Raw genomic sequence first — 57671 nt, 5'->3', positions numbered from 1 at the left:
CATGCACCGGGACGACCTCGGGCACGGTATCGGTCGTGCCCCGCACCGCACGGTGATCCCCGCCGGCGGCATCGACGGCAAGGTCGTCGTGCTCGTCGACGACGTCCTGTACTCGGGCCGCACGGTCCGGGCAGCGCTCGACGCCCTGCAGGGGATCGGCCGGCCGCGCGCCGTCCGGCTCGCCGTGCTCGTCGACCGCGGCCACCGCGAGCTGCCGATCCGCGCGGACCACGTGGGCAAGAACCTGCCGACCGCCTCGGACGAGCGGGTCACCCTGCACCTGTCCGAGACCGACGGCGACGACACCGTGTTCATCGAGCAGGGGGTGGCGTGATGCGGCACCTGCTCTCCACCGCCGACCTGTCGCGCGACCAGGCCGTGCACATCCTCGACGTCGCCGAGGAGATGGCCGAGGTCAACACGCGCGAGGTCCGGAAGCTCCCGGCCCTGCGCGGCAAGACCGTCGTGAACCTGTTCTTCGAGGACTCGACACGCACGCGCATCTCGTTCGAGGCCGCGGCGAAGCGCCTGTCGGCCGACGTCATCAACTTCGCGGCCAAGGGCTCGAGCGTCTCCAAGGGTGAGTCCCTCAAGGACACCGTGCAGACCCTCGGCGCGATGGGCATCGACGGCATCGTCATGCGGCACGGCTCGTCCGGTGCGCCGCGCGTGCTGGCCGACGCCGACTGGATCGACGTCCCCGTGGTGAACGCCGGCGACGGCACGCACGAGCACCCGACGCAGGCGCTGCTCGACGCCTTCACCATGCGTCGTCGCCTGCACGGTGCCGGGTCGCGCGGCCAGGGCCTCGACGGCGTCCGGGTCCTGATCGTCGGCGACGTGCTGCACAGCCGCGTCGCCCGATCGAACGCGTGGCTGCTCCGGACCCTCGGCGCGAGCGTCACCTTCGCCGCACCGCCGACGCTCCTGCCCGCGACGACGACGCCGTTCGGAGCCGCGGTGCACCACGACCTCGACGCCGCCCTGGCCGAGGACCCGGACGTCGTCATGACGCTCCGGATCCAGCAGGAGCGGATGGACGACGCGTTCTTCCCGAACCCGCGCGAGTACACGCGGCACTGGGGCCTGACGGCTGCGCGGTTCGCGCGGCTGTCCGAGCGCACACTGATCATGCACCCCGGTCCGATGAACCGCGGGCTGGAGATCGCCGGCGTCGCTGCCGACGACCCCCGTTCCACCGTGGTCGAGCAGGTCGAGAACGGCGTCTCGGTCCGCATGGCGGTCCTCTACCTGGCCCTGACCGGCACCGAACCGAAGGAGTCCGCAGCATGACCGCTCACCTGATCCGCGGCGCGCAGCTGGTCGACGGCTCGCGCGCCGACATCCGACTGCAGGACGGCCGCATCACGGCGATCGGCTCCGGCGTGGACGCGAGCGGTGCAACGGTCGTCGACGCCGACGGGCTCATCGCCCTGCCGGGTCTCGTCGACCTGCACACCCACCTGCGCGAGCCCGGTCACGAGGAATCCGAGACGGTCCTCACCGGCTCGCGCGCCGCGGCGGCCGGAGGCTTCACCGCCGTCAACGCGATGGCGAACTCGAGCCCGGTCGCCGACACCGCCGGGGTCGTCGAGCAGGTGCAGGCACTCGGCGACGACGCCGGCTACGTCACGGTCCGCCCGATCGGCGCGGTGTCGCAGGGGCTGCAGGGCACGCACCTGTCCGAGATCGGTGCCATGGCGACGAGCAGGGCGAAGGTCCGGGTCTTCTCGGACGACGGCTCCTGCGTGGCCGACCCGCTCCTCATGCGCCGCGCACTCGAGTACATCAAGGGCTTCGGCGGGGTGCTCGCGCAGCACGCGCAGGAGCCCCGCCTGACCATCGGTGCGCAGATGAACGAGGGCCGGCTGTCGTCGGAGCTCGGGCTCGCGGGCTGGCCGGCCGTGGCGGAAGAGGCGATCATCGCCCGCGACGTCCTGCTCGCCGACCACGTCGGGGCTCGGTTGCACGTCTGCCACGTCTCGACCGCCGGCAGCGTCGAGGTGATCCGCTGGGCGAAGTCCCGCGGCATCGACGTCACCGCCGAGGTCACCCCGCACCACCTCGTGCTCACCGAGGACCTCATCGCCGGGCACGACGGCGCCCCCGGGTACGACGCCCGCTACAAGGTGAACCCGCCGCTCCGGGCACGCGAGGACGTCGACGCCCTGCGCGCCGCCCTGGCCGACGGCACCATCGACATCGTCGCGACCGACCACGCACCGCACACCGCCGAGGCGAAGTGCTGCGAGTGGCCGGCGGCGGCGAACGGCATGGTCGGCCTCGAGTCGGCGCTGAGCGTCGTGCAGTCCGCCGTCGTCGTGTCGGGGCAGCTCGACTGGGCCGACGTCGCCCGGGTCCTGTCCGAGGCGCCCGCGCGCATCGGCCAGGTCGAGGGCCACGGTCAGCGCATCGCCGAGGGCGCGCCCGCCGAGATCACGCTCTACGACCCGACGGCCAGCCGCGAGTTCGCGGTCGCCGACCTCGCCGGGCAGTCGCAGAACTCGCCGTACCTCGGCATGACGCTGCCCGGCCGGGTCGTCGCCACGTTCCACCTGGGCGCGCCGACGGTGCTCGACGGCCGTCTCGTCGACGCCGACACCGTCGCCGCGCACGCCGCGGCACTCCGGACGGGGGCGCGCGCATGAGCGGCGACGCCGCGCGCTGGTTGCTCGGCGGGGTGATCCTGCTCGCGGTGGCCGCGCTGTTCGTCGCCATGGCGCGCACCTGGCGGACGCGGACCAGGAAGCAGGCGGAATCCGTGCCTCCCGTCCCCGTCCCGACCACGATCGGACCGGAAGTCGGGGCCTGGGACGGTTTCTCCGTCGCGACGACCCGTGCCGACCAGCCGCTGGAACGCATCACCGCCGGCGGACTCGGCTTCCGCGGCCGCGGCGGCGTGCGCGTCCACCAGACCGGTGTGGTCCTGCGACTCGCCGGCGCGGACGACCGCTGGGTCGCACGCGCTGCGGTCCGCGGGGCCGACCGCTCGACGTGGGCGATCGACCGGGTGGTCGAGCCCGGGGGACTGGTCCGTCTGCGATGGACGGCGACCGGCGCCGCAGGTGCGACGGACCTCGACACGTACTTCCGGTTCCCGGAGGACGACGCAGCAGCGCTGCTCGCCCTGCAGGGACTGACCGAGACCGGGCCGCAGGCGACTGCGGCCGATGCCCCGCGAACCGCGGGCGAAGGGAAGAAAGCATGACACGCGAACGGGCCGTCCTGGTCCTCGAAGACGGCACCCGGTACGACGGCTGGGCCTACGGCGCCCGCGGGCGCACGCTCGGCGAGGTGGTCTTCGCGACCGGCATGACCGGCTACCAGGAGACGCTGACCGATCCGTCCTACGCCGGCCAGATCGTGGTGCAGACCGCGCCGCACATCGGCAACACCGGCGTCAACGACGAGGACCCGGAGTCCCGTCGCATCTGGGTCGCCGGGTACGTGGTGCGCGACCCCAGTCGCGTGGTGTCGAACCACCGCGCGAACGCGTCGCTCGACGACCACCTGGTGCGCGACGGCATCGTCGGGATCTCCGGCATCGACACCCGGTCCCTCACGCGCCGGATCCGCGACGCCGGCGCCATGAAGGGCGGCGTCTTCAGCGGTGCCGACGCGCAGCAGTCCGAGTCGGAGCAGCTGGACGCCGTCCGGTCGCAGGCCACGATGGCCGGCGCGAGCTTCTCGGCGATCGTGTCCACCCCGGAGACCTACGTCGTGCCGGCCGAGGGCGAGCAGATCGGCCGACTGGCCGTCCTCGACCTGGGCGTGAAGGCGTCGACCACCCGCTACCTCGCCCAGCGCGGCTTCGAGGTGCACGTCGTGCCGCAGGACATCTCCGCTGCGGCGCTCGAGGAGCTCGCACCGGACGCCCTGTTCTACTCGAACGGCCCCGGCGACCCCGCCGCGTCGGACGCCCAGGTCGAACTGCTGCAGGGCAGCCTGCGGACCGGTCGCCCGTTCTTCGGCATCTGCTTCGGCAACCAGCTGCTCGGCCGCGCGCTCGGCTTCGGCACCTACAAGTTGCCCTTCGGTCACCGCGGCATCAACCAGCCGGTGCTCGACACCACCACGGGCAAGGTCGAGATCACGAGCCAGAACCACGGCTTCGCGGTCGACGCTCCTCTGGGGCAGGTCCTCGAGTCGCCGGCCGGGTTCGGCCGCGTCGAGGTCTCGCACTACTCACTGAACGACGACGTGGTCGAGGGCCTGCGGGCGCTCGACGTGCCCGCGTTCAGCGTGCAGTACCACCCCGAGGCCGCCGCTGGTCCGCACGACAGCATGTACCTCTTCGACCGGTTCGCGGACCTGGTGCGCGCGCGACGTGACGGGGAGCCGCTCGACGCGGCCACCGCCGACGCGACCACTCCCGCAGCAGACATCACCAAGGAAGCGAACTGATGCCCAAGCGCGCAGACATCAACTCCGTCCTCGTCATCGGTTCCGGCCCGATCGTCATCGGTCAGGCCGCCGAGTTCGACTACTCCGGCACCCAGGCGTGTCGTGTCCTCCGTGCCGAGGGCGTCCGGGTCATCCTCGTCAACCCGAACCCGGCGACGATCATGACCGACCCCGACTTCGCCGACGCGACCTACATCGAGCCGATCACGAACGCGTGCCTCGAGGAGATCATCCGCATCGAGAAGCCGGACGCCGTCCTGCCGACGCTGGGCGGCCAGACCGCCCTGAACGCGGCGATCGCGCTCGACGAGGCCGGCATCCTCGAGAAGCACGGTGTCGAGCTCATCGGCGCCAAGGTGGACGCCATCCAGCGCGGCGAGGACCGCCAGCTCTTCAAGGAGCTCGTGCTCGAGTCCGGCGCCGACGTGGCCCGGAGCCACATCGCCCACACGCTGGAAGAGGCGAAGGAGTTCGCGAAGGACCTCGGCTACCCGCTCGTCGTCCGCCCGTCCTTCACCATGGGTGGTCTCGGTTCGGGCTTCGCGTACGACGAAGCCGAGCTCGTCCGTTTCGTCGGCGACGGGCTGCAGTCCAGCCCGACGACCGAGGTCCTGCTCGAGGAATCGATCCTCGGCTGGAAGGAGTACGAGCTCGAGCTGATGCGCGACAACTACGACAACACCGTCGTCATCTGCTCCATCGAGAACGTCGACCCGGTCGGCGTGCACACCGGCGACTCGATCACCGTCGCCCCGGCGCTCACGCTCACCGACCGCGAGTACCAGAACATGCGCAACATCGGGATCGACATCATCCGTCGCGTCGGTGTCGACACCGGTGGTTGCAACATCCAGTTCGCCGTCGACCCGTCGAACGGCCGCCTGATCGTCATCGAGATGAACCCGCGCGTCTCCCGTTCGTCGGCCCTGGCGTCGAAGGCCACCGGCTTCCCGATCGCGAAGATCGCCGCGAAGCTCGCCATCGGGTACCGCCTGGACGAGATCCAGAACGACATCACGAAGGTGACTCCGGCCAGCTTCGAGCCGACGCTCGACTACGTGGTCGTGAAGACCCCGCGCTTCGCGTTCGAGAAGTTCCCCGCGGCGGACGCCACGCTCACCACGACGATGAAGAGCGTCGGCGAGGCGATGGCCATCGGCCGCAACTACGCGACGGCGCTGCAGAAGTCGCTGCGCTCGCTCGAGAAGCGCGGCTCGAGCTTCCACTGGGACACCCCGGCGGCGGAGCTCGACAAGGACGCCCTGCTCGCGAAGTCGTCCATCCCCACCGACGGCCGGATCGTCACGGTGCAGCAGGCCCTGGTCGCCGGCGCCACCGCCGCCGAGGTCTTCGACGCCACGAAGATCGACCCCTGGTTCATCGACCAGATCGTGCTCATCAACGAGGTCGCCGCCGAGGTCGCGGCCGCGGACGAGCTCGACGCGGACACCATCCGCTGGGCCAAGGAGCACGGCTTCAGCGACACCCAGATCGCGGCGCTGCGCAGCACCCCGGAGCGCCCGGTCAGCGAGCAGCAGGTCCGCGACGACCGGCACGCCCTCGGCATCCGCCCCGTCTTCAAGACCGTCGACACCTGCGCCGGGGAGTTCCCGGCCCTGACGCCGTACCACTACTCGTCGTACGACGCCGAGACCGAGGTGGTCGCGAGCGACCGCAAGAAGGTCGTCATCCTGGGCTCCGGCCCGAACCGAATCGGCCAGGGCGTCGAGTTCGACTACTCCTGCGTGCACGCGTCCTTCGCGCTGAGCGACGCCGGGTTCGAGACGATCATGATCAACTGCAACCCCGAGACGGTCTCCACCGACTACGACACCTCGGACCGCCTGTACTTCGAGCCGCTCACGGCCGAGGACGTCCTCGAGGTCATCGAGGCCGAGGCAGCGTCGGGCGAGCTCGTCGGCGTCGTCGTGCAGCTCGGCGGGCAGACCGCCCTGGGCCTGGCGAAGCCGCTCGAGGCGGCGGGGATCCCGATCCTCGGCACGAGCCCGACGGCGATCGACTCCGCCGAGGAGCGCGGCCAGTTCTCCGCCATCCTCGACGCCGCGGGGCTGCTCGCGCCGCGCAACGGCACCGCCCACGACCTGGCGAGCGCGACCGCCGTGGCCGAGGAGATCGGCTACCCGGTGCTCGTCCGCCCGTCCTTCGTGCTCGGCGGCCGCGGCATGGAGATCCTGTACGACTCCCCGTCGCTCGCCGACTACTTCGACCGGATGGCCGACCAGGCGATCATCGGCCCGGAGCTCCCGCTGCTCGTCGACCGGTTCCTGGACGACGCGGTGGAGATCGACGTCGACGCGCTCTTCGACGGTGAACGGCTCTACATCGGCGGCATCATGGAGCACCTGGAAGAGGCCGGCATCCACTCCGGTGACTCCGCCTGCACCCTGCCCCCGGTCGGCCTCGGCCGTGCCGAGATCCAGGGCGTCGTCGACGCGACCGAGAAGATCGCCCGCGGCATCGGCGTGCAGGGGCTGCTCAACGTCCAGTTCGCCATCGGCGCCGGCGTGCTCTACGTCCTCGAGGCGAACCCGCGCGCCAGCCGCACGGTCCCGTTCGTCTCGAAGGCGCTCGGCATCGCGCTGGCCAAGGCCGCGTCCCGCATCATGACCGGCACCAGCGTCGACGAGCTCGTCGCCGAGGGCATGCTGCCGGCACGCGACGGGGCGTTCGTCCCGATGGAGGCGCCGGTCGCCGTCAAGGAGGCCGTCCTGCCCTTCCGCCGCTTCCGCACCCGCGAGGGCCAGGTCGTCGACTCGGTCCTCAGCCCCGAGATGCGCTCCACCGGCGAGGTCATGGGCATCGACCGCGACTTCCCGCGGGCGTTCCTCAAGTCGCAGGACGCCGCGTACGGCGGCCTGCCGACCAGCGGCACGGTCTTCGTGAGCGTCGCGGACACCGACAAGCGCGCCATCGTGCTGCCGGTGCACCGCCTGCAGCAGCTCGGCTTCACGGTCATCGCGACCGAGGGCACGGCGGAGATCCTCCGCCGCAACGGCATCGAGGTCGGCATCGTCGGCAAGTACAGCCAGGGCGGCGAGAGCGTCGTCGACCTGCTGACGCGCAACGAGGTCGACATCGTCATCAACACGCCGTCCGGTGCCGCCGGTCGTGCGGACGGGTACGAGATCCGTGCGGCCACGGTCGCAGCGGACAAGCCGCTGTTCACGACGATCGCGCAGATCGGTGCGGCGGTCGCGGCGATCGAGACGATCGGCACGCCACTCAACGTCCGGAGCCTGCAGGACTACGCGCGGGAGCGCGCCACCTGGTGAGCGAGGGGCACACGGGAGGCCCGGCCTCCTTCGGCGATCGGCTCGCGTCCGCGATGCGCGAGCGTTCACCGCTCTGCGTCGGCATCGACCCCCACGCCACCACCCTGGCGGCGTGGGGGCTCGGCCGCGACGAGCAGGGCCTGACCGCCTTCGGTGCGGCCCTGGTCGACGCGGCCGCCGGCCGCGCGGCGATCGTGAAGCCGCAGATCGCCTTCTTCGAGGCGGCGGGGGTTGCGGGCTACCGCGCGCTCGACGCGACGATCCGTCGGGCACGTGATGCGGGCCTCCTGGTCGTCGCCGACGTGAAGCGGGGCGACATCGGGTCGACCGGTGACGACTACGCGCTCGCGTGGCTCGACCGTGACGGGCCGTTCGCGGCCGACGCGATGACGGTGTCGCCGTACCTGGGCTACGGCTCGCTCAGCGGGACGGTCGACGTCGCTCGACGGAACGGTGCCGGGGTCTTCGTGCTCGCCGCGACGAGCAACCCTGAGGCGCGGGTGCTGCAGACCGCGGTCCTGGCGGAGGGCCCGCGTGCCGGGCGGTCCGTGGCTGCCGGTATCGTCTTGGACGTGGCAGACGACAACCGGGCCGCGGGCGACCAGGCCCTCGGCGACGTCGGGCTCGTGCTCGGCGCGACCCTTCACCTCGACGACTTCGGCATCGACGCGGACGCCATCGGCACCGCGCCGGTCCTGGCCCCGGGCTTCGGTGCCCAGGGCGCCCGGATCGAGGACCTCCGTGCGCTGTACGGTGCGCGCGCCGAACAGGTGCTCGTGAGCGAGTCGCGCGGGCTGCTGACCGACGGTCCGGACGGCGTCGCGGCACTCGTGTCCGACCGCGCCGACCGGATCCGCGCCGCCCTCGGGGCCGCAGCATGACCGCCGACGGCGACCGCGCCGACGGCACCGACCTGCCGGCCCACCGCACGCCACCGCAGGTCGACCGCGTCGCGGCGGCCCAGGCAGCGGTCGCCGCGCGACGCGCCCGGGCTGCGGTCAAGTCTGCGATCGCGTCGGGGGAGCGCTCGGCGCTCGAGGTCGCACGGTCTGCATGGGATGACGCCCTCGTCGACACGACCTCGGCGGAGCGCTCGCTCCGGGTGCGCGACCTGCTCGTCAGCCTGTCCGGCATCGGTCCGGCACGTGCCGAGTCGATCATGGGCACGCTGCGCATCGCGCCGTCGAAGCGCCTCGGGGGCCTCGGCACCCGGCAGCGCACGGCCCTGGCCGACTGGCTCGCCGCCCGCGGTCGCAAGCGCGGTGCCTCGAAGCTCGTCGTCCTCGCCGGGCCGACGGCGGTCGGCAAGGGCACGGTGAGCGCGTACATCCGCGAGCAGTACCCGGACGTGAACCTCAGCGTCTCCGCCACCACCCGGAAGCCCCGCCCGGGCGAGGTCGACGGCGTGCACTACTACTTCGTCGACGACGCTGAGTTCGACCGGATGATCCGCGAGCGCGAACTGCTCGAGTGGGCCACGGTGCACAACTCGTACCGATACGGCACCCCGCGGCCGCCGATCGACCGAGCGCTCGACGCCGGCGAGCGGGTCATGCTCGAGATCGACCTGCAGGGTGCTCGCCAGGTCCGTGACGCCATGCCCGAGGCCGTGCTCGTGTTCCTGCTGCCCCCGACGTGGGAAGAGCTGGTGCGTCGACTCATCGGCCGCGGCACCGAGTCGCCCGAGGAACAGGCGCGTCGACTCGACACCGCGAAGGTCGAACTGGCCGCCCAGGACGAGTTCGACGTCCGCATCGTGAACTCCGATGTCGGCACCGCGGCACGGCAGGTCGTAGACTTGTTCTCTGCGCCCTGACGGGTGCACCGACGACGAGGAGACTCCATGGCCAACCCCCAGGGCATCATCGACCCGCCCATCGACGACCTGCTCAGCAAGGTCGAGTCGAAGTACGCGCTCGTCATCTTCGCTTCCAAGCGTGCGCGTCAGATCAACGACTACTACGCCGACCTGCACGAGGGCTCGCTCTTCGACAACGTCGGCCCGCTCGTCGACTCGACGATCGACGACAAGCCGCTGTCCGTGGCTCTCCACGAGATCAACGAGGACAAGCTCACCGTCACCAAGCAGCAGCAGCCCTCCGACTGATCCCGGTGACTGCAGCTACTCTGCGCCTCTTCACGTCCGAGTCGGTGACCGAGGGGCACCCCGACAAGATCTGCGACCAGATCTCGGACAGCATCCTCGACGCACTGCTCACGGTGGACCCGCACGCTCGGGTCGCCGTCGAGACGATGGTGACGACCGGGCTCGTGCACGTCGCGGGCGAGGTCACGACCTCGGGCTACGTCGAGATCCCCAAGCTCGTCCGTGACGTCATCACGGGCATCGGCTACAACTCGTCGGACGTCTCCTTCGACGGCGCCACGTGCGGCGTCGAGGTGTCGATCGGTGCGCAGTCGCCGGACATCGCGCAGGGCGTCGACGAGTCGCTCGACTCCCGCACCGGCGCGGTCGACCCGCTCGACCGTCAGGGTGCCGGCGACCAGGGCATCATGTTCGGCTTCGCGACGAACGAGACCCCCGAGTACATGCCGGTCGCGATCTGGCTGGCGCACCGCCTGGCCGAGCGTCTGGCCGCCGTGCGCAAGTCCGGCGAGCTGGCGTTCCTGCGCCCGGACGGCAAGACGCAGGTCACCGTCGGCTACGACGGCGTCGTGCCGAAGACCGTCGAGACCGTCGTCCTGTCGACGCAGCACTCGCCGAGCGTCACGCTGGAGCAGCTCACCGCCGAGATCACCGAGCACGTGATCCGTCCGGTGCTCGACCTCGTCGACCTCGACTCCTCGCACGTCGACGTCATCGTCAACCCGACGGGTCGCTTCGAGATCGGTGGCCCCCAGGGCGACGCCGGACTCACCGGCCGCAAGGTCATCGTCGACACCTACGGCGGGGCCTCCCGTCACGGTGGGGGCGCGTTCAGCGGCAAGGACCCGTCCAAGGTCGACCGCTCGGCGGCGTACGCGCTGCGCTGGGTCGCGAAGAACGCGGTCGCCGCGGGCCTCGCCGACCGGCTCGAGGTGCAGGTCGCCTACGCGATCGGCCGCGCGAAGCCCGTCGGGCTCTACGTCGAGACCTTCGGCACCGGACACGTCGACGACGCCACGATCGAAGCCGCGATCCGCCAGGTCTTCGACCTGCGTCCGGCCGCGATCATCCGCGACCTCGACCTGCTCCGTCCGATCTACGCGCAGACCGCGACGTACGGACACTTCGGCCGCGAGCTCCCCGGGTTCACCTGGGAGCAGCTCGACCGCGTCGAGGAACTCCGCGCCGCCGCAGGGCTCGTCACCGCCGCCGTCTGAGGCACCGCGTGACCACCGTCGCGCGCGTCGTCCTCGACTCGCCGCTCCCGCAGTTGGACCGTCTGTTCGACTACCGGGTGCCGGCCGAGCTCGAGGACGACTGCGTGCCGGGGGTCCGCGTGAAGGTCCCGCTCCGCACCGGGGCCCGGATGTCCGACGGCTACGTCGTCGAGATCGTCGACGAGGGCGACTACCCGGGTGAACTGAGCGCGATCGAGACCCTGGTGTCACCCGTCCCGGTGCTGGCGCCGGAGATCTGGAAGCTCGCCCGCGCCGTGGCCGACCGTGCCGCCGGTGTGGCGTCCGACGTCCTCCGTCTGGCCGTGCCGACCCGCCAGGTCCGCGCCGAGAAGGCCTGGCTCGCGCGGGACACCTCGTGGTCCCCGCCCCCGGTGTCCGCCCCGCCGGTGACCGGCTACACCCCGGGCATGCTCGAAGGCGTGATCGCCGAGCACGATCGCGCTGCGGTCGCCGCCGTTCCCCACCCGGTGGCGCTGGCCGGGCCCACCAGCGACGAGGGCGACGGCGACTCCGATCCGATCTGGGTGCCCGGCTGGGCGGCGACCCTCGCCCAGGCCGCCGCCCACACGCTGGCGAGCGAGCAGTCCGCCGTCATCGCCGTCCCCGACTTCCGCGACGTGATCGACCTCGAGCGCGCGCTGCTCGCGGTGCTGCCGCCGGAACGGGTCGTGCGCTTCGACGCCAAGCAGACGAACGGGCAGCGGGCCAAGGCACTGCTGCAGGCGCGGACCCACCCCGTCGTCGCGATCGGCAACCGCACGGCGGTGTACGCGCCGGCGACCGATCTCGGGCTCATCGCGATGTGGGACGACGGCGACGCCTCGTTCATCGAGCAGCGCGCGCCGTACGTGCACACGCGTGACGTCGCCCTCGTGCGGGCTGCGCAGTCGGGTGCCGCACTGCTGTTCCTCTCGCACGCCCGCAGCACCGACGTGCAACGGCTCGTCGAACTGCACTGGCTGCAGGACGTCACGCCGTTCCGGGTGAAGACCCCGAAGGTCATCCCCACCGTGCAGCAGACCTCGGCCGAGGGCTACGCCGCGCAAGCGCGCATCCCGAGCTCAGCCTGGCGCGCCGCGCGCGAGGCCAGCCAGCACGGCCCGGTGCTCGTGCAGGTCGCGAGCCCCGGGTTCGGCACCGGGCTCGTCTGCGCAGAGTGCGGTGAGCGGGCGCACTGCCGGATCTGCGGCGGTCCGCTTGGCAGCCCGCACCGCGGTGCCACGCCGCAGTGCCGGTTCTGCGGTGCCCTCGCCGTGGGGTTCCGCTGCCCGACGTGCGGCAACGGCACCGTGAAGCCCGTGGGACAGGGTGCCCAACGCACCGCCGACGAACTCGGGCGGGCGTTCCCCGGCACCCGGATCGTGGTGGCGGACGGCTCACGCCCGCTCGACGAGGTCCCTGCGCGGCCCTCCGTCGTCGTCGCGACCCGCGGTGCCGAGCCGAGCGTGCCCGGGGGCTACGCGTGCGTCCTGCTGCTCGACGGCGAGAAGATGCTCGCGCGCGAAGGGCTGCGCGTGCAGGAGGACGTGCTCCGGTTCTGGACGAACGCCGCCGCGAAGGGCGCTCCCGGGGCCGAGGCGTACCTGGTCGGCATCGGCGGCAAGCTCGCGACGGCGATGGCGCTCTGGCGGCTCGACGGTCCCGCGCACGACGAACTCACCGACCGGCGCGAGCTGCACTTCCCGCCGGCGGTCCGCGTGGCGACGATGACCGGCACCGACGAGGCCGTGACCGCCGCGGTCGAGGCCCTCGAGGGGGCGACCGCGGGCCCGGTGCTCGGCCCGGTCCCCGTCGAGGACGACGCCCTGCCGGGCACGGTCCGGGCGATCGTGCGGTTCCCGTACGCCCATGGTGCCGAGGTCGCGGCGACCCTGAAGGCCGAGGTGATCCGGCGGTCGTCGACCCGGCGGGTGCTCAAGGGTGGCAACCGGCGTAGGGCGGCACCGACGCTGCGGGTCCGGCTCGACGACGCCGAACCCTTCTCCGAGGTCTGACCCCGCCCAGCTCCGACGCAGAACGACACCCTCGGCGTCGTACGACGACGAGGGTGTCGTTCCGAGTCCGCGGCAGCAGCGTCAGGCCCGCACGGCCCGCCCACCGACGCGCGGGAACACCACGCCGAGCGCGACCATCCCGACCGCGAGCACGAGGTGCAGCCAGTTGTCCGCCCAGTTCAGCGGCACGAAGTTCGCGCCGAACGAGTGCCCCGCGGTGAACAGCCCGTAGACCCAGAGCACGAAGTAGACGACTCCGCCGAGCACCAGGTACATCCGCGAACCGGTGGCGTACCCCGCCGCGAGCACCCCGACGACCCCGAACAACAGGTGCACGACGTTGTGCAGCACCGACACCTGGAAGACCCCGAGCAGCATCGCCATCGACCCGTGGCCGGCACCTGCGAGCGAACCGGACGTCAGCCCGGGCACGAACCCGGCGATCCCGACGAGCAGGAACACGACGCCGACGAGCAGCGCGACCTTCTGGATGCTGGACCCTGCGAAGCGGTCGGTGGACGTGGTGACGTCGGACATGGGAACCCCTCTCGTGCTGTGCCGCAGACCGTACCCACCCGGCGCGGGCCCGGTTCGGGTCAGTCCACCGAGCGCGCGCGTGGGAGGATCGAACCCATGCGTCTCGTCGTCGCCGGCAGCCCCGCTGCGGCCGTTCCCACCCTCCGCCGCCTGGCGGCGTCCGACCACGAGATCGCCGCGGTCCTCACGCGTCCGCCGACACCGCAGGGCCGGAAGCGCGTCCTGACGCCGACACCGGTCGCGCAGGTCGCCGCGGAGCTCGGGCTGCCCGTCATCGAGGCGAACCGCGTCGACGACGACGTCACCGCGCGCATCGCCGCGCTCGACGTCGACCTCGGGGTCATCGTCGCCTACGGCGCGTTGCTCCGACGCCCCGCGCTCGACGCTCCGCGCCTCGGCTGGGTCAACCTGCACTTCTCCGACCTGCCGGCGTACCGCGGCGCCGCGCCGGTCCAGCGGGCCGTGATGGCGGGGGAGATCCGCACCGCCGCGTCGGTCTTCCAGCTCGTCGAGGCGCTCGACGCCGGCCCGGTGTTCGCGGCGGACCCGTTCGAGATCGACCCGGAGGCCACCGCCGGCGAGGTCCTCGCCGCCATGGCCGAGTCGGGTGCCGAGACCGTCGCCCGGGTGGTCGACCACATCGCCGCCGGCACGGCCGTCGCGACCGAGCAGACCGGTGAGCCGACGCTCGCACCGAAGCTGACCATCGACGACGGGCGCATCGACTTCGACGCTCCGGCTGCGGTCGTGCACGCCCGTCTGCGCGGGGTCACCCCCGAGCCCGGCGCGTACGCCCACCTCGGCGAGACCCGCGTGAAGCTGCTCCGCAGCAACCGCCTGACAGGAGGCCCCGCGGACCCCGCCCCGCACCTCGCGCCCGGTGCGCTGGCACTCCACGGCGGTCGGCTGCTGGTCGGGACCGGTGACACTCCGCTGGCGCTGCTCGAGGTGCAGCCGGCCGGCAAGAAGGCGATGGACGCCGCAGCCTGGGCCCGTGGCCTGGGCGAACTGGACGGGAAGGTCCTCGCATGAGCCAGCCGACGAACACCCGGGGCGCCCGCCGCGGTCCCCGCCCCGCGAACGCCCGTCGTGTCGCGTTCGACGTGCTCCGTGCCGTGCAGGTCGACGACGCGTACGCGAACCTGCTGCTGCCGACACGCATCCGTCGTGCCGGCCTCACCGCGCGCGACGCCGCGTTCGCCACCGAGCTCACCTACGGCTCGATCCGGATGCTCGGTCGCTACGACGTCATCATCGCGCTGGCGTCGGGTCGTCGGCCGGAGAACATCGAGGCCGACGTCCTCGACGTGATGCGGCTCGGCGCCCACCAGCTGCTCGCCATGCGCACCCCGACGCACGCCGCGGTCGACGCCACGGTCGAGCTCGCCCGCGAGGTCGGTGCCCGCCGTGCCACCGGCTTCGTGAACGCCGTGATGCGCAAGATCGCCGCGCGCACCGACGACGAGTGGGACGCGCAGATCACCGAGGGCCGTGGTGGCGACGCCCTGCTCGCCACGCGGTGGTCGCACCCGGTCTGGGTCGTCTCGGCACTGCGCGACGCCCTCGCCGCCGAACGCTCGCGCGACGAGCTCGCCGCCCTGCTCGCCGCCGACAACGCCGCGCCCCGGGTGCAGCTCGCGGCGCTGCCCGGGCTCGCCACCGACGAGGACATCGCCACCGCGACCGCGACCGCGGTGCCGGACGAAGACGCAGACGACGACGCCGACGCCGATGCCGCGTTCGCCGAGGCGACCGGCGCGGCGGACGTGCCGGCGGCCCTGGTGCCCGCCGACGACGAACCGGAGGCCGACGGCGCGACCGGCACCGTGCCTCCCGTCCGGACCGCCGACCCCGTGCCGGCCGCCGACGCCCTGCCGGTCTCGCCCGTCGGGATCCGCGGCATCTCCGGTGACCCCGCGCGCGTGCCGGGCGTCGCTGCCGGGCGCCTGCGCGTGCAGGACGAGGGCTCGCAGCTCGCCGCCCTCGCGCTGAGTCGGTCGTCCGCGGTGCGCGAGGGCGAGCGCTGGCTCGACATGTGCGCCGGCCCCGGCGGCAAGGCCGCGTTGCTCGCGGCCGAGGCGCAGCAGGGCGGCGCGACCCTCGTCGCGAACGAGCTCGTGCCGGCACGTGCCGGACTCGTGCGGAACGCCCTCGGGGTGTTCGGCGACCACGTCCGCGTCGTCGAGGGGGACGCCCGGCGCTACGGCCGCGACGGCACCGGGATGACCTTCGACCGCATCCTGCTCGACGCGCCGTGCACCGGCCTCGGCGCCCTGCGTCGGCGTCCGGAAGCACGCTGGCGGAAGACCCCCGAGGACGTCCAGGAGCTCGCGGCCCTGCAGACCGAGCTGCTCGACGCCGCGGTCCGGGTGCTCGCACCGGGTGGGACGCTCGCGTACGTCACGTGCTCGCCGCACCTGGCCGAGACGCGCGGGCAGGTCGACGCCCTGATGGGGCGGCACGGGGGAGTCCTCGAGCAGCTCGACACCGCGACGATCGTCCGGGGGGTCGCCGCGCGCGACCCGGAGATCGCGGACGGCAACACGGCGCAGCTCTGGCCGCACCGGGTCGGCACGGACGCGATGTTCATCGCGTTGTTCCGTCGCGTGGGCTGAGCGCGTCGCCCGGCGTTCAGGCCGCTCGCCGGTAGGCGCTGCCGTCGCAGGTGTGCACGGCCGAGTCGTCGAACAGCGCCCGCAGGTTGTACGCGGCACAGTCACGGAACGTGCCGATGCTGATCCACCGCGCCGACCGGCGGAGCTCGCCCTTCGTGGGACCGTCCGAGCCGATGCCGGCCCGGTGGACGGTCCAGGCGATGTCCTGCGCGTCGGCGTCGAGGTAGCGCATGACCGCCTCGTTGTCCGCGTGCTGGCCGCGGTAGTCCCGCGCGAGCGTCGACCGGACGACGCGGAGCACGGGGGCGAGCCGCTTGCCGGGAGGGGCGCTCAGCCCGCCGGCCTGGTACAGCAGGCGCCGGGTGCCGTTCCGGCGCATGGCGGGGACGAGGACGCGGACGAACTGCGTGTTGACGGGTCGCTCGCGTTGCGCGGCGACGTCCCCGAGCATCACGACGACGCCCGTCACGCCGTCGAGCAGTGCATCGAGGTCGAGGTCGTCGGTGACCGAGCCCTGCACGACCTGCAGGTCGTCGTGCTGGACGGCCAGCTTCGACGGCGTCCGTGCGACTGCTCGGACGCGGTGCCCGGCGTCGAGCGCGAGTCGGGTGAAGTGCTGGCCGGTCTGGCCGGTCGCGCCGAACACGAGGAGGGTCTGTTCCGAAGGCATGTCGTCAAACTAGGCGTTGCCTAGAAAATAGTCAATGCCTAGTTCGGGAGTAGGATGTCCTCATGACCGAGCGGCCCTTCCACCACGGGAACCTGCGGGCGGTGCTCCTCGACGAGGCCGTGGCGGTGCTGCGGGAGTCCGGGGTCGACGGACTCTCGCTCCGCGACCTCGCCCGCCGCGCCGGGGTCAGTCACGGCGCCCCCCGGAGCCACTTCGTCGATCGGCAGGCGCTCCTCGACGCCCTTGCCGAACTCGGCTTCGACCGGTTGACCGCTGCCGTGCGCCGGGCACTGTCGGGTGCCGACGGGCTGGAGGACCGGTTCCGCCGGGTCGCCCTGGCGTACGTGGACTTCGCGATCGACGACGCGGCGCTGATGGACCTCATGTTCCAGGCGAAGACGACCGGCCGGACAGGCCCCGTGCAGGCTGCCGCGGAGTCGCTGTTCGCGGTGCTCGAGGGTGCCGTGGGAACCGCGACGACGGAGGACGACGGTGCGGACGCCCGTCTCCTCTTCAAGCTCCTGTTCGCGGCGACCATGCAGGGGATCGCCACCCTGGTCGTCTCGCACCGGATCGACCGGGCGCAGGGCGAACGGCTCGTCGACGCCGCGCTCGAGACGATGCTCGGCTCGGAGCTCGGCAACCGGGTGGTCGGCGGGCGCTGACGTCGCCGCGGAGCGGCCCGGCAGGCTCGCGCCGGTAGGCTTGCCCGGTGACGATCCGCATCTCGCCGAGCATCCTGTCCGCCGACTTCGCGAACCTCGAGAGTGAACTCCACCGCATCGAGACCGCCGACCTGGTGCACGTCGACGTGATGGACAACCACTTCGTGCCGAACCTGACGCTCGGGCTGCCGATCGTCCAGCGCCTGCAGCAGGTCTCCCCGGTGCCGCTCGACGTGCACCTCATGATCACCGACGCCGACGTCAACGCACCGAAGTACGCCGAGACGGGTGCGTCGAGCGTGACGTTCCACTTCGAGGCCGCGGACGACCCCGTGGCCACGGCCGCCGCGATCCGCTCGAACGGGGCCCGTGCCGCCGTCGCGGTGAAGCCCGGCACCCCGATCACGCAGGTGCTGCACCACCTCGACGCCTACGACATGATCCTGCTCATGACCGTCGAGCCCGGCTTCGGCGGCCAGTCGTTCATGCCGTCCGTGATGCCGAAGCTCGCCGACGCCCGTGCGGCGGTCGACGCCTCGGGGCTCGACGTGTGGCTCGAGGTCGACGGTGGCATCTCGGTGGACACCGTGCCCGAGGCCGTGCGCAGCGGCGCCGACACGCTCGTCGCCGGGTCGGCCGTCTACGGCGGTGAGCCCGCCGCGCGGATCACGGACCTGCGCGAAGCGGCCGCGCGGGCGCGGGCATGAGCGCGACCCGTCCGGACGGTACGTCGGAAGCGTCAGCGGAGACCGGTAGCCTGGACCGCGTGAAGACGTTCGACGACCTGTTCCAGGAGCTCACCGAGAAGGCGCGCACGCGCCCCGAGGGCTCCGGCACCGTCGCCGAACTGGACGCCGGCGTGCACCAGATCGGCAAGAAGATCGTGGAAGAAGCGGCCGAGGTCTGGATGGCGGCCGAGTACGAGGGCGACGAGCGCACCTCGGAGGAGATCTCGCAGCTCGTGTACCACCTGCAGGTCCTCATGGTCGCGAAGGGGCTGTCCCCGGCGGACATCTGGCGACATCTGTAGGACGCGCTCGGGCCCGCCCGTGCACCGACCTCGATCTGCCACGACCCCGACCAGAAAGCAGACCCCCTGATGCTCCGCATCGCCGTGCCCAACAAGGGCTCCCTGTCCGAGACCGCGTCCGACATGCTGCGCGAGGCCGGGTACGCCGGACGCCGCGACCCGAAGGCGCTGCACCTGCTCGACGAGCGCAACGGCGTCGAGTTCTTCTTCCTCCGCCCGCGGGACATCGCGACCTACGTCGGCTCCGGCGCACTCGACGTCGGCATCACCGGCCGTGACCTGCTGCTCGACTCCGGTTCCGAGGCGCACGAGGTCGACGCGCTCGGCTTCGCCGACTCCACCTTCCGGTTCGCCGGCACGCCGGGCCGGTACAGCACGCTGCAGGACCTCGACGGCGTCCGGGTCGCGACGAGCTACCCGGGCCTGGTCGGCGACTTCCTCGCTCGCCACGGGGTGACGGCGACGCTCGTCAAGCTCGACGGGGCCGTCGAGAGCGCCGTGCGTCTCGGTGTCGCCGACGCCGTGGCCGACGTGGTCTCCACGGGCAGCACGCTGCGGCAGGCCGGCCTCGAGATCTTCGGTCCGGTCATCCTCGAGTCGACCGCACTGCTGGTGTCGACCGACGAGACGATCCCGGGCATCGACGTGCTCCGCCGTCGACTGCAGGGCGTGCTCGTCGCGCGCGGCTACGTCATGCTCGACTACGACATCCCCACCGCGCTGCTCGAGCAGGCGACCGCCGTCGCGTCCGGCATCGAGTCGCCGACGGTGTCGCCGCTGCACGGCCGCGACTGGTCCGCCGTGCGCGTGATGATCCCGCGCGACGACGCGAACCTGATCATGGACGCCCTGTACGACCTCGGGGCCCGCGCCATCCTCGTCAGCCCGATCCACGCGGCCCGGCTGTGACCGCGGCAGCCACGGCGCCGGGCGGCGTGGCCGTCCGCGTCATCCCGTGCCTCGACGTCAAGGGCGGCCGGGTCGTCAAGGGCGTGAACTTCCTCGACCTGCAGGACGCCGGTGACCCGGTCGAGCTCGCCGCGCGCTACTACGAGCAGGGTGCCGACGAGCTGACGTTCCTCGACGTCGGTGCCACGGTCGAGAACCGCGCCACGATGTACGACACGGTCACCCGCACCGCCGAGCAGGTGTTCATCCCGCTCACGGTGGGCGGCGGCGTCCGTTCCGTCGACGACGTGTCCCGCCTGCAGCAGTGCGGCGCGGACAAGATCGGCGTGAACAGCGCCGCGATCGCCCGGCCCGACCTCGTCGGCGAGATCGCCGACCGGTTCGGCGCGCAGGCCGTCGTGCTGTCGCTCGACGTCAAGCGCTCCGACCGGACCGCGTCCGGCTTCGTGGTCACCACGCACGGTGGCCGCACCGAGACCGACATCGACGCGATCGCCTGGGCGCGCGACGCCGTCGAGCGGGGTGCGGGGGAGCTGCTCGTCAACTCCATCGACGCGGACGGCACGAAGAACGGGTTCGACCTCGAACTCGTCGCCGCGGTGCGGTCGGTCGCGCGGGTCCCGGTCATCGCCTCGGGAGGCGCGGGTCGGGTCGAGCACTTCGCCCCCGCCGTCGACGCGGGTGCGGATGCCCTCCTCGCCGCGTCCGTCTTCCACCGTGGCGAGATGACGGTGGGCGACGTCAAGGCCGCGCTGCGCGCGACCGGCCACGCCGTCCGCTGAACCGCCGCCGCCCGCTGATCCGCCGCCGTAGGCTAGGAGTCTCATGACCGACAGCACCAGCACCGACACCGACGCGGTCCTCGACCGCGCACGTTTCGGTGCGGACGGGCTGCTCCCCGCCATCGTGCAGGAGGAGTCGTCGAAGGACGTCCTCATGCTCGGGTACATGGACCGGGAAGCGCTCCGCCGCACCCTCACCGAGGGGCGCGTGACCTTCTGGTCGCGGTCGCGGAACGAGTACTGGCGGAAGGGCGACACGTCGGGGCACGCGCAGTACGTGCGCGACGCGGCGTTCGACTGCGACGCCGACACCCTGCTCGTGACCGTGCAGCAGGTCGGGGCCGCATGCCACACCGGAGCGCACCGCTGCTTCGACGTCGATCCGCTCGCGCCCGTGACGGCGTCGGCGCCGACGGCCGCGACCGCGTCCGGGCCGACGGACGCGACCGCGTCTGCCCCGGCCGACACGGCAGTGGAGGCGACCCGATGACGACCGCGACGATCTCCGAAGCGCCGCACACGACCTCCCGGCCGGAATTCGACGCCCTGCTGAGCGACCACCGCGTCGTCCCGGTGGTGCGCGCGCTCTACGCCGACAGCGAGACGCCGGTGGGTGTCTACCGGAAGCTCGCCGACGGCCGGCCCGGGTCGTTCCTGCTGGAGTCCGCGGGCCAGGGCGGCCTCTGGTCGCGCTGGTCGTTCGTCGGTGTGCGCAGCTTCGGCGTCCTCACGCAGGAGGGCGACCGCGCCGCCTGGATCGACACCGGCATCGACGCCGAACGTGCGGTCGGCTCGCTCGACGGCGAACCGCTCGAGGTCCTGGCACGCCTGCACGAGCGCTGGGCCACCCCGCGGGTGCCCGGCTCCCCGCCGCTCGTCGGCGGGACGGTCGGGTTCATCGGGTGGGAGGCCGTGCGTCAGCTCGAGCACCTGCCGAACGTGCCGCCTGCCGACTTCGACGTGCCCGGACAGGCGCTGTCCTTCGTGTCCGAGCTGGTCGCGCTCGACCACCGCACGGGACTCGTCCTGCTCGTCGCGAGCGTGCTGAACGACGGCACCGACGACGCCGACACGCTCTGGTCCGACGCCCAGCGCCGCCTGGACCGCCTGCAGGCCGACCTCGTCCAGCCGAGCGTCGCGACCGTCGCCGAGGCGTTCGAGATCGCCGAGCCGACGCCGACGCACCGTTCCACGCCGGACGAGTACATGGCCGCGGTGGAGCGCTCGAAGGAGTTCATCCGCGACGGCGACGTGTTCCAGGTCGTGATCTCGCAGCGCTTCGACCACGAGGTGACCGCCGACCCGCTCGACGTGTACCGGGTCCTCCGGACGTTGAACCCGAGTCCGTACATGTACTTCCTGGCCCTGGCGGACACCGCCGACGAGCGGTACTGGATCGTCGGCGCCTCGCCCGAGGCCCTGGTGAAGGTGCAGTCCGGCCGCGCCATCACGCACCCGATCGCCGGGTCGCGTCCACGTGGTGCGACGCCGGAAGAGGACGTCCGCTTCGGTGACGACCTGCTCGATGACCCGAAGGAACGCGCCGAGCACCTGATGCTCGTCGACCTGGCTCGCAACGACCTGCAGAAGGTCTGCGAGCCCGGTACCGTCGCGGTCACCGAGTTCATGACGGTCGAGCGGTTCAGCCACATCATGCACCTGGTGTCGAGCGTCGAGGGTGCGGTGCGCCCGGGGATGTCCGCCATCGACGTGTTCCGGGCGACGTTCCCGGCCGGCACCCTGTCCGGTGCGCCGAAGCCCCGCGCGCTGGAGATCATCGACGAGCTCGAACCGGCGAAGCGCGGTGCCTACGCCGGGGTCGTCGGCTACTTCGACTTCGCCGGTGACGCGGACATCGCGATCGCGATCCGGACGGCCCTGATCAAGGACGGCGTGGCACGCGTGCAGGCCGGTGCCGGCCTGGTGGCGGACTCCGACCCCGCCACCGAGCACGAGGAGACCATCAACAAGGCGGCGGCACCCCTGCGGGCCGTCGCCACGGCGAACCGGATGCGCGAGGTGCGCTCGTGAAGCGCTCGCGCCCGATCGTCGTCGTCGCCGGACTGCTCGTCGCCGGCATCATCATGCTCGCGTGGACGCAGACCTGGTTCACCGTGGACCTGCACGCCGGTGCCGCCGTCACCTCGACGGTCGACGCCGACGGGGCCGCGGTCGTGCCGCAGTACACCGCCCTGGCGATCGCGAGCCTGGCCCTGTTCCTCGCGATGACGATCGCCGGCCGGGTGCTGCGCATCGTGCTCGCGTGCGTCGAGATCCTGCTCGGACTCGGCGTCGTGGTCAGCGGCATCACCGCACTCGGTGACCCGGTCGCCGCGGCGAAGGGCGCCGTCGGCGCGGTGGCCGGGGTCAGCGACCTGACAGCCGTGCGCCGCGTCGTGTCCGGCGTCGACGTGTCGCTCTGGCCGGCCGTCGGCATCGCCGGTGGCGTCCTCGCCGTCCTGCTCGGTGTCGTCGTCATCGTCGTGCAGCGTGCGTGGCCCGGTCCGAGCCGGAAGTACGGGGCAGCGACCGCCGGAGCCGCCGCCGACGCGCGTGCCGCAGCCCCGGTCGTGCGCGACGCCGTCGTGGACTGGGACGACCTCAGTGCTGGGGTCGACCCGACCGACGGCACGGTAGGATCGGATGGGCGTCGGTCGACCGACGACGCCGGAGCAGAACGAGGAGCACCGTGAGCAACACTGAGCCCGCAGAACTCGGCGAAGGCCACTCGCCGGCCGCCTGGACCGCCGTCGTGATCATGCTGATCGGATTCGCGGCAGGCACGCTGTTCTTCTGGTTCGACCAGCCGTGGGGCGTCTGGGTCTCCGCTGCCGTCGTCGTCATCGGTCTGGTCATCGGCGCGGTCATGGCGAAGGCCGGCTACGGCGTGAACGGCCCGAAGTACGTCGCCAAGCACCACGCCGAGTAGGACTCGCATGCCGAACGTGCTCGAGACCCTCGTCGCGGGCGCGCTCGAGGACGCCGCCGCCCGTCGCGTCGACCGCCCGTACTCGGACGTCGAACGCGACCTCGACCGGGTGGCGTCGCCGCTCGACGCCCTCGCGTTCCTCGCCCCGGGCGACCGGGTGAAGATCCTCGCCGAGGTCAAGCGCGCCAGCCCGTCCCGTGGCTCGATGGCCCCCATCGAGGACCCGGCCGCCCTCGCTGCCGACTACGAGCGCGGTGGCGCGTCGACGATCAGCGTCCTGACCGAGGGGCGCAAGTTCCTCGGCAGCCTCGCCGACCTCGAAGCCGTCAAGGCCCGCGTGGGCATCCCCGTGCTGCGCAAGGACTTCATCGCCGACCCGTACCAGGTCGTCGAGGCCCGGGCCGCCGGAGCCGACGTCGTGCTGCTCATCGTCGCCGCGCTCGAGCAGCAGCAGCTGGTCGAGCTCCACACGCTGGCCGAAGAACTCGGCATGCGCGTGCTGGTCGAGGCGCACTCCGCCGACGAGGTCTCCCGTGGCCTCGACGCCGGTGCGCGGATCCTCGGCGTCAACGCCCGCGACCTCACCGACTTCTCGCTCGACCGCGACCTGTTCGGATCGCTCGCCGACCGCATCCCCGACGGGGTCGTGCGTGTCGCCGAGTCCGCCGTCGCCGGTCCCGCCGACGTCGCCCACTACCGCGCAGCGGGTGCCGACGTCGTCCTGGTCGGGGAAGCGCTCGTCACGGGTGCCGACCCCGCCGCCACCCTCGCGTCGTTCATCGAGGCCGCCGACCGCGGCTGAACGTTCCACCCGTCCGACCACCGGCACCGCCGGTCGCGTCGGACTCGTCCCGGGAAGACCCATCGTGACCTCACTCCGCGACCTGCACGGCCCGTACTTCGGTGACTTCGGCGGACGCTTCGTCCCTGAGTCGCTCGTCCTCGCGCTCGACGAGCTCGAGGCCGCCTTCCGCACGGCCTGGGCGGACCCGGCCTTCCGTGCCGAGCTCGACGAGCTCCAGCGCGACTACACCGGCCGTCCGTCGATCATCACCGAGGTGCCGCGGTTCGCGAAGCACGCCGGTGGTGCCCGCGTGATCCTGAAGCGCGAGGACCTGAACCACACCGGGTCCCACAAGATCAACAACGTGCTCGGCCAGGCGCTCGTGGCCCGTCGGCTCGGCAAGACCCGCCTCATCGCGGAGACCGGTGCCGGCCAGCACGGTGTGGCCACGGCGACCGCTGCGGCGCTGTTCGGCATGGACTGCGTCGTGTACATGGGTGCCGTCGACACCGAGCGGCAGGCGCTCAACGTCGCCCGGATGCGCCTGCTCGGCGCCGAGGTGATCCCGGTCGAGACCGGGTCGCGCACGCTGAAGGACGCCATCAACGAGGCACTCCGCGACTGGGTGGCGAACGTGGACTCGACCCACTACCTGCTCGGCACGGTCGCCGGCCCGCACCCGTTCCCCGAGATGGTGCGCGAGTTCCACAAGGTGATCGGTGAAGAGGCCCGGCAGCAGGTCCTCGACCGCGTCGGGCGTCTCCCCGACGCCGTCGCCGCGTGCGTCGGTGGCGGCTCGAACGCGATGGGGATCTTCGAGGCGTTCCTCGACGACGAGTCCGTCGCGCTGCACGGCTTCGAGGCCGGTGGCGACGGCGTGGAGACCGGTCGGCACGCCGCAAGCATCACGCTCGGTCGCGAAGGCGTCCTGCAGGGCGCGAAGTCCTACCTGATGCAGGACGAGGACGGCCAGACCATCGAGAGCCACAGCATCTCCGCCGGGCTCGACTACCCGAGCGTCGGGCCGGAGCACGCGTACCTGGCGTCGATCGGTCGCGCGCAGTACGCGCCGATCACCGACACCGAGGCGATGGAGGCGTTCCGGCTGCTCAGCCAGACCGAGGGCATCATCCCGGCGATCGAGTCGTCGCACGCGCTCGCGGGTGCGATGAAGCTCGGCAAGGAGCTCGGCCCCGAGGCCGTCGTGCTCGTGAACCTGTCCGGCCGTGGCGACAAGGACGTGGCGTCCGCCAGTCGCTACTTCGGCATCCTCGACGAGAACGCGGTGCAGCTGTGACCACGAACCAGACCGTCGCCACGACGATCGACACCGCCAACGCCGAGCGTGCCGGGGCCGTCGTCGGCTACCTGCCCGCCGGGTACCCGGACGTGCAGACCAGCGTCGACGCTGCCGTCGCCCTCGCCGAGAACGGCGTGGACGTCATCGAGCTCGGCCTGCCGTACTCCGACCCCGTCATGGACGGCCCGGTCATCCAGCGTGCGGCCGAGGAGAGCCTGGCGAACGGCTTCCGGGTCGCGCAGGTCTTCGACGCCGTGCACCAGATCACCGAGCGCGCCGACGTGCCGGTGCTCGTGATGACGTACTGGAACCCGGTCCTCCGCTACGGCGTGGACCGCTTCGCCGACGACCTCGTCGCCGCCGGTGCCGCCGGGCTCATCACGCCCGACCTGATCCCGGACGAAGCCGCCGAGTGGATGGCCTCGTCGGAGCGGACCGGCCTGGACCGCGTGTTCCTCGCGGCACCGTCCTCGTCCGACGCCCGGATGCAGCAGGCGGTGCAGGCGAGCCGCGGGTTCGTCTACGCCGTCTCGACGATGGGCGTCACCGGAGCACGGGCAGGCGTCGACGTCGCTGCACGCACCGTGGTGTCGCGGCTCCGTGACGCCGGCGTCGCGCGCACCTGCGTGGGCCTCGGCATCTCGACGGCCGAGCAGGTCGCCGAGGTCCTGGAGTACGCCGACGGCGCGATCGTCGGCTCGGCGTTCGTCCGCGCACTGGCCGACCTCGGGGTGCAGGGGGTCGCCGACCGCGCGGCCGACCTCACCACCGGCGCCCGCCGCTCCTAGTCCAGTTCCTGGCGGGCCCACGACCCGCGCTACAGTGAGCGGGGCCGACGACACGTCGACACCGCGCCCCGTCAGTTCCGAAAGGCGACCGTTCCTCCATGCCCCTCCTGAGCATCCCGAGCCCGAGCACCGCCTGGCAGTACTTCGACCTGACCGCCTGGCTGCGCGACGTGTTCGGTTGGTCGCTGCCGCTCGACTTCCGCATCCACGCGTACGCGATCTGCATCCTCCTCGGGATCGTCGCCGCGGTCCTGCTCGCGAACCGCCGCCTCAACGCCCGCGGCGTCGAGCGCTGGATCATCATCGACATCGCGATCTGGGCGGTCCCCGCCGGCATCATCGGCGGTCGGCTCTTCCACGTGTTCACGCACGTGTCCGACTACTTCGGCCCCGGCATCGACCCGCTGTCCTTCCTGTACATCTGGGAGGGCGGGCTCGCGATCTTCGGCGCCCTGATCCTCGGGTCCGTCGGCGCCTGGATCGGCTGTCGCCAGGTCGGCCTGCGCTTCACGTCGTTCATCGATGCGGTGGTGCCCGGGGTGCTGCTCGCACAGGCGTTCGGTCGGCTCGGCAACTACTTCAACCACGAGCTCTTCGGCATGCCGACCAGCCTGCCGTGGGGCCTGCAGATCGAGTCGACGAACGCCGCGTTCCCGAAGGGCCTGCCCGAGGGCACGCTGTTCCACCCGACGTTCCTCTACGAGATCATCTGGAACGTCCTGGGCGTCGTCGTCATCCTGTTGCTCGACAAGAAGTTCCGGCTGCAGTGGGGCAAGGTCCTGTCGCTCTACCTGATCTGGTACGGCATCGGCCGCTCGGTGCTCGAGTCCATCCGCGTCGACACGAGCGAGACCTTCTTCGGTATCCGGACGAACGTGTGGATGTCGTTCGCGGCCATCCTGCTCGGGATCGTCATCTTCATCGTGCAGACCCGTCGACACACCGGCAAGGAGCCGAGCCCGTACCTGCCCGGTCGCGAGCCGCGTCCGAAGTCCGATGTAGACTCCGACGACACCTTCTCGGAGCACGAGGACGACGACGAACGCCTCGTCGCCCAGGGCTCCGGAGCGGTCACGACTCCCACTGACCGCGCTTAGGAGCACTCCTCCCCGCCACAAGCGGGGCACGGGCACCAGTCCCGCCCGTCTGGGCGGAACGCACCACCGGGCCACCGCTGTCCCTGTTCCACTTCCTCGTGAGGACGGTTCCCCCATGGCGCTCCAGCCACTCCAGCCCTCGGCACCGAAGTCCCTCGTGCCGCCGCACCGGCGGTTCTCGGCGGTCCCCGACGCCACCGGCATGTACGACCCGGCGAACGAGAAGGACGCCTGCGGTCTCGCGATGGTCGCGACGCTGCGCGGGACGCCCGGCCACGACATCGTCGACGCTGCACTCGGCGCCCTCCGCAACCTCGAGCACCGCGGTGCCGTCGGTTCGGACGCCGGCACGGGCGACGGCGCGGGCATCCTGTGCCAGGTGCCGGACGAGTTCCTGCGCACCGTGGTGCCGTTCGACCTGCCGGCGGCGGGGGAGTACGCGGTCGGCACGGCCTACCTGCCGACCGACGAGGGCGACCGGCACGCCGTCAAGGGCGCCGTCGAACGACTGGCGCGCGAAGAGGGCCTGAAGGTCCTCGGCTGGCGCGAGGTCCCGGTGCGCCCCGAGGTGCTCGGCACCCTGGCTCGTGCGGCCATGCCGGCGTTCGAGCAGCTGTTCGTCGCCTCGGTGCGCCACGACGTGCACGGCGCCTCGTGGAGCGGGATCGCCCTCGACCGCCAGACCTACCGGCTGCGCAAGCGCGCCGAGCACGCGAACGACCTGTACTTCATGTCGCTGTCGAGCCGCACCATGGTCTACAAGGGCATGGTCACGACGCTGCAGCTCGAGCCGTTCTACCCGGACCTCAGCGACGAGCGCTTCGCGTCGAAGCTCGCGATCGTGCACTCGCGCTACTCGACCAACACGTTCCCGTCGTGGCCGCTCGCCCAGCCCTTCCGGACGATCGCGCACAACGGTGAGATCAACACGGTGCGCGGCAACCGCAACTGGATGCGCGCACGCCAGTCGCAGCTCGAGAGCGAACTGCTCGGCGACGTGGCACCGCTGCTGCCGATCGTCAGCCCCGGTGCGAGCGACTCGGCGTCGTTCGACGAGGTGCTCGAGCTCCTCACCCTGACCGGCCGGACGCTGCCGCACGCGGTGTCGATGATGGTGCCGGAGGCCTGGGAGAACCAGATCGGGATGGACCCGGAGCTGCGGGCGTTCTACGAGTACCACTCGATGCTCATGGAGCCGTGGGACGGGCCCGCCGCCATCACCTTCACCGACGGTTCGCTCGTCGGCGCGACCCTCGACCGCAACGGGCTGCGTCCCGGGCGCTTCCTCGTCACCGACGACGGGCTCATCGTCATGGGGTCCGAGACCGGTGTCATCGACGTGCCCGCCGCGAAGGTCGTCCGCAAGGGCCGTCTGCGCCCCGGCCGGATGTTCCTGGTGGACACCGAGGCCGGCCGCATCATCGAGGACGACGAGGTCAAGCAGGGCCTGGCGGCCTCCGGCCCGTGGGGTGCGTGGCTCGACGAGGGCCGCATCAACCTGAACGACCTGCCCGACCGCGAGCACATCGTGCACACCCCGGCATCGGTCACCCGCCGCCAGCGTGCGTTCGGCTACACCGAGGAAGAAGTCCGTATCCTGCTCCGCCCGATGGCGCAGGTGGGCGCGGAGCCACTCGGAGCGATGGGGTCCGACACCCCGATCGCGGTGCTCTCGCAGCGCCCCCGGCTGCTGTTCGACTACTTCACACAGCAGTTCGCCCAGGTGACGAACCCGCCGCTCGACTCGATCCGCGAGCAGGTCATCACCTCGATGGGCATGGGCCTCGGTCCGGAGCGCAACCTGCTGTCGGCCGGTCCCGAGCACGCGAAGCAGATCACGCTCGACTTCCCGGTGATCGACAACGACCAGCTCGCCAAGGTGCAGCACTTCGAGACGGAGTCGGGTCGGCACCTGACCGTCACGATCAAGGGCCTGTACCGCGTCGACGCCGGCAAGAAGGCGATGCAGAAGCGCATCGCCGCCGTGTGCGACGAGGTCGACGCCGCCATCGAGTCGGGCAAGCAGTTCATCGTGTTGTCGGACCGCGACGGCAACGCCGAGCAGGCGCCCGTGCCGAGTCTGTTGCTGCTCGCTGCCGTGCACCACCACCTGATCCGCACCGAGCAGCGCATGAAGGTCGGCCTGATCGTCGAGGCCGGCGACGTGCGCGAGGTCCACCACGTGGCGTCCCTCATCGGGTACGGCGCGTCGGCGATCAACCCGTACCTCGCGATGGAGACCTGCGAGAACCTGGTCCGTGCTGGCATGATCACCGGGATCACCCCGGAACAGGCCGTCAAGAACGTGATCAAGGCGCTCGGCAAGGGCGTCCTGAAGATCATGTCGAAGATGGGCATCTCGACGGTGTCGAGCTACGCCGGCGCCCAGGCGTTCGAAGCCGTGGGGCTCAGCCAGGAGTTCGTCGACAAGTACTTCACCGGCACGTCGTCGATCCTCGGCGGGGTCGACATCGACGTCATCGCGAAGGAGAACGCCGAGCGGCACGCCCAGGCGTACCCGCAGGACGGCGCGGTCCTGTCGCACGAGCGGCTGCAGACCGGCGGCGAGTACCAGTGGCGTCGCGAAGGCCCCCCGCACCTGTTCAACCCGGACACCGTCTTCCGGCTGCAGCACGCCACCCGTGCCCGCCGCTACGACATCTTCCGTGAGTACTCGAGCGCCGTGGACGACCAGTCCGAGGAGCTCATGACGCTGCGCGGGCTGTTCCGCTTCAAGCACGGGGCGCGTAAGCCCGTCGCGCTCGACGAGGTCGAGTCGATCGAGTCGATCGTCAAGCGCTTCAACACCGGCGCGATGTCGTACGGCTCCATCTCGAAGGAAGCCCACGAGACGCTCGCGATCGCGATGAACCGCCTCGGTGGCCGCTCGAACACGGGCGAGGGCGGCGAGGACGTCGACCGGCTGCTCGACCCCGAGCGCCGCAGCGCGATCAAGCAGGTCGCCTCCGGGCGGTTCGGCGTGACGAGCATGTACCTCACCCACGCCACCGACATTCAGCTGAAGATGGCGCAGGGTGCGAAGCCCGGCGAGGGCGGCCAGCTGCCCCCGCAGAAGGTGTACCCGTGGGTCGCACGCACCCGGCACGCCACCGCCGGCGTCGGCCTCATCTCGCCGCCGCCGCACCACGACATCTACTCGATCGAGGACCTCAAGCAGCTGATCTTCGACGTGAAGCGCGCCAACCCGGCCGCCCGCGTCCACGTGAAGCTCGTGAGCCAGTCCGGCATCGGCGCGGTCGCGGCCGGCGTGACGAAGGCCCTGGCCGACGTCGTGCTCGTGTCCGGACACGACGGTGGCACGGGCGCGTCCCCGCTCAACTCGCTCAAGCACGCCGGCACCCCGTGGGAGATCGGCCTCGCCGAGACGCAGCAGACGCTCATGCTGAACGGCATGCGCGACCGCGTCGTCGTGCAGGTCGACGGTCAGATGAAGACCGGGCGCGACGTCGTCGTGGCAGCCCTGCTCGGCGCCGAGGAGTACGGCTTCGCCACCGCTCCGCTCGTCGTCGAGGGCTGCATCCTGATGCGCGTGTGCCACCTCGACACGTGTCCGGTGGGGGTCGCGACGCAGAACCCCGAGCTCCGCAAGCGCTTCTCCGGCAAGCCCGAGTTCGTCGTGAACTTCTTCGAGTTCATCGCGCAGGAAGTGCGCGAGCTCCTCGCCGAGCTCGGCTTCCGCACCCTCGACGAGGCGATCGGCCGGTCCGACGCCCTCGACGTCGACCGTGCCCTCGAGCACTGGAAGGCGTCAGGACTCGACCTCGAACCGGTCCTCGCAGGACCGCACTTCGAGGACGCCGAGCCGCGTCGCCACCAGCGTGAGCAGGACCACGAGCTCGAGCAGCACTTCGACGTGGGGCTGATCCAGCAGACCGCCGACGTGCTCGACCACGGCGGCTCGATCGCGCTCGACCTGCCCATCCGCAACACCGAACGCGCGGTCGGCACGATGCTCGGCCACGAGGTCACCAAGCGGCACGGCGAGCACGGGCTGCCCAGCGGCTCGATCGACGTCACGCTGCGCGGTTCCGCCGGGCAGTCGCTCGGCGCGTTCATGCCCGCCGGCATCACCCTGCGCCTCATCGGCGACAGCAACGACTACGTCGGCAAGGGCCTGTCCGGTGGCGAGATCATCGTGCGGCCGGACGCCGGCTCGGGCTTCGACCCGGCGGAGAACGTCATCGCCGGCAACGTGATCGGCTACGGCGCGACCCAGGGCAGCATGTTCATCCGCGGCATCGTGGGCGAGCGCTTCCTGGTGCGCAACTCGGGGGCGACCGCAGTGGTCGAGGGCGTGGGCGACCACGCGCTCGAGTACATGACTGGCGGGCTCGCGCTCATCCTGGGCGAGACCGGTCGGAACCTCGGCGCCGGCATGTCCGGTGGCACCGCGTACGTCCGTGGTCTGCGCGAGGAGCACGTCAACACCGATGCCCTCGCGACCGGTGAACTCCGACTCGAGGCGCTCGACAGCGCCGACGTCGAGATCGTCACCGACCTGCTCACCCGGCACGCCGAGGAGACCGGTTCGACGCTCGCGTCCGACCTGCTCGAGTCCGGCGACCTGGGCGACTTCGTCAAGGTGCTGCCGCGTGACTACGCGGCGGTGCTCGAGACCCGTCAGCGCGCCGTCGACGAGGGGCTCGACCCCGACGGCGACGTCGTGTGGAATCGAATCATGGAGGTGACCGGTGGCTGAGCGTCACGCACGTGTGGAACCGGCAGCGCCCAACACGACCACGGAGGTGACTGGTGGGTGACCCCAAGGGATTCCTCAAGGTCCAGGAACGCGAACTGCCGGCACGGCGCCCCGTGCCCGTCCGGCTCATGGACTGGAAAGAGGTCTACGAGCAGCAGGAGTCGGGTGCCCTCAAGCGCCAGGCCGGCCGCTGCATGGACTGCGGCGTGCCGTTCTGCCACCAGGGCTGCCCCCTCGGCAACCTGATCCCGGAGTGGAACGACCTGACCTGGCGCGGTGAGGGCCGTCAGGCGATCGAGCGGCTGCACGCGACGAACAACTTCCCGGAGTTCACGGGCCGGCTGTGCCCCGCTCCGTGCGAGTCCTCGTGTGTGCTCGGCATCAACCAGCCGCCCGTGACGATCAAGCAGGTCGAGGTCTCGATCATCGACGAGGCGTTCCAGAACGGTTGGGTCACCCCGCACCCGCCCGAGCGCCTGACGGGCAAGACCGTCGCCGTCGTGGGTTCCGGCCCCGCCGGGCTGGCCGCCGCGCAGCAGCTCACCCGCGCCGGGCACACCGTCGCCGTCTACGAGCGCGACGACCGCATCGGTGGGCTGCTCCGCTACGGGATCCCGGACTTCAAGATGGAGAAGCGCCAGATCGACGCGCGCCTGTCCCAGATGCAGGCCGAGGGCACCCGCTTCCGTGCAGGCGTCGATATCGGCCGCGACATCACCTGGGACGACCTGAAGTCGCGCTACGACGCGGTCGTCGTCGCCACCGGCGCCACGGTGCCGCGCGACCTGCCGATCCCGGGGCGCGACCTCGAGGGCGTGCACTTCGCGATGGACTACCTGGTCCAGCAGAACAAGGCGAACGCCGGCACCCGGGTCGACAACCAGCTGACCGCCGAGGGCAAGCACGTCGTCGTGATCGGCGGCGGTGACACCGGTGCGGACTGCATCGGCACCGCGCACCGGCAGGGCGCCCTGAGCGTGACGAACCTGGCGATCGGCAAGCAGCCGCCGCTGGAGCGTCCGTCCGAGCAGCCGTGGCCGATGTTCCCGACCGTCTTCGAGGTCACGAGCGCCCACGAAGAGGGCGGCGAGCGGCACTTCCTCGCCTCGACCGTCGAGTTCCTGGCGAACGAGGCCGGCGAGGTCCGGGCGCTCCGGGTCGCCGAGACCGAGTACCTCGACGGTCGTCGCGTGCCGAAGGCCGGCTCCGAGCGTGAGATCCCCGCAGACCTCGTCCTCGTCGCGATGGGCTTCACCGGTCCGGAATCCGACACGATCGAGCCGCAGCTCGGTCTGCCGACGACGGTGTCCGGTGCGCTCGACCGCCGTGCCGACTACACGACGAACGAGGCGGGCGTGTTCGTCGCCGGTGACGCCGGCCGCGGGCAGTCCCTGATCGTCTGGGCGATCGCCGAGGGCCGTGCCGCGGCGGCGAAGGTCGACGAGTACCTCGAGGGCTCGACGATCCTGCCGGCGCCGGTGAAGGCGACCGACCGAGCGATGTCCGTCTGAGATGACCGATCGCCGCATGACCAACCACCACCAGATGCTCACCCCCCGGTGAGCGAGGGGCCACCAGCACTCGATAAGGTGCTGGTGGCCTCGCTTCGTTCCGCGCGGCCCCACAGCGCGGAAACCAGAGCATCATCCACCACCACGAAGGAATCCATTGAGACGCGCAAAGATCGTTTCGACGCTCGGACCGGCAACGTCGGACTACGAGACCGTCAAGGAGATCATCGAAGCGGGCGTCGACGTCGCCCGACTCAACCTCAGCCACGGTGACTACAGCGTCCACGAGGCCAACTACGTGAACGTCCGTCGCGCTGCCGAGGAGCTCGGCAAGCCGGTCGCGATCCTCGTCGACCTGCAGGGTCCGAAGATCCGTCTGGCAAAGTTCGCCGACGGCCCGCACGACCTGGCGGTCGGCGACGTGTTCACGATCACGACCGAGGACGTCCCCGGCTCCAAGGAGATCTGCGGCACGACGTTCAAGGGCCTGCCCCAGGACGTCAAGCCCGGCGACCCGCTGCTCATCGACGACGGTCGGGTCCGCCTGCGCGTGCTCGACACCGACGGCGTCCGTGTCCGCACCGAGGTCGTCGTCGGCGGCACGGTGTCGAACAACAAGGGCATCAACCTGCCCGGCGTCGCAGTGAACGTCCCGGCGCTGAGCGAGAAGGACGAGGCCGACCTCCGCTGGGGCATCCGCCAGGGCGCCGACCTCATCGCGCTCTCGTTCGTCCGCAACGCCTCGGACGTCGTCCGCGCGCACGAGATCATGGACGAAGAGGGCAAGCGCCTCCCCGTCATCGCGAAGATCGAGAAGCCGCAGGCCGTCGACGCGCTCGAGGAGATCATCGACGCCTTCGACAGCATCATGGTCGCCCGCGGTGACCTCGGCGTCGAGCTCCCGCTCGAGGCCGTCCCGATCGTGCAGAAGCGCGCCGTCGAGCTCGCGCGCCGCATGGCGAAGCCGGTCATCGTCGCGACCCAGATGCTCGAGTCGATGATCTCGTCGCCGATCCCGACCCGCGCCGAGACCTCCGACGTCGCGAACGCCGTCCTCGACGGTGCGGACGCGGTCATGCTCTCGGGCGAGACCAGCGTCGGCGAGTACCCAGTGCAGACCGTCCGCACGATGGCCCGCATCGTCGAGTCGACCGAGGACCACGGCCTCGAGCGCATCGCGCCCCTCGGCACGAAGCCGCGCACCCTCGGCGGCGCGATCACCCTCGCCGCGGTCGAGATCGCGGAGTTCACCGAGGCCTCGTACCTCTGCGTGTTCACCGAGTCCGGCGACTCGGCGCGCCGTATGTCGCGTCTGCGCCACGGCCTGCCGATCATCGCCTTCACCCCGAACGAGGCCACGCGTCGCCGCATGGCGCTCACCTGGGGTGTCCGGTCCTTCCTGGTCGAGCGCAAGACCCACACCGACGAGCTCTTCTCGCAGGTGGACGACGTCCTGCTCGAGAACGGCCTGGCCGCCCCCGGCGACCGCGTCATCGTGACGGCCGGTTCGCCTCCCGGGATCGAGGGCTCGACGAACGACCTGCGCGTGCACCGGGTGGGCGACGCCCACGCCGAGGCCGCTCCGGCCTACGTGCGGGACTGATCCGCAGGATCCCGACGCCGACAGGGCGCGGACAGGAGGCACGGCGCACGAACACGCGTCGCTTCCGGTCCGCGCCCTGCCGCGTCTCCACGGCCCTGGTGGTGACCACCGGTGGGCCGCAGGCGGCAAGATGGCTGCTGTGAGCCTCCAGACCGAACAACCGGCGCCGCGCGCCGACGTCCGCCGCTGGCGCCGCTACCTGGCCGACGAACGCGCCGAGGGCGCGGTCTACCGCAACCTGGCCGCGCGGCGGTCCGGCGAGGAACGCGAGATCCTCGCCGCGCTGGCCGAGGCCGAGGGACGGCACGAGCAGCACTGGCTCGACCTGCTCGGTGACGACGTCGGACGTCCGCAGCGGGGCAGTCTGCGCACCCGGGTCCTCGCGACGCTGGCGAAGCGGTTCGGGTCGGTGTTCGTCCTCGCGTTGATGCAGCGCGCCGAGGACCGCTCGCCGTACGCCGACGACGACGACGCGACCGCGAGCATGGCCGCCGACGAGCGCATCCACGGCGAGGTGGTGCGCGGGCTCGCGAACCGCGGTCGGATGCGGTTGTCGGGCACGTTCCGCGCGGCGGTCTTCGGCGCCAACGACGGACTCGTGTCGAACCTGGCTCTCATCATCGGCATCAGCGCGTCGGGCGCCGACCGGCACTTCGTGCTGCTGAGCGGCATCGCGGGCCTGCTGGCCGGCGCCCTGTCGATGGGTGCGGGGGAGTACGTGTCGGTCCGGTCGCAGCGCGAGCTGCTCGAGGCGTCCGCACCGCACCCCGAGGCCGGCCGCGCCGTGGCGGACCTCGACGTCGACGCGAACGAGCTGGCCCTGGTGTACCGCGCCCGCGGGATGGCCGAGGCCGAGGCGACCGAGCACGCGGCGCAGGTGCTGTCCGGCATCGGTGAGCGACACCCGTCGACCGGTCCGGTCACCGTCACCGACGACCACGAGGCGGTGGGCAACGGTCTGAGCGCCGCGGTGTCGAGCTTCCTGTTCTTCGCGTCGGGCGCGATCATCCCGGTGCTGCCGTTCCTGTTCGGCATGCAGGGGTGGGCGGCCATCGCGGTCGCCGGCACGCTCGTCGGTCTCGCCCTGCTCGGCACCGGTGCGATCGTCGGCGTGCTGAGTGGAGCGTCGCCGGGCAAGCGGGCGTTCCGGCAGCTGGCGATCGGGATCGGCGCCGCCGTCGTGACCTACGCGCTCGGGCTGCTGTTCGGCACCGGTTCCGCCTGACGCCTACCGGCGGACGGCGGCTCGCGGCGGGAGCAGCAGCAGGGCTGCGGCACCGACGACGATGAGGGCGATGCCGGCGAAGACCATGAACACGGTGAGCGCGAGGCCGGGTGCGACGAGCACGACGACGCCGCCGAGGATCGACAGCACGCCGCTCACCAGCGTCGGCACCCGGGACGACCCGGGGTGGCCGACGAATCCGCCCACGATCGACACGATGCCCTCGATCACGAAGCCGACCCCGGCGAGCACGGCGTAGACGACCAGGGGGATCGCGGGGTCGAGCAGCGCGACGAGTCCGGCGACCGCGACGAGCGCACCGACGATCCCGGAGGTCCATCGCCACACCGTCGGCGTCCCGTGCCCGCGCGCCGCAGCCACGACCCGCAGGGCGCCGGCGACGACGAGGTACACGCCGAACAGCAGCGCCACGAGGACGAGCGACGGCCGGGGCCACACGATGGCGACGATCCCCAGGGCGATCGCGACGACCGCCGTGACGACGACGAACACCCGGAACGTGCGGACGGCACGAGAATCCACGGACACTCCTCCTGATCGGACCCGCTGGAGTCCCGAACGCTACCCGGCCGACGGCGAGCCTGTGCGGTCCTCGGATCCGAGCGGGCGTGAGCCCGTGCAACCGGATGCAACCCCCGCGGTCGTACGGTGCGAGCAGCACGCGAACCGTGCGTGCCCCGACAGCGTCGTCGAAAGGCCACCACCATGACCATCGCACCATCGCCCACCAGCTACGCCGCACCCGGCGAACCGGGCTCCCTCGTGCAGTACCGATCGCGGTACGACCACTTCATCGGCGGCGAGTACGTCCCGTCGGCGAGCGGCCAGTACTTCGAGAACCCCACCCCTGTCACCGGCAAGGTCTTCACCGAGGTCGCGCGCGGTGACTCCACCGACGTCGACCGTGCGGTGGCGGCTGGCTGGAAGGCGTTCCCGACCTGGGGGCGGACGAGCGCCGCCGAGCGCGCGGTCATCCTCAACAAGATCGCCGACCGCATGGAGGAGCACCTCGAGATGCTCGCCGTCGCCGAGACGTGGGAGAACGGCAAGCCGATCCGCGAGACCCTCGGCGCCGACATCCCGCTCGCGATCGACCACTTCCGCTACTTCGCCGGAGCGATCCGCGCGCAGGAGGGCTCGGCAGGCGAGATCGACCACGACACCGTGGCGTACCACTTCCACGAACCGCTGGGCGTCGTCGGACAGATCATCCCGTGGAACTTCCCGATCCTGATGGCCGTGTGGAAGCTCGCACCGGCCCTGGCCGCGGGCAACTGCGTCGTGCTGAAGCCCGCCGAGCAGACCCCGGCGTCGATCCACGTGCTCGTCGAGCTCATCCGCGACCTCCTGCCCGCCGGCGTGCTCAACGTCGTCAACGGCTTCGGCATCGAGGTCGGCGCACCACTCGCCCAGCACCCGGACATCCGGAAGATCGCGTTCACCGGCGAGACCACCACCGGTCGGCTGATCATGCAGTACGCCTCGCAGAGCCTCATCCCGGTGACGCTCGAGCTCGGCGGCAAGAGCCCGAACGTGTTCTTCCCCGACGTCGCCGCCGAGAAGGACTCCTTCTACGACAAGGCACTCGAGGGCTTCACCTTCTTCAACCTCAACCAGGGCGAGGTCTGCACGTGTCCGTCCCGGGCGCTCGTGGCGAAGGAGATCTACGACGGGTTCGTCGCCGACGGCCTCGACCGGGTGCGCGCCGTCAAGCAGGGCCACCCGCTCGACCTGTCCACGATGATCGGCGCCCAGGCGTCGAACGACCAGCTCGAGAAGATCCTGAGCTACATCGACATCGGCAAGCAGGAGGGCGCGAAGCTGCTGACGGGCGGGGAGCGCGCGGACCTCGGCGGGGAGCTCTCCGGCGGGTACTACGTCACGCCGACGGTGTTCGAGGGCGTCAACTCGATGCGGATCTTCCAGGAGGAGATCTTCGGTCCGGTCCTCGCGTTGACGTCCTTCAGCGGCTACGACGACGCGATCGCCACGGCCAACGACACCCTCTACGGACTCGGTGCCGGGGTGTGGAGTCGCGAGGCCACGACGCTGTACCGCGCCGGCCGCGACATCCAGGCCGGACGCGTGTGGTCGAACACGTACCACCAGTACCCGGCGGGAGCGGCGTTCGGTGGGTACAAGCAGTCCGGCATCGGGCGCGAGAACCACAAGATGATGCTCGACCACTACCAGCAGACGAAGAACCTGCTCGTGTCCTACGCCGACGGTCCGATGGGCTTCTTCTGATGCCCGACACCGCACGCGTGGCGGTCACGCCGGCGGCGGGGGAGCTCCTGCGCACCCTCGCCGCCCGGCACGGCCCGCTGATGTTCCACCAGTCGGGCGGCTGCTGCGACGGCTCGAGCCCGATGTGCTACCCCGTCGGCATGTTCCGGACGGGCTCCGGGGACGTCCTGCTCGGGGCACTCGAGGTCGACGGCATCGACCCCGTCGAGGTGTACATGTCGGTGTCGCAGTTCGAGTACTGGAAATTTACTCATCTCACGATCGACGTCGTCGACGGGCGGGGCGGCGGCTTCTCGGTCGAGAGCCCCGAGGGAAAGCGGTTCCTGACCCGGTCGCGGATGCTCGACGACGCCGAGCTGGCGGATCTCGGCCTGGTCCCGGTCGCGCACCGGACGTAGGCTGGCCGTACTCGTCGCGACGGTGCGGCGGGTGGGGTCGATCGGAGGACGCATGCGCGCACCCGACCGGCTCCGCCCGCTCGTCGCCGCGTCCTGGCGACGGTCTGCAGCGGTCGACCCGGACGGCGTGCCATCGCTCGCGCTCGGTGACGACGAACTCGACGCCGCCCGCCGGGACGGCCCCCTCGCCACCCTGCTGCCCGTGGTCCGGCACCTGCTGCTCGACGACACCCGGTCCGCCGGCTGCGTCCTCGCCGTCGGCGACGCCTCCGGTCGGCTCGTGTGGGTCGACGGCGCGCGGACGGCCCGACGTGCTGCCGAGGACATGGGCTTCGTCCCCGGCGCCGACTGGGCAGAGGACCGCGTCGGCACGAGCGCGCCCGGTACCGCTCTGCGGCTCGACCGGCCGGTGCAGATCCGCTCCGACGAGCACTACGCCAACGCCGTCAAGCCGTGGTCCTGCAGCGCCGTGCCCGTGCACGACGCTCACGGTGCCACCGTCGGCGTGCTCGACCTGACGGGCGATGACCGGGCCGTCGAACGGCACACCCTCTCGCTCCTCGCGGCCACGGTCGCCGCCGCCGAGGCGCAGCTCGCCCTGGCCGCGAGCCGGTTCCCGGCGTCCGCCGCGTCGACGCCGCGCGCGCCCGGCGCAGAGCTGTCGGTCCTCGGCACCGACACCGCCGTCCTGCGCGTCCACGACCGCCGGGTCCGCCTGTCCGCGCGGCACTCCGAGCTCCTGGTCGTCCTCGCCGCCCACCCCGACGGGTTGGCGGCCGCCGACCTCGCGCACGCCGTGTACGGTGACGCCGGCGCCGTCGTGACGCTGCGCGCCGAGGTGGTGCGGCTCCGACGGGTCCTCGCGGAGCACGCGTCGGGCGTGACCGTGACGTCGCGACCGTACCGGGTGACCGGGATGGCGACCGACGTCGACACCGTGCTGTCCGCGCTCGACCGCGGGGCGCGCCTCCAGGCCGTCGACCGGTACACCGGACCGGTCCTGCCGGGGTCGGCTGCGCCGGGGGTGGACGCCGTGCGCGACCTGGTGCGTGGTCGGTTCCGTGAGTCGGTCGTCGCGGACGGCAGCGTCGAGGCGCTGCTCGCGTGGGCGCGGACGCCGGACGGGGCGGCGGACGCGCGCGTGCTCCGCGCGCTGCTCGCGGTCCTGCCGCGGCGGTCGCCGCGACGAGCCGGTCTCGTGGCAGCTATCGAGGCGCTCGAGGGTCCCTGAACCGGTCGGGACGACCCGGCCTGGAGGCGCGCCCCGCGCGGTCGAGACCGCCGACGGCGCGCGCCTCCCGGCCTGGTGATCAGGAACCGGTGGTCGGCGCCGGGGTCGTGGTCGCGTCGGGAGCCGGCGGGGTGGGTGCCGTGGGCTTCGCACCGTCCTTCGGCGGAGTGGGTGCGGTGGGCTTCGTGCCGTCCTTCGGCGGGGTGGGTGCCTTCCCCTCGTCGCCCTTCGGCGGCGCGGGCATCGTCGCGGGGGCGCCGGCCTTCGGCAGCGCCGTGCAACCGGGCGCCGTCGCGGGGCCGCCCTCGGGCGGAGCGGGCAGCGTCGCGGCGTCGCCGTCGGCCGGAGCCGGAGCCGGTGTGGTCGCGCTGGTCGGAGCACCGCTCGGTGCGCCCGTCGGGGTGCTCGGCGCCGGGGTGGTCGTCGCGGCGTTCGCCGTGGCGATGCCGAACCCGCCGAGCACCAGGACCGCGGCCGCGGCCGTGCCGATGCCGATCCGTCGCAGGAGGGCACCGCGTCGCGGGGTGGCAGTGGTGGTCGAGTCGTCTCGTTCGTCGCGCATGGGGGATCCGTTCCGTGTCCGGGCGGATCCGGGTGATCCGCCACTGGAGACGACGCTCGAGTCCGAATCTGAAGCATGCCTGAAGCACAGGGGTTCTCCAGCGTCCTCCATGCTCGGTGGCCGCCGGAGCGCCCTACGGTGTCCGCCGTGCCTGTTCCCGCTCGAATCCTGGTCGTCGACGACGACGACTCCATCCGGACCTCCGTCGCGACGACCCTGCGTGCCGAGGGCTTCCTCGTCGCCGAGGCGTCCGACGGACGCGACCTCGTCGAGGACCTCCGCCGCGCCGCGCCCGACCTCGTCCTGCTGGACTGGATGCTGCCCGGGCCGAGCGGCATCGTGCTCGCCGGCCGGGTGCGCTCCACCTCGGATGCCGCCGTCGTGATGATGACCGCGCGGGACGAGCTCGACGAGCGGTTGCGCGGGTTCGCCGAGGGCGCCGACGACTACGTGGTGAAGCCGTTCGCGATGGCCGAGCTGGTGGCGCGGGTGACGGCGGTGCTCCGGCGGCGCGGGCGGATCCCGTCGGTCGTCGAGGTCGGCGACCTCGTCCTCGACCCGGACGCCGCCACCGCTCGGCGTGCCGGTGTCCTGCTCGACCTCACCGCGACCGAGTTCCGCCTGCTGCGGTTCCTCGCCGAGAGCCGGGGCCGCACGGTGTCGAAGGGGCAGATCACGACGCAGGTGTGGGGCTACGACGACGTCGCGGCGAACGTCGTCGAGGTCCACCTCAGCGCCCTCCGACGGAAGATGGAGGCGCACGGGCCGCGGCTCGTGCACACCGTCCGCGGCATCGGGTACCGGCTGAGCGACGAGCGGACGGCGGCGTGAGGGTCCACGACGGTGCGCTCCGCACGACCTCGTTGCGGCTGCGCACGGTCGTCGCGATCGTGGTCCTGCTCGCGGTGCTGCTCGCCGGGCTGGCGGTCGCCGTCGAGGTGCTGCTCGGCATCCGGCTGCGCGCCCAGGCCGAGGACCGGCTCCGCGACCGCGCATCTGCCGCCGCGGCGCTCGTCGGGACCGTCGACGCCGAGGACCTCGCCGACCGGCTCTCCGCGCAGGGCCTGTCGGTGCGCATCGTCCAGCCGGACGGCGGGGCCGTCGAGGCCGGTCCGACACCGGACCAGCTCCGGACGGGGCCACCGGACCCGGGAGGGCTGCCGGCGACGGTGCCGCGGGGCAGCGGGCTCGTCGGCGGGACCACACCCACGGCCGCGGCGACGCCCACGACCACCGAGGACGGCGCCACGGTCACGTCGTCGTCCGTGCGCGAGGACGACGGGGTGCTCACCCTCGTGAGCCGACTCGACGACGGCACGCGCATCACCCTGACCGCCGGGACCCGCGACGTGCAGGACACCCTGGTGCAGCTCGGCTGGGTGATGGGCGGTGCCTCCGCGGCGTTCCTCGGGGTCGCCGTCCTCGGGGTGGTGCTCGTCGTCCGGCGGTCCCTGCGGCCGCTCGACGAGATGGCGACGACCGCGCGGTCGATCGCGGGCGGCGACCGCGGACGGCGACTCCGGCCCTCGCGGCAGGACACCGAGATCGGCCGCGTCGCCGTCGCCCTGGACGAGATGCTCGATGCCGTCGAGGGCGCGGAGCGCGAGGCCGTCGCCGCGGAGGCACGGGTCCGCTCGTTCCTCTCCGACGCCGCGCACGAGCTGCGGACGCCGGTGGCCGGGGTCCGGGCAGCGGCCGACACCCTCGTGCGCGACGGTGGCGGCGACGTCGCCACGCGCGAGGTGCTCGCCGTGCACGTCGTCCGCCAGGCCGACCGAGCCGCACGGCTCATCGAGGACATGCTCACGATGGCCCGGCTCGACCGGGGGATCGAGCTCGACCGACGACCGGTGGACCTCGGTGCCTTCCTCGTCGCGGAGGGCGACCGGCTGCGGGTGCGGCTGCCGTCCGTCGCACTCGAGGTCGTGGTGCCCGAGCGGCCCGTCTCCGCCGACGTCGACGCCGAGCGGCTCGCCCAGGTCGTCGGCAACCTCGTCGACAACGCCGCCCGAGCAGCGGGGCCCGCTGGCAGGATCGTCGTCTCCCTCGACGATCCGGGGGCCGGCCCCGTGGTCTGGGTGGCGGACGACGGTCCGGGCATCCCGACCCAGGACCGCGCGCGGGTGTTCGACCGACTCGTCCGGCTCGAGGCCGCTCGCGACGCCCGGTCCGGCGGGGCCGGACTGGGTCTGCCGATCGCACGGGGCATCGCCGAGGCGCACGGCGGGTCCCTGCAGCACGCCGAGGTCGGCGTGGACGGCGAAGCCGGCGTGCTCGGCGGTGCGGTGTTCGAGCTGCGGCTGCCAGCGGCGGTCGAGGGGCGGGGGTCCTGCTAGCCTGGAGGTCTCGCGAGTGTGGTGGAATCGGCAGACACGGGGCACTCAAAATGCTCTGCCTCACGGCGTGCGGGTTCAAGTCCCGCCACTCGTACAACGCAGGCTCACGGCGTGCGGGGCTGTTCGGTACCGCGTCCCGCCACTCGTACAACGCTTTCTGGCATCCTGAGCCGTGTGCTGACATGAAGCACTTCTGACGTCTAGTAGGCTTGCGGCTGTGAGTGACACAGAAGCAACTGCAACAGCACCGCGCCGCGTCGTCGTCGCCGAGGACGAGTCGCTCATCCGCCTCGACATCGTCGAGATCCTCCGCGACAACGGGTTCGACGTGGTCGGCGAGGCCGGCGACGGCGAGACCGCCGTGCAGCTCGCCACCGACCTCCGCCCCGACCTCGTCGTGATGGACGTCAAGATGCCCCAGCTCGACGGCATCTCCGCAGCCGAGAAGCTGTCCAAGAACCACATCGCTCCGGTGGTCCTCCTCACGGCGTTCAGCCAGAAGGACCTCGTCGAGCGTGCGACCGAGGCCGGCGCGCTGGCCTACGTGGTCAAGCCGTTCACCCCGAACGACCTGCTCCCCGCGATCGAGATCGCCCTCTCGCGGTACCAGCAGATCATCACGCTCGAGGCCGAGGTCGCCGACCTGGTCGAGCGCTTCGAGACCCGCAAGCTCGTCGACCGTGCCAAGGGGCTGCTCAACGAGAAGATGGGCCTCACCGAGCCCGAGGCGTTCCGCTGGATCCAGAAGGCCTCGATGGACCGCCGTCTGACCATGCACGACGTCGCCAAGGCGATCATCGAGCAGCTCAGCGCCAAGAAGTAGCACCACCCGTCGCTCACACCAGCGCCGTCGGACCCCCGGTCCGGCGGCGCTGCTGCGTTCCCGGGCGCGCGGGGCGGTGGAGGCGACCACCTGGCAGGCTGGAGGGGTGGACGACGTGGTGATCCGGGCCTCCCGGCCTGACGACATGCCAGCGGTGGCCGACCTGCGGTGGCGGTGGAGTGTCGGCGAGGGCGGTGCCGAGCCGGCCGCGACGCCGGACGACTACCGCGCGGCGATGACGGCCTTCGCACTCGAACACCCGGACACGCACCGGTGCATGGTCGCGGAGCGCGACGGTGCGGTGCTCGGGATGGCGTGGCTCGGACTCGTCGCCCGGCCGCCGACCCCGGACCGGCCGGGCCGACGCCTGACCGCCGACGTGCAGACCGTCTACGTGCACCCCGACCTGCGCGGGCTCGGCGTCGCCGGACGACTCGTCACCGCGCTGCTCGACATCGCGGACGACCTCGGTGTCGAGCGGACCTCGGTGCACTCGAGCGTGGACGGGGAGCGGCTCTACCGGCGGCTCGGCTTCGGCGACGCACGGCTGCTGCTGCAGCGTCCGCCCGAGGACTGAGCGCTCGGTACCTCAGCCGCGCGCGGGCAGCTGCTGGAGTGTCCAGGCGTTGCCGTCGGGGTCGGTGAAGAAGACGAAGCGACCCCAGGCCAGTTCGTCGACACCGATCGCGTGCACGCCGAGCCCCTGCAGGTGGGCGAGGGCCTCGTCGGCGTCGGGCACCACCACCTGGACGGACTTCAGCGACCCGGGCTGGACGTCGGGGGACATGATGCCCTCGCCGAACGCGATCGAGCACGCCGATCCGGGTGGGGTGGCCTGCACGAACCGCACGTCGTCGGACACGCGCTGGTCGTGGTCGATCGTGAAGCCGATGCGTTCGTAGAACTCGCGGGCCCGGTCGACGTCGCTGACGGGGACCATGACGAGTTCGATCTTCCAGTCCATGACGGACTCCCTGCGTCGGTGCGAGGGGTTCAGCGTGCCTCGCGGATGAGGTTGGTGATGCGGACGGTGGAGCAACGGCGCCCCTGGTCGTCGGTGAGCACGATCTCGTGCGTGGTGAGCGTGTTGCCGAGGTGGATCGCGGTGCAGACACCGGTGACGGTGCCGGACGTGGCGCTGCGGGTGTGCGAGGCGTTCAGCTCGATGCCGACGGCGTAGCGGCCCTCGCCGGCGTGCACGTTGGCGGCCATCGACCCGAGGCTCTCGGCGAGGACGACGTAGGCGCCCCCGTGCAGCAGGCCGACCGGTTGACGGTTGCCCTCGACCGGGATGCTGCCGACGGCGCGGTCGGCCGACATCTCGGTGATGACCATGCCCATCTTGTCGGCGAGCTCGCCCATCCCGCGGGCCGCGAGCCGCTCGTCGACGTTCCCGGTGATGATGGCTTCGTCGGTCACGCGCTCGAACTCCCGTGTCGGATGGCGTCGGTAGGCTGTCCGGGTGTCGGACTCCGCAAAGCCTACCCTCATGGTCATCGACGGCCACTCGCTCGCCTTCCGGGCCTTCTACGCGCTGCCGGTCGACAGTTTCGTGAACCGCGACGGGCAGCACACGAACGCCATCCACGGCTTCATCTCGATGCTGCTCATGCTCCTGCAGCGCGAGAAGCCGACGCACCTGGCGGTGGCGTTCGACATCTCCCGGTTCTCGTTCCGCACCCGTGAGTACGAGGCGTACAAGGGCACCCGCTCCGAGACCCCGGCCGAGTTCAAGGGGCAGATCCCGCTGCTGCAGCAGGCGCTCGAGGCGATGGGCATCACCACCGTGACGAAGGAGGACTACGAGGCCGACGACATCCTCGCGACCCTGTCGTCCCAGGGTGCTGCGCAGGGGTACCAGGTGTACGTCGTCTCCGGTGACCGCGACGCCATCCAGCTCGTCAACGACGACGTGACGCTGCTGTACCCGTCGGTCCGTGGCGTGTCCGAGCTCACCCGGTACGACCGCGACAAGGTGTACGAGCGCTACGGCATCGAGCCGCACCAGTACCCGGACATCGCCGCGCTCGTCGGCGAGACCAGCGACAACCTGATCGGCATCGACAAGGTCGGCGAGAAGACCGCGGTCAAGTGGGTCACGCAGTACGGCTCGCTCGAGGGGGTCCTCGAACACGCCGACGAGATCAAGGGCGTCGTCGGCAACAACCTGCGCGAGCAGCAGGACCGTGCCGTCCGCAACCGCCGACTGAACCGCCTGGTCACCGACGTCGAACTGCCCGTCGGTCCGGCCGACGTCGCGCTCCGGCCCCTCGACGAGACCGCCGTGCGCGAGCTGTTCGCCAAGCTGCAGTTCCGGACGCTGCTCGACCGTGTCTTCAAGGTCGCCGGCTCCGGTGAGCCGTCCGAGCAGCCGGCCGAGGGCGGGGTGACGGACAGTGCCGCGACCCCGCCGTCGGTGAAGACCCTGATCGACGAGGAACTCGGGTACTGGCTCGAGCGACGCAACGCTTCCGAGGCGGCGAACGGCTACGGCGTCGCGGTCGAGGTCATCGACGGCCGACTCAGCACCATCGGCATCGCCACCCACGACGACGCCGTCCAGGTGCCCGGTGGCAGCGGTGCGAAGGACTACGAGCAGCTGTCGGCGTGGTTCGCCTCCGACGCCCCGAAGCACTTCCACGACGCCAAGACCGCGATCAAGGTGCTCGCGACCGCGGGCTTCGTCGTGAACGGCATCGCCGGCGACGCCCGCATCACGGGGTGGCTCGCCCAGCCCGGCAAGCAGGGGCAGCCGCTGGCCGACCTCGTCTACCAGGAGCTCGGCGAGGAGCTCCCCACCGCCGACCCGAACCAGCTCGTGCCGGAGAACGACCCGGTCAACGTCGGCGTCCACGCGTGGTTCGTCCTGCGGGTCACCACGGCGCTCCGTGCCCGGATCGACGAGTCGTCGCTCAAGGTCCTCGACGACATCGAGCTCCCGCTGGTGTCGGTGCTCGCGAGCATGGAGACGATCGGTGTCGGCATCGACCGCCCGGTGCTCACGGGGTTGTCGAAGGAACTGGGGGAGCGTGCCGCCGACCTGGCGCAGCAGGCGTTCGCCGAGATCGGGCACGAGGTGAACCTCGGGTCCCCGAAGCAGCTGCAGGAAGTGCTGTTCACCGAGCTCGCGATGCCGAAGACCCGCAAGACGAAGACCGGGTTCTCGACCGATGCTGCCAGCCTTGCCGACCTGCAGGAGCAGCACCCGCACCCGTTCCTCGGCCTGCTGCTGCAGCACCGCGACGCCACGAAGCTCCGCCAGATCGTCGACACGCTCGACGCGGCGATCGTCGACGGGCGCATCCACACCCGGTACGAGCAGACCGGCAGCAGCACGGGCCGCATCTCGTCCACCGACCCGAACCTGCAGAACATCCCGGTGAAGACCGCGGTCGGACGCCGGGTCCGGTCGGCGTTCGCCGTCGCGGAGCCGTACACGACGCTCATCACGGCCGACTACTCGCAGATCGAGATGCGCATCATGGCGCACCTGTCCGGCGACCCCGGGCTCATCCAGGCCTTCAACGAGGGCGAGGACCTGCACCGCTTCGTCGGCGCGCGGGTGTTCGGTGTCGAGCCGGCCGAGGTCTCCGCCGAGATGCGCACCAAGGTCAAGGCGATGTCGTACGGCCTGGCCTACGGGCTGAGCGCGTTCGGGCTGTCGAAGCAGCTCCGCATCGAGCAGTCCGAGGCCCGGACGCTCATGACCGAGTACTTCGCTCGGTTCGGCGCCGTGCGCGACTACCTGCGCAACGTCGTCGAGCAGGCGCGCGAGGACGGCTACACCGAGACGATCTTCGGTCGTCGCCGGCCGTTCCCGGACCTGAAGAGCCCGAACCGCGTCCTGCGCGAGAACGCCGAGCGCGCTGCGCTGAACGCGCCGATCCAGGGCTCGGCGGCCGACATCATGAAGATCGCGATGCTCGGCGTCGACCAGGACCTGCGCGACGGCGGACTCGATTCGCACCTGCTGCTCCAGGTGCACGACGAGCTCATCCTCGAGGTCGCGCCCGGCGAACAGGACCGCGTCGAGGAGATCCTGCGCACCCGGATGGGCAACGCCGCCGAACTCACCGTGCCGCTCGACGTCTCGGTCGGTCTCGGTGCGAACTGGGAGAGCGCAGCGCACTGACCGCGGGTCGCGACGCGACCACAGGACGGACGGGAGGCCCGGTGCCAGCTGGCACCGGGCCTCCCGTCCGATGCGCGCCCGGCCGACGGCGCCTGCCGACGTGGGTAGGGTCGGAGCATGAGCGAAGAGCGTCCCGTCCGCCAGCAGACCGCCGTCGACCACGTGGCCGAGGGATGGGTCGCCACCCTCGTCGACCTCGACCCGACGACGGCCACGTACATCGGTGTGCCGGGTCGCACGGGGGAGTACGGCGACACCTCGCCCGCCGGTGCGGCCGCCCTGGCCGACGCGGCACGGGCGGCGAAGCGCGAGCTCGACGCCGCGGCCGCGGTGGACCCCGTCGACGAGGTCACGAAGGCGGACCTCGGCGCCGAACTCGACCTGGTGCAGGAGTCGTACGCGCGGAAGCTGCACCTCCGCGACCTCAACGTGATCGCGAGCCCGGCCCAGTCCGTCCGCGAGATCATCGACCTGATGCCGACGGCGACCGAGTCGGACTGGCACGACGTCGCCAGCCGGCTGCACGCGTTGCCGGACGCGCTCGAGGGCATCCGCGAGACCCTGCTCGAGGGCACGCGCGAGGACGTCACCCCGGCGAAGCGGCAGGTCGCCCTGGTCGCGGAGCAGGCCGCCCGCAACGGTGCCGAGGACGGCTTCTTCCGCCGGCTCGCCGAGGGTGCGGCGTTCGACGACGGCTCTCCCGTGCCGGACTCGCTCCGTGCCGAGCTGACCCGCGGGGCCGAGGTCGCGTCGGCCGCGTACCGGAGCCTCGGGCAGTTCCTCGAGCACGAGCTGCTGCCGCTCGCCACCCCGGTCGACGCCGTCGGGCGTGAGGCCTACGAGCTGCACTCCCGCCGGTTCCTCGGTGCCGTCGTCGACCTCGACGAGACGTACGAGTGGGGCCTCGAGGAACTCGCCCGCATGCGTGACGAGCAGGAGCGGATCGCGGACCGGATCGAGCCGGGTGCGAGCGTGGCCCGGGCGATCGAGGTGCTCGACACCGACCCGTCGCGGATCCTGCACGGCACGGACGCCCTGCAGCGCTGGATGCAGGAGACGAGCGACGCCTCCGTCGCGGCGATGGCCGGCACGTACTTCGACATCCCGGACCCGATCCGCCGGCTGGAGTGCCGCATCGCCCCGACGCAGGAGGGCGGCATCTACTACAGCGGGCCGTCCGACGACTTCTCGCGCGCGGGCCGGATGTGGTGGTCGGTGCCCGAGGGCGTCACCGAGTTCGGCACCTGGCGCGAGAAGACGACGGTCTACCACGAGGGCGTCCCCGGTCACCACCTGCAGATCAGCCAGGGCGTCTACAACCGCGGTGAGCTGAACACGTGGCGCCGCCAGCTGTCCGGCTCGTCCGGACACGTCGAGGGCTGGGCGCTCTACGCCGAGCGCCTGATGGAGCAGCTCGGGTTCCTCGACGACGACGGCGACCGGCTGGGCATGCTCGACGGCCAGCGCATGCGTGCCGCGCGCGTGGTGCTCGACATCGGCGTGCACCTGCAGAAGACCAACCCGGACGGCGGCGGCTGGACGTGGGAGTACGCCCTGGACTTCATGCGCGAGAACGTCAACATGGACGACGCGTTCGTGCAGTTCGAGGTCGCACGGTACTTCGGGTGGCCCGGACAGGCGCCGTCGTACAAGGTGGGCCAGCGCGTGTGGGAGTCGATCCGCGACGAGGTCGCCGCCCGCGAAGGCGCCGACTTCGACCTGAAGTCGTTCCACCGTCGTGCGCTCGCCCTCGGCAGCATCGGTCTCGACACCCTGCGGAGTGCGCTGCTCGGCTGACGCGCGGGAGACACGCCCGGTTGTGGGGGCTCCGCCGGTGCGGTTAGACTTGTGCGGCGCAATCCGCGCCACTCAATCAATCGCCACGGCGGTGCACCACGGGGGTCTCGACTCCTCACCCGCCACGGCCCGACTCATGTCCGTTCGGAGCAATCTCTACATGACAACCACTACGACCAAGGCTCCTAAGCAGGTCGCCATCAACGACATCGGTTCGGCTGATGACTTCCTGGCCGAGGTCGAGAAGACCCTGAAGTTCTTCAACGACGGTGATCTCATCTCCGGCACCGTCGTGAAGATCGACCGCGACGAGGTCCTCCTCGACGTCGGTTACAAGACCGAGGGCGTCATCCCCTCGCGCGAGCTCTCGATCAAGCACGACGTCGACCCCAACGAGGTCGTCAAGGTCGGCGACGAGGTCGAGGCCCTGGTCCTCCAGAAGGAGGACAAGGAAGGCCGCCTCATCCTGTCCAAGAAGCGTGCGCAGTACGAGCGCGCATGGGGCGACGTCGAGAAGATCAAGGAGTCCGACGGCGTCGTGACCGGCACGGTCATCGAGGTCGTCAAGGGTGGCCTGATCGTCGACATCGGTCTCCGCGGCTTCCTCCCCGCCTCGCTCATCGAGCTCCGTCGCGTCCGCGACCTCACGCCGTACCTCGGCCAGGAGATCGAGGCGAAGATCCTCGAGCTCGACAAGAACCGCAACAACGTGGTCCTGTCGCGCCGTGCGCTCCTCGAGCAGACGCAGTCCGAGTCCCGGACCACGTTCCTCAACAACCTGCACAAGGGCCAGGTCCGCAAGGGCATCGTGTCCTCGATCGTCAACTTCGGTGCGTTCGTGGACCTCGGCGGCGTCGACGGTCTCGTCCACGTCTCCGAGCTCAGCTGGAAGCACATCGAGCACGCCAGCGAGGTCGTCGAGGTCGGTCAGGAAGTCACCGTCGAGATCCTCGAGGTCGACCTGGACCGTGAGCGCGTGTCGCTCTCGCTCAAGGCGACGCAGGAGGACCCGTGGCAGGTCTTCGCCCGCACCCACGCGATCGGTCAGATCGCACCGGGCAAGGTCACGAAGCTCGTCCCCTTCGGTGCCTTCGTCCGCGTTGCCGACGGCATCGAGGGACTGGTGCACATCTCCGAGCTCTCGAACAAGCACGTCGAGCTCGCCGAGCAGGTCGTCTCGGTCAACGACGAGGTCTTCGTCAAGATCATCGACATCGACCTCGACCGTCGCCGCATCTCGCTCAGCCTCAAGCAGGCGAACGAGGGCGTGGACCCCGAGGGCACCGAGTTCGACCCGGCGCTCTACGGCATGCCGACCGAGTACGACGACAAGGGTGACTACAAGTACCCGGACGGCTTCGACCCGGAGACGAACGAGTGGCTCGAGGGCTACGACACCCAGCGCACCGAGTGGGAGGGCCAGTACGCGGCCGCCCAGGGTCGTTGGGAAGCCCACAAGGCGCAGGTCGCGAAGACCATCGCCGACGAGGAAAAGGGTGGCTTCGACCTCCCGGCCGGCGCTTCGACGTCGTCCGCTTCCTCTTCGTCGTCGTTCTCGAGCGAGACCGGTGGTGCAAGCCCCCTCGCCGACGACGCTTCGCTGGCGGCGCTCCGCGAGAAGCTCAGCTCGACCAACTGATCGAGCGAGTCGCACTGACCGGAAGCCCGGCATCCCCCAGGGGGTGCCGGGCTTCCGGCGTTTCCACGCTGCGGGTCGTTAGCCTGTCGCAGTGCGCATCATCGGTCTCACGGGCGGCATCGCCGCGGGCAAGTCGACGGTCTCCAAGCGTTGGGCGGAGCATGGCGGCATCGTCGTCGATGCCGACCGGCTGGCACGGGACGCCGTCGCACCCGGCAGCCCCGGGCTCGCGCAGGTCGCCGAGCGGTTCGGCTCCTCGGTGATCGCGGCCGACGGCTCGCTCGACCGTCCCGCGCTCGGCGCGATCGTGTTCTCCGACCCGGCGGCACGCAAGGACCTCGAGGCGATCACCCACCCCGAGGTCTGGCGGCTCGCCCAGCGTGCCTTCGACGCGGCCGAGGCCGCCGACCCGGACGCCGTCATCGTGTACGACGTGCCGCTGCTCGCCGAGGCCCGCGGATCCCGCCCGCTCCGGTTCGATGCGGTCGTGGTCGTCGACGCCCCTGCCGCGCAACGCATCGAGCGGCTGGTCGAACACCGTGCGATGGCCCGCGACGAGGCCGAGCGCCGAGTCGCCGCACAGGCGAGCGACGCCGACCGTCTCGCCCTCGCCGACCACGTCGTCGACGCGACGGGCACACTCGACCAGACGATCCGGTCGGCCGACGAGGTGTGGTCGCGGATCACCTCGTGAAGCACCGGTTGCTGCTCGTCCTCGCCGCGATCGTGCTCGTCGCGATCGGCGGCGGAGCGCTGTTCGCGGCGAACCTCGTCGGTGCGCAGCGCATCGAGGACGACGGACGCGTCCCGACGATCGACCGATCGCACGCCGCCGCGCCGCCATCGGGCGACGAGCGCGGACCTGAGGGGGAGTTCCACCGGTTCCGGCTCGGTACCGTCAACGGCGAACGGCTCACCCCGAACCGCGACGACTTCGCCGCCCGCACCGCGGCCGGCGGTCCCCTGCTGCTGTTCCTGCCCGCGACGCGGTCGCGGCCGGCGGAGTACCAGCGGTTCCTCGGGCAGGCCCTGGCGGACGGGTACCACGTGCTCGGGCTGGACTACTGGAACCTCGGTCGCACCCTGTCCGGCACCTGCGAGGCCGACGCCCGCTGCTACGGCATGGTGCAGCGCAACCGGTTCGACGGCACCCGTCAGTCCGATTTCAGTTCGGTGACGCCCGCCGGGTCGATCGTGTCGCGGTTCCGTGACGCGGTGGCCTACCTCGACGACCACGACCCTGACGGCGGGTGGGGCCGCTTCGTGCAGGGCGACGACGACATCGCCTGGCAGGACATCGTCGTGGCCGGACACTCCCAGGGCGGCGGCGAGGCGGCGTACATCGCGCACATCCGGTCGGTGCGCGGCGCGCTGATGTTCTCGTCGCCCGTCGAGTCGCGGGGTCCGTCGCACGCGGCCTGGATGGACCGTCCCGGCAAGACCCCCGTCGCCCGGATGTACGCCGTCGACGACGTCCGCGACACCTTCGGCCCGCGGATCACCGGGTCGTGGCGGGTCCTCGGGCTCGACGGCGTCGACGGCCCCTTCCGGACGGACACCGATCCACCGCTCGCCGGCGCGGACCCGCACGCGATCCTGACCGACGTCCGGGGCCGGGGGAAGGCGCACTCGTTCATCATCAAGGACTCCACGCCGCTCGGACCGGACGGGGACCCCCGGATGACCGCGCTCTGGCAGTGGATGCTGCACCGGTTCCCCTCTGACGGCTCATAGGCTCGCGCAATAGCCTCTGCTGGTGCAGCCCGTCGACGGAGAACCCGACCTGCGCTCGCTCATCCGCGACCGCGCGGCGGAGAGCCCCGAGCGCCCCTACCTGGAGGACGCCCGTTCCGCGCGCGTCCTGACCTACCGAGCGCTCGAGGACGCCGTGACCGCCTGGTCCGCGACGTTCGACGCGATCGGCGTCCCCGCGTCCGGAGCCGTCCTCGTCGACGTCGGCGACCCCCTCGCGTTCGCCGTGGTGCACCTGACCGCCGTGGCGACCGGGCGCCGTGCCGTCCCGGTGGACACCGGACAGCCGGCGACCGAGCCGGCCCGTCTCGCCGACCTGATCGGCGGGGCCTCGATCGTGGTGTCGGACCGCGCCGTGGACGGGACCGGCCCCGGAGTGCCCGCCAGCGGGATCGACGCGGCCACGTTCCTCCCGGCCGCCGTCCGTGACGGTGACGTGCCCACGCAGAGCCCGGACGCACCGGGCGAGGGGTCCGTGGTGCTCTTCACCTCCGGGTCGACCGGCGCTCCGAAGGGCGTCGAGCTGCCGGAGTCGCAACTGCTGTTCGTCGCGCGGGCGGTCGCGCGGCACAACGGGTTGACCGGCCGCGACCGCGGGTTCAACTCGCTGCCGCTGTTCCACGTCAACGCCGAGGTCGTCGGCCTGCTGGCGACGCTCGTCGCCGGGGCGACGCTCGTGCTCGACGTGCGCTTCCGGCGGACCGGGTTCTGGGAACTGCTCGCCGAGCGGCGCATCACCTGGCTGAACGCGGTGCCGGCGATCCTCGCCGTGCTCGCGAAGACCGGGCCGCTGGACTTCCCGGAGGGCCTCCGGTTCGTCCGGAGTGCTTCGGCACCGCTGCCCGACCCGGTGCGCACGGCACTCGGGGACGTCCCGCTCGTCGTGAGCTGGGGGATGACCGAAGGTGCGTCGCAGATCACCGCGACGCCGCTCGACGCGCCCGCTCGTCCCGGGACCGTCGGCGTGCCCGTCGGGTCCGAGGTGCAGGCACGCGGCGAGGACGGCGCCGCCCTGCCCGCCGACGAGGTCGGTGCGCTGTGGGTGCGCGGCCCGGGGATCGTCGGGCGCTACCTGTTCGGGCGCGCGGCGGACCGCTTCGACGCCGACGGCTGGCTGAGCACGGGCGACGTGGGGTCCGTCGCTGCAGACGGCTGGGTCTCGCTCGCCGGACGCTCCGACGACGTCATCAACCGCGGCGGCGAGAAGGTGTACCCCTCCGAGGTCGAGGACGTCCTGCTCGGCGACCCCCGGGTGCTCGAGGCCGTCGTGGTCGGGCGGCCGGACGACGTGCTCGGGGCTGTCCCGGTGGCGTACGTGATCCTGCAGCAGGGCGAAGCCGACGAAGCCGACGAAGCCGACGCCGCCGTGCTCGTCGCCGACCTGACCGCGCGCGCCGAGGCCCACCTGACCCGCTTCCGCCGCCCCGTCGAGATCATCGTGGTCCCCGACCTGCCGCGCGCGCCCACCGGCAAGGTGCAGCGGGCGAAGGTGCGGACGATGGCGCAGCCGTCGTGACCGGCGCCCAGCCGCAGTCGCAGTCGCAGCCGCAGGCCCAGCCGCAGCCACAGCCACAGGTCCAGACCCCGACCCGCACCGCGGCGGGCAAGCCTCGCCACCTGTACGAGGTCGACGTCCTCCGGATCCTCACCTTCGCCTGCGTCATCGGCGTGCACACCACGAGCCACACCGCCGCGTCCGACGACGTCGGCCTGAACGCGCTGCTCGCCCTGCTGCACTTCACCCGGCTCGTCTTCTTCTCGCTGACGGCGTTCGTGCTCGTCTACAGCTACACGTTGCGACCGCGGCCGATGGCGCAGTTCTGGCCGAAGCGGTTCCTGCTCGTCGGGGTGCCGTACCTGGCGTGGTCGTTCGTGTACGTCGGTTCGAGCTGGCTCCTCAGCAGCACCCGTCGGGGCGACGTGCCCGACCTGGTGCGCACTCTCGCCGAGGGCATCGTCACCGGCTCGTCCTGGTACCACCTGTACTTCCTGCTCGTGACCATGCAGGTGTACCTGCTGCTGCCGGTCATCGTGTGGCTGGTCCGGAAGACCCGCGGGCACCACGTCACGACGCTCGTCGTGGCGCTGGTGGTGCAGCTCGTCGTGTTCGCCGGGTACAAGTACTTCCCGGCGAGCGACGCCTGGCTGCACGGGTACCAGAAGCAGTTCTTCTTCTCGTACGTGTTCTTCATCGTCTCCGGGGCGATCGCCGCCGACCACGCCGACGCGTTCCTCCGGTTCATCCGGGTGCACCGCCGGGCCGTGCTCTGGGCGTTCGCCGGCGTCGGCGCGCTGACGCTCGGCGTCTGGGCGCTCCAGGTCGCCCTCGGCCAGTCGCTCTACGCCGCCGGAACGCCACTGCAACCGATCCAGGCCGTGTGGAGCACCGCGGTCTTCGTCGGCTTCCTGGCGATCGGTGCGCGCTGGGCGGATCGTCGGCGCCCCGGCAGCCCGGTCGCGCGCTTCGTCGACTACGCCTCGGACCGGTCGTTCGGGATCTTCCTGAGCCACCCGTTCCTGATCTGGATCCTGCTGTACGGCGACAGCTGGCTCGAGGCCGTGGTGCCGCGGCCGTGGCTGACGCTCGTCACGTACCTGCTCGTGGTGGTGCTGTCCGTGGCGGTCACCGAGGCGTTCCGGTGGACTCCGCTGAGCGTGCCGCTCACCGGCCGGCCGTCGCTCGCGTCCCGCGCCCAGCGTCAGGCGCGCGCCACCCGGCGCTGACCTGTCCGTTCCGGGCGTACCTGGTCGGTTCTTCCAACCAGGTACGCCCGTTCCTGCTCGCTGTGCGCGGCGGCGGATGCGCTGCGCGGCGGTGGACGCGCTGCGCGGCGGACGGGAGGCGCGGGTCGGGCCGGACCCGGGCCTCCCGTCCGGCGGTCGGGGACCACCAGGGCCGCGCACGCGCCCGGCGGGTCCCGTTGCGGCCAGCGGAATCGGGCGTACCTGGTCGTTCCTCTCGACCAGGTACGCCCGATTCGGCACGGCGTGCCGCTGACGGCGCGCGTCGCGGGTCAGGCGGCTCGCTGCTCGGCGGCGGGGGTGCCGACCTCGAGGACGCCGTTCGTCGACGTGAGCCGCTGCGGCTTCATGAACCACGCGACGACCGCCGCGGCGCCGAGCAGCACGCACGACAGGGCGAACGGCAGCTGCCAGCCGGACGCGTCGATGAGCAGCCCGAAGACGATCGGGGAGACGACGCCGGCGATGCCGAAGCCGGTGTTCATGAAGCCGGACGCGGTGCCGGACCACTGCGGGGCGACGTCCATCGGGATCGCCCAGAGGTTCGCGTTGCAGAGCTCCAGGAAGAAGAACGACAGCGCGAGCGAGATCGTCGCGACGAGCAGGCCCTGCCCGATGACGAGCGGGATGAGGCAGACGAGCGACCCGCCGAGTCCGATCACCAGGACGGTCCGGCGGGCGTTCCGGGTGTTGCCGCCGCGGTGGATGATCCGGTCGCTGAGCATGCCGCCGACCGTGTCCCCGACGACGCCGGCGAGCAGGATGAGCGTGGTGAACAGCGCGAAGTCGCCGATCTCGAGCCCGTAGGTCGAGCTGAGGAACGTCGGCAGCCACGTGAGGAACACCCAGAGGGTCCAGCCGTAGCCGAAGTCGACGAAGGTCACCGGCAGGATCTGCCGCGCCATCTGCCGCCACGGCACCGGCGGACGGGTCGCACGGGTCTCGACGGGTGGGAGCTCGTCGATCTCGACCTGCGTGATGCCCTTCGTGGACTCGGGCTTGTCGCGGAACCAGACGAACCACACGATTCCCCAGGCGAAGGACAGGACCGCCGTGGCGAAGAACGCCCACCGCCAGCTGCCCGTCGAACCGATCACCCAGGCGACGAGCAACGGGGCCAGCGCGTTCCCGAGCCGGGCCGCGGAGTGCACCACGCCCTGCGCGAATCCGTTGCGGTCGCGGGGGATCCAGCGGGTCATGGCCTGGGTCGCGGTCGGGAACGCCGCGGCCTCGCTGAGCCCGAGGAGCGCCCGGGCCGCGAACAGGGTCCAGAAGCCGACGGCGAAGCCGGTCCACAGTGTCGCGACGCCCCACACCACGGTGATGACGAAGAGGGCCTTGCGCGGTCCGAACTTCTCGCTGATCGTGCCGCCGAAGACCTGCAGCAGCGCGTACGGCAGTGAGAACGCGGACACGATCAGACCCGCGGTGGCCTCGTTGAAGCCGAACTCCTCGGTGATGTGCGGCAGCGCCGTCGAGATGTTCGTCCGGTCGATGTACGAGATCGCGTACATGAAACAGAGCAGGAGGAGCACTCGTCCGCGGATGCGACCGCGGAACGGGGTGCCCTTCGTCGGTGCGGCGGGGGTCGCCGTCGTCATGGGGCCTCTTCGGGTGTGGCTCGTGCTGGCTCGTCGGGGACGTGCGGAGCGATCGGGTTGCTGAACGGACCGGACGCTATGCCCGCTGGTTATCAGCGGACTTGGAGGCTGCTTGGCGAGGACGATACGCCCAGGGCGAGCAGGGGCGCCGGTGTCAGGGGTGCCGACTACCGTTGCGGGCATGGGTGT

At 71.5% G+C, this 57671-nt stretch carries 51 protein-coding genes and 1 tRNA gene (1 of these 52 cut by a window edge); 45 read left to right on the top strand and 7 right to left on the bottom strand.

Annotated elements, in window-relative coordinates:
• The 11 genes in view from pyrR to EDF40_RS12130 are tightly spaced (at most 27 nt apart) and all read left to right on the top strand, a layout consistent with a single transcriptional unit that may run on beyond the window.
• Positions 1 to 334, top strand: partial view of a bifunctional pyr operon transcriptional regulator/uracil phosphoribosyltransferase PyrR gene (gene pyrR / locus EDF40_RS12180; RefSeq protein WP_111083911.1) — the 3' portion only. 266 nt of this gene lie to the left of the window's left edge; the window shows 334 of its 600 coding nt (coding positions 267-600); its start codon lies off the left edge, out of view; the stop codon is at positions 332 to 334.
• Positions 334 to 1293 (top strand): aspartate carbamoyltransferase catalytic subunit, encoded by a 960-nt coding sequence (locus EDF40_RS12175; protein WP_123294316.1) that lies wholly within the window; start codon positions 334 to 336, stop codon positions 1291 to 1293. Before pyrR ends, EDF40_RS12175 begins: the two co-directional genes overlap by 1 nt.
• Entirely contained in the window at positions 1290 to 2648 is a 1359-nt protein-coding gene (locus EDF40_RS12170) for a dihydroorotase (RefSeq protein WP_123339714.1), read from the top strand. Before EDF40_RS12175 ends, EDF40_RS12170 begins: the two co-directional genes overlap by 4 nt.
• On the top strand, positions 2645 to 3208 hold the full coding sequence (locus EDF40_RS12165; protein ID WP_123339713.1) for a hypothetical protein: 564 nt from the start codon (positions 2645 to 2647) through the stop codon (positions 3206 to 3208). The genes EDF40_RS12170 and EDF40_RS12165 overlap by 4 nt, the downstream gene beginning before the upstream one ends.
• A complete protein-coding gene (carA, locus tag EDF40_RS12160; protein ID WP_123339712.1) occupies positions 3205 to 4404 on the top strand; it encodes a glutamine-hydrolyzing carbamoyl-phosphate synthase small subunit in 1200 nt (399 codons plus the stop codon). The genes EDF40_RS12165 and carA overlap by 4 nt, the downstream gene beginning before the upstream one ends.
• Positions 4404 to 7697: a carbamoyl-phosphate synthase large subunit gene (carB, locus tag EDF40_RS12155; RefSeq protein ID WP_123339711.1), complete on the top strand. Its 3294-nt coding sequence runs from the start codon at positions 4404 to 4406 to the stop codon at positions 7695 to 7697. The genes carA and carB overlap by 1 nt, the downstream gene beginning before the upstream one ends.
• Entirely contained in the window at positions 7694 to 8578 is an 885-nt protein-coding gene (gene pyrF, locus EDF40_RS12150; protein ID WP_260212712.1) for an orotidine-5'-phosphate decarboxylase, read from the top strand. Before carB ends, pyrF begins: the two co-directional genes overlap by 4 nt.
• Positions 8575 to 9513, top strand: coding sequence for a guanylate kinase (gene gmk, locus EDF40_RS12145; RefSeq protein WP_123339709.1), 939 nt, complete (start codon positions 8575 to 8577; stop codon positions 9511 to 9513). Before pyrF ends, gmk begins: the two co-directional genes overlap by 4 nt.
• A 27-nt stretch (positions 9514 to 9540) precedes the next feature.
• On the top strand, positions 9541 to 9804 hold the full coding sequence (rpoZ, locus tag EDF40_RS12140) for a DNA-directed RNA polymerase subunit omega (protein ID WP_114849971.1): 264 nt from the start codon (positions 9541 to 9543) through the stop codon (positions 9802 to 9804).
• 5 nt (positions 9805 to 9809) lie between these two features.
• Positions 9810 to 11021: a methionine adenosyltransferase gene (gene metK / locus EDF40_RS12135; protein ID WP_185003007.1), complete on the top strand. Its 1212-nt coding sequence runs from the start codon at positions 9810 to 9812 to the stop codon at positions 11019 to 11021.
• Between the two features lie 8 nt (positions 11022 to 11029).
• The gene (locus tag EDF40_RS12130) at positions 11030 to 13036 is read left to right on the top strand and encodes a primosomal protein N' (protein ID WP_123339708.1); all 2007 of its coding nucleotides are present in this window, start codon (positions 11030 to 11032) and stop codon (positions 13034 to 13036) included.
• A gap of 81 nt (positions 13037 to 13117) precedes the next feature.
• Here the strand turns inward: EDF40_RS12130 and EDF40_RS12125 are convergent, their stop codons facing one another.
• On the bottom strand, positions 13118 to 13573 hold the full coding sequence (locus tag EDF40_RS12125) for a DUF4383 domain-containing protein (protein WP_123339707.1): 456 nt from the start codon (positions 13571 to 13573) through the stop codon (positions 13118 to 13120).
• Between the two features lie 96 nt (positions 13574 to 13669).
• Between EDF40_RS12125 and EDF40_RS12120 the strand changes: the two genes are divergently transcribed.
• Both EDF40_RS12120 and EDF40_RS12115 read left to right on the top strand, forming a co-directional pair.
• Positions 13670 to 14605, top strand: coding sequence for a methionyl-tRNA formyltransferase (locus EDF40_RS12120; RefSeq protein WP_123339706.1), 936 nt, complete (start codon positions 13670 to 13672; stop codon positions 14603 to 14605).
• Complete coding sequence (locus EDF40_RS12115; RefSeq protein ID WP_260212702.1) at positions 14602 to 16188, top strand: RsmB/NOP family class I SAM-dependent RNA methyltransferase; 1587 nt, start codon at positions 14602 to 14604, stop codon at positions 16186 to 16188. The genes EDF40_RS12120 and EDF40_RS12115 overlap by 4 nt, the downstream gene beginning before the upstream one ends.
• A 16-nt stretch (positions 16189 to 16204) precedes the next feature.
• Here EDF40_RS12115 and EDF40_RS12110 read toward each other — a convergent pair whose 3' ends face one another.
• Positions 16205 to 16858 carry an NAD(P)-dependent oxidoreductase gene (locus EDF40_RS12110; protein ID WP_123339705.1) on the bottom strand — a complete coding sequence of 218 codons (654 nt, stop codon included), beginning with the start codon at positions 16856 to 16858 and terminating at the stop codon, positions 16205 to 16207.
• A gap of 62 nt (positions 16859 to 16920) precedes the next feature.
• Between EDF40_RS12110 and EDF40_RS12105 the strand changes: the two genes are divergently transcribed.
• From EDF40_RS12105 to EDF40_RS12025, 17 genes are all read left to right on the top strand, one after another.
• The gene (locus tag EDF40_RS12105) at positions 16921 to 17523 is read left to right on the top strand and encodes a TetR/AcrR family transcriptional regulator (RefSeq protein ID WP_123339704.1); all 603 of its coding nucleotides are present in this window, start codon (positions 16921 to 16923) and stop codon (positions 17521 to 17523) included.
• Positions 17524 to 17570: 47 nt separating this feature from the next.
• Positions 17571 to 18230, top strand: coding sequence for a ribulose-phosphate 3-epimerase (rpe, locus tag EDF40_RS12100; protein ID WP_123339703.1), 660 nt, complete (start codon positions 17571 to 17573; stop codon positions 18228 to 18230).
• Positions 18231 to 18289: 59 nt separating this feature from the next.
• Complete coding sequence (locus EDF40_RS12095; protein WP_111084162.1) at positions 18290 to 18553, top strand: phosphoribosyl-ATP diphosphatase; 264 nt, start codon at positions 18290 to 18292, stop codon at positions 18551 to 18553.
• Positions 18554 to 18622: 69 nt separating this feature from the next.
• Positions 18623 to 19462 carry an ATP phosphoribosyltransferase gene (hisG, locus tag EDF40_RS12090; RefSeq protein WP_111083926.1) on the top strand — a complete coding sequence of 280 codons (840 nt, stop codon included), beginning with the start codon at positions 18623 to 18625 and terminating at the stop codon, positions 19460 to 19462.
• A complete protein-coding gene (hisF, locus tag EDF40_RS12085; protein ID WP_243650048.1) occupies positions 19459 to 20244 on the top strand; it encodes an imidazole glycerol phosphate synthase subunit HisF in 786 nt (261 codons plus the stop codon). The genes hisG and hisF overlap by 4 nt, the downstream gene beginning before the upstream one ends.
• 43 nt (positions 20245 to 20287) lie before the next feature.
• Complete coding sequence (gene hisI / locus EDF40_RS12080; RefSeq protein ID WP_123339702.1) at positions 20288 to 20734, top strand: phosphoribosyl-AMP cyclohydrolase; 447 nt, start codon at positions 20288 to 20290, stop codon at positions 20732 to 20734.
• Entirely contained in the window at positions 20731 to 22275 is a 1545-nt protein-coding gene (locus EDF40_RS12075; RefSeq protein ID WP_123339701.1) for an anthranilate synthase component I, read from the top strand. Before hisI ends, EDF40_RS12075 begins: the two co-directional genes overlap by 4 nt.
• Entirely contained in the window at positions 22272 to 22937 is a 666-nt protein-coding gene (locus tag EDF40_RS12070) for a Trp biosynthesis-associated membrane protein (RefSeq protein ID WP_123339700.1), read from the top strand. The genes EDF40_RS12075 and EDF40_RS12070 overlap by 4 nt, the downstream gene beginning before the upstream one ends.
• A complete protein-coding gene (locus EDF40_RS19240; protein WP_159571188.1) occupies positions 22934 to 23173 on the top strand; it encodes an HGxxPAAW family protein in 240 nt (79 codons plus the stop codon). The genes EDF40_RS12070 and EDF40_RS19240 overlap by 4 nt, the downstream gene beginning before the upstream one ends.
• Positions 23174 to 23189: 16 nt before the next feature.
• Positions 23190 to 23975, top strand: coding sequence for an indole-3-glycerol phosphate synthase TrpC (gene trpC / locus EDF40_RS12060; protein ID WP_123339898.1), 786 nt, complete (start codon positions 23190 to 23192; stop codon positions 23973 to 23975).
• A gap of 64 nt (positions 23976 to 24039) precedes the next feature.
• The gene (trpB, locus tag EDF40_RS12055) at positions 24040 to 25254 is read left to right on the top strand and encodes a tryptophan synthase subunit beta (RefSeq protein WP_123339699.1); all 1215 of its coding nucleotides are present in this window, start codon (positions 24040 to 24042) and stop codon (positions 25252 to 25254) included.
• Positions 25251 to 26045 carry a tryptophan synthase subunit alpha gene (trpA, locus tag EDF40_RS12050; protein WP_123339698.1) on the top strand — a complete coding sequence of 265 codons (795 nt, stop codon included), beginning with the start codon at positions 25251 to 25253 and terminating at the stop codon, positions 26043 to 26045. Before trpB ends, trpA begins: the two co-directional genes overlap by 4 nt.
• 98 nt (positions 26046 to 26143) lie before the next feature.
• Positions 26144 to 27142, top strand: a complete 999-nt coding sequence (lgt, locus tag EDF40_RS12045) for a prolipoprotein diacylglyceryl transferase (protein WP_185003005.1) — start codon at positions 26144 to 26146, stop codon at positions 27140 to 27142.
• Between the two features lie 202 nt (positions 27143 to 27344).
• Positions 27345 to 31862 carry a glutamate synthase large subunit gene (gltB, locus tag EDF40_RS12040; RefSeq protein WP_123339896.1) on the top strand — a complete coding sequence of 1506 codons (4518 nt, stop codon included), beginning with the start codon at positions 27345 to 27347 and terminating at the stop codon, positions 31860 to 31862.
• A gap of 53 nt (positions 31863 to 31915) precedes the next feature.
• Positions 31916 to 33373 (top strand): glutamate synthase subunit beta, encoded by a 1458-nt coding sequence (locus EDF40_RS12035; protein ID WP_123339697.1) that lies wholly within the window; start codon positions 31916 to 31918, stop codon positions 33371 to 33373.
• Positions 33374 to 33530: 157 nt separating this feature from the next.
• Positions 33531 to 34976 carry a pyruvate kinase gene (gene pyk, locus EDF40_RS12030; RefSeq protein ID WP_123294333.1) on the top strand — a complete coding sequence of 482 codons (1446 nt, stop codon included), beginning with the start codon at positions 33531 to 33533 and terminating at the stop codon, positions 34974 to 34976.
• Positions 34977 to 35106: 130 nt separating this feature from the next.
• On the top strand, positions 35107 to 36201 hold the full coding sequence (locus EDF40_RS12025) for a VIT1/CCC1 transporter family protein (protein ID WP_123339696.1): 1095 nt from the start codon (positions 35107 to 35109) through the stop codon (positions 36199 to 36201).
• 3 nt (positions 36202 to 36204) lie between these two features.
• Here the strand turns inward: EDF40_RS12025 and EDF40_RS12020 are convergent, their stop codons facing one another.
• A complete protein-coding gene (locus EDF40_RS12020; RefSeq protein ID WP_165901426.1) occupies positions 36205 to 36744 on the bottom strand; it encodes an HdeD family acid-resistance protein in 540 nt (179 codons plus the stop codon).
• Between the two features lie 183 nt (positions 36745 to 36927).
• On the opposite strand from EDF40_RS12020, the gene EDF40_RS12015 reads away from it, so the two are divergent.
• The 3 genes from EDF40_RS12015 to EDF40_RS12005 are packed head-to-tail and all read left to right on the top strand — an operon-like array spanning position 36928 to position 40098.
• Positions 36928 to 38469, top strand: a complete 1542-nt coding sequence (locus EDF40_RS12015; protein ID WP_123294335.1) for an aldehyde dehydrogenase family protein — start codon at positions 36928 to 36930, stop codon at positions 38467 to 38469.
• Complete coding sequence (locus EDF40_RS12010; protein WP_123339694.1) at positions 38469 to 38867, top strand: DUF779 domain-containing protein; 399 nt, start codon at positions 38469 to 38471, stop codon at positions 38865 to 38867. Before EDF40_RS12015 ends, EDF40_RS12010 begins: the two co-directional genes overlap by 1 nt.
• A 52-nt stretch (positions 38868 to 38919) precedes the next feature.
• Complete coding sequence (locus EDF40_RS12005) at positions 38920 to 40098, top strand: GAF domain-containing protein (protein ID WP_123339693.1); 1179 nt, start codon at positions 38920 to 38922, stop codon at positions 40096 to 40098.
• A gap of 79 nt (positions 40099 to 40177) precedes the next feature.
• Here the strand turns inward: EDF40_RS12005 and EDF40_RS12000 are convergent, their stop codons facing one another.
• On the bottom strand, positions 40178 to 40660 hold the full coding sequence (locus EDF40_RS12000) for a hypothetical protein (protein WP_123339692.1): 483 nt from the start codon (positions 40658 to 40660) through the stop codon (positions 40178 to 40180).
• A 147-nt stretch (positions 40661 to 40807) separates the two neighbouring features.
• On the opposite strand from EDF40_RS12000, the gene EDF40_RS11995 reads away from it, so the two are divergent.
• The 5 genes from EDF40_RS11995 to EDF40_RS11975 all read left to right on the top strand — a co-directional run bounded on the left by EDF40_RS11995 (position 40808) and on the right by EDF40_RS11975 (position 44396).
• The gene (locus EDF40_RS11995) at positions 40808 to 41491 is read left to right on the top strand and encodes a response regulator (RefSeq protein WP_243650050.1); all 684 of its coding nucleotides are present in this window, start codon (positions 40808 to 40810) and stop codon (positions 41489 to 41491) included.
• Positions 41488 to 42996, top strand: coding sequence for a HAMP domain-containing sensor histidine kinase (locus tag EDF40_RS11990; RefSeq protein ID WP_123339691.1), 1509 nt, complete (start codon positions 41488 to 41490; stop codon positions 42994 to 42996). Before EDF40_RS11995 ends, EDF40_RS11990 begins: the two co-directional genes overlap by 4 nt.
• 12 nt (positions 42997 to 43008) lie before the next feature.
• Positions 43009 to 43090 (top strand) — tRNA-Leu (locus EDF40_RS11985).
• Between the two features lie 123 nt (positions 43091 to 43213).
• Positions 43214 to 43819, top strand: coding sequence for an ANTAR domain-containing response regulator (locus tag EDF40_RS11980; RefSeq protein ID WP_071291723.1), 606 nt, complete (start codon positions 43214 to 43216; stop codon positions 43817 to 43819).
• A 106-nt stretch (positions 43820 to 43925) separates the two neighbouring features.
• Positions 43926 to 44396: a GNAT family N-acetyltransferase gene (locus EDF40_RS11975; RefSeq protein WP_123339690.1), complete on the top strand. Its 471-nt coding sequence runs from the start codon at positions 43926 to 43928 to the stop codon at positions 44394 to 44396.
• 12 nt (positions 44397 to 44408) lie between these two features.
• Here EDF40_RS11975 and EDF40_RS11970 read toward each other — a convergent pair whose 3' ends face one another.
• The gene (locus EDF40_RS11970) at positions 44409 to 44783 is read right to left on the bottom strand and encodes a VOC family protein (RefSeq protein WP_123339689.1); all 375 of its coding nucleotides are present in this window, start codon (positions 44781 to 44783) and stop codon (positions 44409 to 44411) included.
• Between the two features lie 29 nt (positions 44784 to 44812).
• Positions 44813 to 45181: a PaaI family thioesterase gene (locus tag EDF40_RS11965; RefSeq protein ID WP_111084165.1), complete on the bottom strand. Its 369-nt coding sequence runs from the start codon at positions 45179 to 45181 to the stop codon at positions 44813 to 44815.
• Between the two features lie 127 nt (positions 45182 to 45308).
• On the opposite strand from EDF40_RS11965, the gene polA reads away from it, so the two are divergent.
• The 7 genes from polA (at position 45309) to EDF40_RS11930 (ending at position 55863) form a co-directional block, all read left to right on the top strand.
• The gene (gene polA / locus EDF40_RS11960) at positions 45309 to 47951 is read left to right on the top strand and encodes a DNA polymerase I (RefSeq protein WP_260212686.1); all 2643 of its coding nucleotides are present in this window, start codon (positions 45309 to 45311) and stop codon (positions 47949 to 47951) included.
• A gap of 117 nt (positions 47952 to 48068) precedes the next feature.
• Positions 48069 to 49748 carry a DUF885 domain-containing protein gene (locus EDF40_RS11955; protein ID WP_123339687.1) on the top strand — a complete coding sequence of 560 codons (1680 nt, stop codon included), beginning with the start codon at positions 48069 to 48071 and terminating at the stop codon, positions 49746 to 49748.
• A gap of 160 nt (positions 49749 to 49908) precedes the next feature.
• Complete coding sequence (gene rpsA / locus EDF40_RS11950) at positions 49909 to 51387, top strand: 30S ribosomal protein S1 (protein WP_111083948.1); 1479 nt, start codon at positions 49909 to 49911, stop codon at positions 51385 to 51387.
• Between the two features lie 91 nt (positions 51388 to 51478).
• Positions 51479 to 52081, top strand: a complete 603-nt coding sequence (coaE, locus tag EDF40_RS11945; protein ID WP_123339686.1) for a dephospho-CoA kinase — start codon at positions 51479 to 51481, stop codon at positions 52079 to 52081.
• Positions 52078 to 53121, top strand: a complete 1044-nt coding sequence (locus tag EDF40_RS11940; RefSeq protein WP_148053825.1) for a BPSS1187 family protein — start codon at positions 52078 to 52080, stop codon at positions 53119 to 53121. The genes coaE and EDF40_RS11940 overlap by 4 nt, the downstream gene beginning before the upstream one ends.
• 22 nt (positions 53122 to 53143) lie before the next feature.
• Positions 53144 to 54655: a class I adenylate-forming enzyme family protein gene (locus EDF40_RS11935; protein WP_123339684.1), complete on the top strand. Its 1512-nt coding sequence runs from the start codon at positions 53144 to 53146 to the stop codon at positions 54653 to 54655.
• The gene (locus tag EDF40_RS11930) at positions 54652 to 55863 is read left to right on the top strand and encodes an acyltransferase (protein ID WP_123339683.1); all 1212 of its coding nucleotides are present in this window, start codon (positions 54652 to 54654) and stop codon (positions 55861 to 55863) included. The genes EDF40_RS11935 and EDF40_RS11930 overlap by 4 nt, the downstream gene beginning before the upstream one ends.
• Before the next feature lie 290 nt (positions 55864 to 56153).
• On the opposite strand, the gene EDF40_RS11925 is transcribed toward EDF40_RS11930, so the two are convergent.
• Entirely contained in the window at positions 56154 to 57482 is a 1329-nt protein-coding gene (locus tag EDF40_RS11925; RefSeq protein ID WP_123339682.1) for an MFS transporter, read from the bottom strand.
• Between the last annotated feature and the right edge of the window lie 189 nt (positions 57483 to 57671).

Source organism: Curtobacterium sp. PhB170, from assembly GCF_003752345.1.
In the GTDB taxonomy this organism is placed as follows: domain Bacteria; phylum Actinomycetota; class Actinomycetes; order Actinomycetales; family Microbacteriaceae; genus Curtobacterium.
The sequence above is the reverse complement of the archived record's forward strand: the minus strand, read 5'-3'. Positions and strand labels throughout refer to the sequence as shown.

Excerpts from the sequence above, each read along its gene's own strand:
- EDF40_RS12175 (WP_123294316.1), top strand. The coding sequence starts at position 334 with ATGCGGCACCTGCTCTCCACCGCCGACCTGTCGCGCGACCAGGCCGTG.
- EDF40_RS12170 (WP_123339714.1), top strand. The coding sequence starts at position 1,290 with ATGACCGCTCACCTGATCCGCGGCGCGCAGCTGGTCGACGGCTCGCGC.
- EDF40_RS12165 (WP_123339713.1), top strand. The coding sequence starts at position 2,645 with ATGAGCGGCGACGCCGCGCGCTGGTTGCTCGGCGGGGTGATCCTGCTC.
- carA (WP_123339712.1), top strand. The coding sequence starts at position 3,205 with ATGACACGCGAACGGGCCGTCCTGGTCCTCGAAGACGGCACCCGGTAC.
- carB (WP_123339711.1), top strand. The coding sequence starts at position 4,404 with ATGCCCAAGCGCGCAGACATCAACTCCGTCCTCGTCATCGGTTCCGGC.
- gmk (WP_123339709.1), top strand. The coding sequence starts at position 8,575 with ATGACCGCCGACGGCGACCGCGCCGACGGCACCGACCTGCCGGCCCAC.
- rpoZ (WP_114849971.1), top strand. The coding sequence starts at position 9,541 with ATGGCCAACCCCCAGGGCATCATCGACCCGCCCATCGACGACCTGCTC.
- EDF40_RS12125 (WP_123339707.1), bottom strand. The coding sequence starts at position 13,573 with ATGTCCGACGTCACCACGTCCACCGACCGCTTCGCAGGGTCCAGCATC.
- EDF40_RS12120 (WP_123339706.1), top strand. The coding sequence starts at position 13,670 with ATGCGTCTCGTCGTCGCCGGCAGCCCCGCTGCGGCCGTTCCCACCCTC.
- EDF40_RS12115 (WP_260212702.1), top strand. The coding sequence starts at position 14,602 with ATGAGCCAGCCGACGAACACCCGGGGCGCCCGCCGCGGTCCCCGCCCC.
- EDF40_RS12110 (WP_123339705.1), bottom strand. The coding sequence starts at position 16,858 with ATGCCTTCGGAACAGACCCTCCTCGTGTTCGGCGCGACCGGCCAGACC.
- EDF40_RS12105 (WP_123339704.1), top strand. The coding sequence starts at position 16,921 with ATGACCGAGCGGCCCTTCCACCACGGGAACCTGCGGGCGGTGCTCCTC.
- hisG (WP_111083926.1), top strand. The coding sequence starts at position 18,623 with ATGCTCCGCATCGCCGTGCCCAACAAGGGCTCCCTGTCCGAGACCGCG.
- hisI (WP_123339702.1), top strand. The coding sequence starts at position 20,288 with ATGACCGACAGCACCAGCACCGACACCGACGCGGTCCTCGACCGCGCA.
- EDF40_RS12075 (WP_123339701.1), top strand. The coding sequence starts at position 20,731 with ATGACGACCGCGACGATCTCCGAAGCGCCGCACACGACCTCCCGGCCG.
- lgt (WP_185003005.1), top strand. The coding sequence starts at position 26,144 with ATGCCCCTCCTGAGCATCCCGAGCCCGAGCACCGCCTGGCAGTACTTC.
- gltB (WP_123339896.1), top strand. The coding sequence starts at position 27,345 with ATGTACGACCCGGCGAACGAGAAGGACGCCTGCGGTCTCGCGATGGTC.
- EDF40_RS12025 (WP_123339696.1), top strand. The coding sequence starts at position 35,107 with ATGGCTGCTGTGAGCCTCCAGACCGAACAACCGGCGCCGCGCGCCGAC.
- EDF40_RS12015 (WP_123294335.1), top strand. The coding sequence starts at position 36,928 with ATGACCATCGCACCATCGCCCACCAGCTACGCCGCACCCGGCGAACCG.
- EDF40_RS12010 (WP_123339694.1), top strand. The coding sequence starts at position 38,469 with ATGCCCGACACCGCACGCGTGGCGGTCACGCCGGCGGCGGGGGAGCTC.
- EDF40_RS12005 (WP_123339693.1), top strand. The coding sequence starts at position 38,920 with ATGCGCGCACCCGACCGGCTCCGCCCGCTCGTCGCCGCGTCCTGGCGA.
- EDF40_RS12000 (WP_123339692.1), bottom strand. The coding sequence starts at position 40,660 with ATGCGCGACGAACGAGACGACTCGACCACCACTGCCACCCCGCGACGC.
- EDF40_RS11970 (WP_123339689.1), bottom strand. The coding sequence starts at position 44,783 with ATGGACTGGAAGATCGAACTCGTCATGGTCCCCGTCAGCGACGTCGAC.
- EDF40_RS11965 (WP_111084165.1), bottom strand. The coding sequence starts at position 45,181 with ATGGGCGAGCTCGCCGACAAGATGGGCATGGTCATCACCGAGATGTCG.
- polA (WP_260212686.1), top strand. The coding sequence starts at position 45,309 with ATGGTCATCGACGGCCACTCGCTCGCCTTCCGGGCCTTCTACGCGCTG.
- EDF40_RS11955 (WP_123339687.1), top strand. The coding sequence starts at position 48,069 with ATGAGCGAAGAGCGTCCCGTCCGCCAGCAGACCGCCGTCGACCACGTG.
- rpsA (WP_111083948.1), top strand. The coding sequence starts at position 49,909 with ATGACAACCACTACGACCAAGGCTCCTAAGCAGGTCGCCATCAACGAC.
- EDF40_RS11925 (WP_123339682.1), bottom strand. The coding sequence starts at position 57,482 with ATGACGACGGCGACCCCCGCCGCACCGACGAAGGGCACCCCGTTCCGC.